The organism is Ruegeria arenilitoris (assembly GCF_013030265.1).
In the GTDB taxonomy this organism is placed as follows: Bacteria; Pseudomonadota; Alphaproteobacteria; order Rhodobacterales; family Rhodobacteraceae; genus Ruegeria; species Ruegeria arenilitoris_E.
Map to the genome: position 1 here is coordinate 1 of NZ_WPZQ01000016.1, position 57,671 is coordinate 57,671.

A 57,671-nucleotide genomic window follows, 5' to 3' on the forward strand; every position below is an offset into this window, starting at 1 on the left:
CAATCGTGCCGATGTTGACGTGCGGTTTTGTACGCTCAAACTTTTCCTTTGCCATGATGGCCTCCTTTTTCGGTAATGAAGGGAGCCCGTTAACCGAGCTCCCTCAAATCTTCGCTTATGCGTATTTCGCCTGGATCTCGTCCGAGATGTTCTGCGGAACCGGATCGTAGTGGTCGAACTGCATGGTGAACTGGGCACGACCCGACGACATCGAACGCAGAGTGTTGATGTAGCCGAACATGTTCGCCAGCGGAACGAACGCGTCGATCGCGATTGCGTTGCCGCGCGGTTCCTGACCAGACACCTGGCCACGACGCGAGGTCAGGTCACCGATGATACCGCCAGTGTATTCTTCCGGGGTGATCACTTCGACCTTCATGATCGGTTCCAGCAGTTTCGCGCCAGCTTTGCGCATGCCTTCACGCATACACATACGGGCTGCGATTTCGAACGCCAGAACGCTCGAGTCAACATCGTGGAACTTACCGTCCAGCAGGGCAACCTTGAAGTCGATCACGGGGAAGCCAGCCAGAGGGCCGCTGTCCATGACAGACTGGATGCCTTTTTCAACACCCGGGATGTATTCCTTCGGAACGGCACCACCAACGATGCGGCTTTCGAACGAGTAACCTTCGCCCGGCTCGGTCGGAGTGATCTCTAGTTTAACCTCACCGAACTGACCCGAACCACCCGACTGTTTCTTGTGGGTGTAGGTGTGTTCGACAGGCATCGAGATGGTTTCACGATAGGCCACCTGCGGTGCACCGATGTTCGCTTCAACCTTGAACTCACGCTTCAGACGGTCAACCAGGATGTCCAGATGAAGTTCGCCCATGCCCTTCATGATGGTCTGACCCGATTCCAGGTCGGTTTCCACACGGAAGGACGGGTCTTCGGCGGCCAGACGGGCCAGACCCTGGGACATCTTCTCTTGGTCGCCCTTGGTTTTGGGCTCTACCGCGATCTCGATCACCGGATCGGGGAAGGTCATGGTTTCCAGAACCACCGGATCCTTCGCGTCACACAGGGTGTCACCGGTGGTGGTGTCTTTCAGACCCGCCAGCGCGATGATGTCGCCTGCAAACGCTTCTTCGATCTCTTCCCGGTTGTTCGAGTGCATCATCATCATACGACCGATGCGCTCTTTCTTACCTTTGGTCGAGTTCAGGATCGAGTCACCCTTGTTCATGGTGCCCGAGTAGATGCGAGTGAAGGTCAGCGATCCAACGAAGGGGTCGTTCATGATTTTGAACGCCAGGCCCGAGAACGCCATGTCGTCGTCTGCACGACGAGCGATGTCACGAACTTCTTCCTCGTCGCCGGGTTTGAAGCCCATGTAATCAACAACGTCCAGCGGGCTGGGCAGATAGTCGATCACAGCGTTGAGCAGAGGCTGGACGCCTTTGTTCTTGAACGCCGAACCACCCAGAACCGGAACGAACGCGATTTCCAGAGTACCTTTACGCAGCAGGGCGCGCAGGGTCGGAACGTCGGGCTCATTGCCTTCCAGGTATTCCATCATCGCGTCGTCGTCCATTTCGACGGCCGCTTCGATCATCTTGCCGCGCCATTCGTCAGCCATGTCTTTCAGACTGTCGCGGATAGGAGCTTTGATCCAGCTTGCGCCCAGATCTTCGCCCTGCCACAGCCACTCTTCCATGGTGACCAGGTCGATCAGACCTTCCAGCTCGGACTCGGCACCGATCGGAATACCAACCGGAACAGCGCGTGCGCCGGTGCGGTCTTCGATCATGTTGACGCAGTTGAAGAAGTCAGCGCCGATCTTGTCCATTTTGTTGACGAAAACCATACGCGGAACCTTGTAGCGGTCAGCCTGACGCCACACGGTTTCGGTTTGGGGCTCAACACCGGCGTTTGCGTCCAGAACGCAGACGGCACCGTCGAGAACCGCCAGCGAACGCTCAACTTCGATGGTGAAGTCAACGTGGCCGGGGGTGTCGATGATGTTCAGGCGGTGCTTAGGAGTTTCGGCGGTCTGACCGTCTTCGGTGCGCTCCCAGAAAGTGGTGGTCGCAGCCGAAGTGATGGTGATGCCGCGTTCCTGCTCCTGCTCCATCCAGTCCATGGTGGCTGCACCATCGTGCACCTCACCGATGTTGTGGGATTTACCAGTGTAATACAGGATACGCTCCGAGCAGGTGGTCTTACCTGCGTCGATGTGCGCCATGATACCGAAGTTACGGTATAGTTCGAGCGGATATTCGCGTGCCATTTTTGATAAGCCTCTGAATTACCAACGGTAGTGGCTGAAGGCTTTGTTCGCCTCGGCCATCTTGTGGGTGTCTTCGCGCTTCTTCACGGCAGTACCGCGGGACTGTACAGCGTCCAGCAGTTCACCGGCGAGGCGTTCTTCCATGGTGTTTTCGTTGCGGCCGCGCGCAGCGGTGATCAGCCAGCGGATGGCCAGTGCTTCGCGGCGCTCAGGGCGCACTTCGACCGGAACCTGATAGGTTGCACCACCAACCCGGCGCGAGCGAACCTCAACCGACGGTTTGATGTTGTCGAGCGCTTCGTGGAACACTTCGACAGGAGCGCGCTTTACCTTGTTCTCAACGCGATCAAAGGCGTTGTAAACGATGCGCTCTGCGACCGACTTCTTGCCGTCGATCATCAGGTTGTTCATGAATTTGGTCAGTACCTTGTCGCCAAATTTGGCGTCAGGCAGGACTTCGCGTTTTTCGGCGGCGTGACGACGTGACATATCAGCCTCTCCTTCTTACTTGGGACGCTTCGCGCCGTATTTCGAACGACGTTGCTTACGATCTTTGACGCCCTGAGTATCCAGAACACCGCGCAGGATGTGGTAACGCACACCGGGAAGGTCTTTTACACGGCCGCCACGGATCAGAACAACTGAGTGTTCCTGCAGGTTGTGGCTTTCACCCGGGATGTACGAGATGACCTCGAACCCGTTGGTCAGGCGCACCTTGGCAACCTTACGCATAGCCGAGTTCGGCTTCTTCGGTGTGGTGGTGTACACGCGGGTGCAAACGCCGCGCTTCTGCGGGCACTGCTCCAGGTGCATGGACTTCGAGCGTTTTACTTTGGGCTGCCGCGGCTTGCGGATCAGCTGCTGAATAGTTGGCATTCCGGTTTCTTCCCCGTTTTGCAACACACATGACATGCACGCGCATTGCGTGCGGTTAAATTCGCTGCACTTATGCGTCCACAAGCGCAAAACCCGCGAACGTTCCCATTCCGAGGTGAACGTCGCGGTTGTTTATCAGAGGGCGCGAACGACAAAATTGTCCGGGCCTTGACCAGTTCATTACTGGAATCGGTTGTGGGGCGGCCCCCGGCACCGAGATGTCGCGCGTAATAGGGGGAGTCGGCCCAAGTGTCAACAGCACACCCGTTGCGCTGCCGGTGATCCGGATTGCTATGGCCTATCAAAGCCCCAGTGCAGTTTCAATTCCAACTGCCAGTTGCGGCTCTGACGAGGCAGAGGCATAGTCGCCATAACTACGTTCTTTACGGATTAGACATGCAAGTCATCGGTTTGTGCCGCTTCTCCTATCCTGCCTTCGGTGGTTTCCAGATTGAGCATGATACGATCGAGGAACGACGGCAGTACCTCTATAGCCCGGAGAGACTGGAAGAGCGGTTTCGCCTGTTCGAGGCAACCACCTTGCCCTGTTTTCGCGAACAAACAGACGAAGACTATCAGTTGCTGATCGTAATCGGTGACTGCCTGCCGAAACCTGCACTGGATCGTCTGCATGATCTCACCGCCGGAATGAAACAGGTTCGGATCATAAAGCGGCAGCCTGAACGCCATCGCAAGGTCATGAAAGAGATTCTTAACGCCGCCAGGGGTGATTTCAATCAGCCCTGCCTGCAGTTTCGGCACGACGATGATGATGCCGTATCGGTTGATTTCGTCGAGCGGCTGCGCATAGCAGCGGAAGAGTGCAAAGGGCTGATGGCTGAAAACCGATCTGTTGCCATCGACTACAATCACGGGTTTCTGGCCCGGTTTGGGCCAGAAGGGGTGCAGGCCAAGAAAGTGTTTCGGCATTTGTTGGGTGTCGCATTTGGCATGTATGTGCGCGGTGGTTGCCCACTGACGATCATGAACTTCACCCACCACAGGATCGGCAACTCGATGCCAGTCGTCAGCTATCCGGACGCGCCGATGTGGGTGCGCACGCTGAACCAGTTCAACGACTCACCCAATACCCGGAACAGCAAGATCGAGATGACACCGCTAGATCCGGAACTCGAAGGTGAATTCATCGCGCGCTTTGCCATCGATCAGGATTACGTCAGACAGGTTCACTCCGTTACTTGATGGGTCCGTTCGCGGAACAGGGTGAACAGACCTGCGGCAACAACCAGCACCGCTCCAAGCATCGTGATCTGATCCGGCCATTCGTCGAACACCAGCCACCCCAGTCCCAATGCCCAGATCAGGCTTGAGTATCTGAAGGGTGCTACGAAACCCACGTCCCCTACCCGCATCACCATGACGCTGAACAGGTATCCCATCAGCACAAAGACCGCCGCCGACGCGACCAACATTCCGGCGCCCGCCGAAACTGGAACCCAGCCTTCCAATATCGATGCGATTGCCGCAGCAGCGGTGATCGAAAGTGATGTCGCAAGCGTAACAACCATTGACGGCACCTCGGCTGACATACGCCGCGTAATAAGATCCCGCACGGTGACTGACGCGACCGCAACCAATGCGTACAGCGAAAATACACTAAAGCCTTCGGGTCCGGGCCGTACGATCAGCAACATGCCTATGAACCCAAGGGCAATCGCCAGGATACGTCGCCACCCAATATGTTCCGAGAAAAACAGAGCCGCACCCAGAGTGACAGTTAATGGCAATGCCTGCAGTACCGCTGTCACATTAGCCAGCGGCATGCTTTTTAACGCCGTCAGAAAGAAGAAAGTCGCTGACAGTTCCGCCAGACACCGCAACGCCACCAGCCATCTGTTATGGTGCGGGAAATTCAGGTGCAGCGATCCCAAAAAGCGGGCAAGTACATAGATCAGAATTGTAGCTAACGCGCCGCGAATAGCGACAAGCTGAAACAGCGGCAATTCCTGTAAGGCTACCTTAACCAGTGTATCATTCACGGTAAAAGCTGCCATGCTTCCCACCATCAGCAAGGCGCCCTTAACATTTGGGGTCATATCAATCTGATCCGGCCTGAAATCAATCTGGCCATTGGCTCAACCAGCAGACGCAATGTCAACTGGTCCAAGCAACAATTTACTGGGTCGCTCCCGTCGATGCCTCACTGTCCAAACCAGCAAACACTCGGTTTGGACGCCAGGTTACCGTCCATCCGCAATACATCCATTCAGGCCGACGCACTTCTGAGCACGTTCACCTGCGCTTAAAAGTCAAAGTTGAAAGCAAGCTCGACCTCGACCTCATTGTATCCACTCAGCCCGATGCCATCATAGGTCACTTTGGTAGTCCAACGACCACCATTTTCAGTCAAAATATCCGTACCAGCCGAAAGCGATCCAATGACATCTCCGGTGCTGTCGATGGTCATGTCATTGCTCAGCACACGCCTGTCTCCGGGCTGCTCAGCATACCAATCAACCCCGGCACTCACAAAGGGTAGCCATTGCAAGCCGTTCGAGCCAATGATTGGGTCACGCCAGATATCAACCGCCAATCGGGTAATCAAAGTCTCAGCATTATGGCTGGTGACCGTAAATGTTGAGATTCCATTCGAGTATTGATGCGCAGGCATGTCGTCGTTTGCGTAAAAGATGCCAAGCTTCGGGAATATCGAATAGTTGCCGCTATTGATACGTCTGGTGATGTTGGCATCAACAAAGAACCGGTCTGCGTCAAATGACGACCGATAGGCAGCTATGCCGTTTTTGAATTTTCGGTTGGCATATCCAAGCCAAATATCCACCAGCGTATATTCGTCCGGTCTCCACCCCAGATACGGACCTATGAAATAGCTGTTGGCATCCGCAGAAACTGTGTTGTTGAACGAGTCAGTGTCGGTTGATTCAAAACCACCTGCAAAACCAACCTTTACAGCCCCACTCTGCCACAAGTCCGCCCCAACGATAATCTGGGCGCTGTTGTCACGACCACCTCGACCAAACTGGTTGTTGTTTGCATGAAGGTAGGTCACATCAAACCAGGCAAGGCTTTCTTCTTTGGTCGAAGTGGAACCGGCGCTATCGGCACCATAGGGGCCAAGTGCACGCCGGTTCAAACGCTCAGTAATCGACCAACGCCCTAGCAGGATCGGGGAAAAGCCAATAATGGCACTTTCGGTCAGTTGCTGACCGCCGGTAGCGCCTCCTCCATTAGGTTCGGTACCACCCCCACCGGGGCGGATCGGAACAGGTGGCAACGTCTGGTCTGGGCGCGCCAGTTGGTTGGTGGTTGCGATCTCGCAATCTCCACCATCGCCCGATATCTCGGAGAGGGTGTGCGCGCCAGCTGCGCCGGTAGCCACAACCGGAGAAGCCGAGATATGCAGCCCCTGTCCAACCCAGGTATCAACGCGGGTCGACGAAGCAGTTGCGTCAAGAGCAAATCTGGATCCGCCTGTCGTCCTGGACAGCCAAAGCGACTGACTGCCATCTTCTGTCGTTGTAAGTGAACGCAGACTTCCGAGCGATGCGCATGGAGCATTCTGAGCTGACAGGATATGCGGCGATAACCCGCACGCAAAAACCAAACCCAAGGCGAGGCTGGTCTTTGAGACAGGTCTTGGAGCGGTTCTGTTTAAAGCCATTGGATTCTACCTTAAAAATAATTTCAATATATGCATCCAACAGGAACCCAGTCCATGCCTGCCCATTTCATTTTTTAGGTGTGTTGTAGCTGCTGCTTTCTTAAGTTGAATCTTCGGCCTGCGAGAAAAATGTGGCTGGCAAAGCAATTGAGCTTTGCCAATCCAGTCGACTCAAAATCAAAAGGCCCCGCGAAATCGCGGGGCCTTTCTTTGTTCATATAGGAGAGCGATTACTCGCGGCTTTCCGGTGTTTCTACCAGAACATCCAGCTCATCACCGACCATGTCGTCATCCATCATCGGAGCAGCCAGAGCAGCGGCCGCTTCGGCCTCTTCCCGGCGGGCTTCGATCACCACGTTGTCACGCGACTGCGCGATATGGCGGACGCTTTGAGTTGCGCCACCGGTACCGGCAGGGATCAGGCGACCAACGATGACGTTCTCTTTCAGGCCAACCAGTTTGTCTTTCTTGCCCTGAACCGAAGCTTCGGTCAGCACACGAGTGGTTTCCTGGAACGACGCCGCCGAGATGAACGAACGCGTCTGCAGCGAGGCTTTGGTGATCCCCAGAAGGATCGGCTCGCCCTGTGCCGGACGACCACCGCGGGCGATGGTCTTCTCGTTGGCTGCGTCGAACTCCTGCTTGTCGACATGTTCGCCTTTCAGCAGAGTGGTGTCGCCTGAATCCAGGATCTCCCACTTCTGCAGCATCTGGCGCACGATGACCTCGATGTGCTTGTCGTTGATCTTCACACCCTGCAGACGATAGACGTCCTGCACTTCGTCGATCATGTAATCCGCCAGCGCTTCGACACCCATGATGGACAGGATGTCATGCGGAGCCGGGTTACCGTCCATCAGGTATTCACCCTTCTGGATGAAGTCCCCTTCGGCGACCGGGATGTGCTTGCCCTTGGGCACCATGTACTCGATGGTCTCCATGGACTCGTCAGCCGGTTCGATGCTGATGCGGCGCTTGTTTTTGTAGTCACGGCCAAAGCGCACGTAACCATCGGCTTCTGCGATGATCGCGTGATCTTTCGGACGACGGGCTTCGAACAGTTCGGCCACACGCGGCAGACCACCGGTGATGTCCTTGGTCTTGGCACCTTCACGCGGGATACGCGCAACAACGTCACCGGCTTCAACCTGCTGACCGTCTTCGACCGAAAGGATCGCATCCACCGACATCGGATAGTGAACCGGGTTACCCGAATCGTTGCGGACCGGCTCGCCATCTTCTCCGACCAGAATGATCTCGGGCTTCAGGTCGCTGCCTTTGGGGGCGGCGCGCCAATCGATCACGATCTTCTGGGTCATACCGGTTGCTTCGTCGGTCTCGTCGCGGACAGCAAGGCCCGAAACAAGGTCGACGTATTTTGCGGTACCGGCTTTCTCAGCGATGATCGGCAGGGTGTAGGGATCCCACTCGAACAGCTTGTCGCCACGGGCCACTTTGGTGCCATCTTTGACAAACAGCTTGGAGCCGTAGCCCAGCTTGTGGCTGGCACGCTCTTCGCCATGTTCGTCCTTGATCACCAGCTTCATGTTCCGGCCCATTACCAGGCTGTCGCCTGCCGCATTGACCAGAATCTGCGGGTTCTCGAACGAAACAACACCGTCCTGGCTGGCTTCCTGGAACGACTGCTGACCACCTTGCGCAACACCACCGATGTGGAAGGTCCGCATCGTCAGCTGCGTACCGGGTTCACCGATGGACTGGGCGGCGATGATGCCGACAGCCTCACCCGTGTTCACCATAGTACCGCGTGCAAGGTCACGACCGTAGCAGGTCGCACAGACGCCTTCCTCGGACTCACAGGTCAGAGGCGAGCGGATGCGCATCGACGCAACGGCAGCCTCGTCAATGGCGTCGGCCATACGTTCATCGATCAGCTGACCGGCAGCGACCAGAACCTCATCTGTACCCGGACGCAGAACGTCATCGGCAGACACACGGCCCAGCACACGTTCGGCCAGCGAAGCGACGACTTCACCGTCATTGACTGCAGCTTCGGCTGTGATCGCGCGCTCGGTTCCACAATCGACCTCGCGAACGATGCAGTCCTGTGCGACGTCCACCAGACGGCGGGTCAGGTAACCCGAGTTCGCCGTCTTCAGAGCGGTATCCGACAGACCCTTACGGGCACCGTGTGTCGAGTTGAAGTACTCGAGAACGGTCAGACCTTCTTTAAAGTTCGAGATGATCGGTGTCTCGATGATGTCGCCGTTCGGCTTGGCCATCAGGCCGCGCATACCGCCCAGCTGTTTCATCTGAGTAACCGACCCACGCGCACCCGAGTGAGCCATCATGTAGACCGAGTTTGGTTCCTGCTCGGAGCCATCCTCTGCCCGATCCGACGACGAGATCGTGCTCATCATCGCCTCGGTGACGCGGTCGTTACACTTCGACCAGGCATCGACAACTTTGTTGTACTTTTCACCCTGAGTGATCAGGCCGTCCATGTACTGTTGTTCGAAATCCTTCACCTGATCGCGGGTGTCATCAACGATGCCCCACTTGTCGCCCGGGATGACCATGTCGTCCTTACCGAACGAGATACCGGCCTTGAACGCTTCTTTGAAGCCCATCGACATGATCTGGTCACAGAAGATGACCGACTCTTTCTGACCGCAGTAGCGGTAGACAGTGTCGATCACCTGCTGCACTTCTTTCTTACGCAGCAGACGGTTGACCAGCTCGAACGGCGCCTTGTTGTTCATCGGCAGCAGAGCACCCAGACGCACGCGGCCCGGAGTGGTCTCGAAACGCTGCTGAACTTCGTTGCCTTCGTCGTCGATCTGAGTGATCCGGGCAGTGATCTTCGAATGCAGGTGAACTTCACCCGCGTCCAGCGCGTGCTGGACCTCGTCTATCGAGCCGAACACTTTGCCTTCGCCCGGCATGCCTTCACGTTCCAGGGTCAGATAGTAGAGACCCAGGATCATATCCTGCGACGGAACGATGATCGGCGCGCCGTTTGCAGGCGACAGAACGTTGTTCGTCGACATCATCAGAACACGGGCTTCCAGCTGCGCCTCAAGGCTCAGCGGAACGTGAACAGCCATCTGGTCACCGTCGAAGTCAGCGTTAAAGGCCGAGCAGACCAGCGGGTGCAGCTGAATGGCTTTACCTTCGATCAGGACCGGCTCGAATGCCTGAATGCCAAGACGGTGCAGCGTCGGCGCACGGTTCAGCATGACAGGGTGTTCGCGGATCACCTCGTCGAGGATATCCCACACTTCGGGGCGCTCTTTCTCGACCAGTTTCTTCGCCTGCTTCACGGTCGAAGACAGACCCTTGGCTTCAAGGCGCGAGTAGATGAACGGCTTGAACAGCTCCAGCGCCATCTTCTTGGGCAGACCACACTGGTGCAGCTTGAGTTCCGGACCGGTCACAATGACCGAACGGCCCGAGAAGTCGACGCGCTTACCCAAAAGGTTCTGACGGAAGCGACCCTGTTTACCCTTCAGCATGTCCGACAGCGATTTCAGCGGACGCTTGTTGGCGCCGGTGATCACGCGGCCACGACGGCCGTTGTCGAACAGAGCATCTACGGATTCCTGCAGCATCCGCTTTTCGTTGCGGACGATGATGTCAGGCGCGCGCAGCTCGATCAGACGCTTCAGACGGTTGTTCCGGTTGATGACCCGGCGATAGAGATCGTTCAGATCCGAAGTCGCAAAACGGCCACCATCCAGAGGAACCAGCGGACGCAGTTCCGGCGGAATGACCGGGATCACGGTCATCACCATCCATTCAGGCCGGTTGCCCGACTCGAGGAAGGATTCAACAACCTTCAGACGCTTGATGATCTTCTTAGGCTTCAGCTCGCCGGTGGCTTCGGCCAGATCAGCGCGCAGCTGCTCGGCTTCGGCTTCCAGATCGATCTGGGCCAGCATCTCACGGATGGCTTCAGCGCCGATATTGGCGGTGAACGCGTCCATGCCATAGGCATCCTGCGCATCCATGTACTCTTCTTCGGTCAGCATCTGGCCGTAGGTCAGGTCGGTCAGACCGGGCTCGATGACGACATAGTTTTCAAAGTACAGAACGCGTTCCAGATCGCGCAGCGTCATGTCCAGCATCAAACCGATGCGGGACGGCAGCGACTTCAGGAACCAGATATGCGCAACGGGCGCGGCCAGTTCGATGTGGCCCATACGCTCGCGGCGGACTTTCTGCAGGGTGACTTCCACACCGCATTTCTCGCAGACAACGCCGCGATACTTCATCCGCTTATATTTGCCGCACAGACATTCGTAATCTTTGATCGGGCCAAATATACGCGCGCAGAACAGACCGTCGCGTTCAGGCTTGAACGTCCGGTAGTTGATGGTTTCGGGCTTCTTGATCTCGCCATAGGACCAAGACAGGATCCGCTCGGGCGACGCCAGCGAGACCTTGATCTCGTCGAAAACCTTCGGGGGCGTCAGCGGGTTGAACGGGTTGTTGGTGATTTCCTGGTTCATTTGTTACCTCAAATCTTGCGGAAGGGGGGACGGGAGAAAGGGCAGCGCCCTTACTCCTCAACCTCCGCATCCAGGAGTTCCATATTCAGGCCGAGGCCACGGACTTCTTTAACCAGAACGTTGAACGATTCCGGTACGCCCGCTTCAAAGTTATCCTCGCCCTTGACGATCGACTCATAGACCTTGGTCCGGCCTGCGACGTCATCCGATTTCACGGTGAGCATCTCCTGCAGGGTGTAGGCGGCGCCGTAAGCTTCCAGAGCCCAAACCTCCATCTCACCAAAGCGCTGACCACCGAACTGCGCCTTACCACCCAGCGGCTGCTGGGTAACCAGGCTGTACGGCCCGGTCGAACGCGCGTGGATTTTGTCATCCACCAAGTGGTGCAGTTTCAGCAGGTACTTGATGCCCACGGTTACCGGACGTGCGAATTGCTCACCGGTACGACCGTCGAACAGAACCGACTGACCGCTTTCCGAGAAGCCCGCACGCACCAGCGCGTCGTTGACGTCAGCCTCTTTGGCACCGTCGAAGACCGGGGTTGCGATCGGAACACCGCGGGTCACGTTGCCCGCAGCCTCGATCAGGCCATCCTCGTCCAGACCGGTGATGCCTTCTTCGTAGACATCTTCACCATAGGCCAGCTTCATCGCTTCGCGCACCGGGGTCAGATCGCCGGAACGGCGGTATTCACCCAGAGCCTCATCGATGTTCAAACCCAGACCGCGTGCGGCCCAACCCATGTGGGTTTCAAGGATCTGACCGACGTTCATACGCGAAGGCACGCCCAGCGGGTTCAGACAGAAGTCTACCGGCGTACCATCGGCCAGGAACGGCATGTCTTCCATCGGAACAACCTTGGAGATCACACCTTTGTTCCCGTGACGACCGGCCATCTTGTCGCCCGGTTGCAGCTTACGCTTCACGGCGATGAAGACTTTGACCATCTTCATCACACCCGGCGGCAGGTCGTCGCCACGGCGGACCTTCTCGACCTTGTCTTCGAAACGGGCGTCCAGAGCACGCTTTTGCACTTCGTACTGCTCGTTCAGAGCCTCAACGATCTGTGCGTCCTGCTCGCCTTCCAGCGCCAATTGCCACCACTGACCACGAGTCAGGGTTTCCAGCAGTTCCTCGGTGATCACCGACCCTGCCTTGACGCCTTTCGGGCCTTTGACAGCGGTTTTACCCAAGATCAGGCCTTGCAGACGCGCATAGATGTTGCGGTCGAGGATCGCCAGCTCGTCGTCCCGGTCACGGGCCAGACGTTCGACTTCCTCACGCTCGATCTGCAGCGCACGCTCGTCTTTCTCGACGCCGTGGCGGTTGAAGACGCGGACCTCAACGACCGTACCGTAATCGCCCGGCTTCACGCGCAGCGAGGTGTCGCGCACGTCAGATGCTTTCTCGCCAAAGATGGCGCGCAGCAGCTTCTCTTCCGGGGTCATCGGGCTTTCGCCCTTCGGAGTGATCTTGCCGACCAGAATATCGCCCGGCTCAACATCCGCACCGATGTAAACGATGCCAGCCTCGTCAAGGTTGCGCAGCGCTTCTTCACCGACGTTCGGGATGTCGCGGGTGATTTCTTCCGGACCCAGCTTTGTGTCACGGGCGGCGACTTCAAACTCCTCGATATGGACCGAGGTGAAGACGTCATCACGCGCGATACGTTCCGAGATCAGGATCGAGTCTTCGTAGTTGTACCCGTTCCACGGCATGAACGCGACGACCACGTTCTTACCAAGGGCCAGTTCACCCATATCGGTCGACGGACCATCGGCAATGACCTCGCCCTTCTGGACGGTGTCACCCACCTTGATCAGCGGACGCTGGTTGATGCAGGTGTTCTGGTTCGAACGCTGGAATTTGCGCAGACGATAGATGTCAACGCCAGCGTCGCCCAGTTCCAGATCTTCGGTGGCGCGGATAACGATACGCTGGGCATCGACCTGGTCGATGATACCGGCGCGTTTCGCCTGGATCGCAGCACCCGAGTCGATCGCAACCTTTTCCTCGATCCCGGTACCGACCAGCGGCGCTTCAGCGCGCAGCAGCGGAACCGCCTGGCGTTGCATGTTCGAGCCCATCAAGGCCCGGTTGGCGTCGTCATTTTCAAGGAACGGGATCAGCGATGCAGCGACCGAAACCAGCTGTTTCGGCGACACGTCGATCAGGTCCACATTCTCGCGCGGGGCGAGAGTGTAGTCACCAGCCTGACGGGTCGACACCAGATCGTTGATGAACTTGCCATCAGCGTCCAGAGTCGCGTTCGCCTGCGCCACGGTGTGACGCATTTCCTCGGTCGCGGACATGTAGTGAACCTCATCGGTCACCTCGGCGTCTTTCACGACGCGGTACGGTGTTTCGATGAAGCCATACTTGTTCACACGGGCAAAGGTGGCCAGCGAGTTGATCAGACCGATGTTCGGACCTTCCGGCGTTTCAATCGGGCACATCCGGCCATAGTGGGTCGGGTGCACGTCGCGCACCTCAAAGCCCGCACGCTCACGCGTAAGACCACCGGGGCCAAGCGCCGAAAGGCGGCGTTTGTGGGTAACCTCGGACAGCGGGTTGGTCTGGTCCATAAACTGCGACAGCTGCGACGAGCCGAAGAATTCACGAACAGCAGCTGCAGCCGGTTTCGCGTTGATCAGATCCTGAGGCATGACGGTGTCGATCTCGACCGACGACATACGCTCTTTGATCGCGCGTTCCATGCGCAGGAGACCGACGCGGTACTGATTTTCCATCAGTTCGCCGACCGAACGCACACGACGGTTGCCGAGGTGGTCGATATCGTCCACGTCGCCTTTGCCGTCACGCAGTTCAACCAGCGCCTTGATGCAGGCCACGATGTCTTCGCGGCGCAGAGTGCGCAGGGTGTCAGGCGCATCCAGAGCCAGACGCATGTTCATCTTCACACGGCCAACGGCGGACAGGTCATAACGCTCGCTGTCGAAGAATAGCGTGTCGAACAGGGCCGATGCAGCTTCGACGGTGGGCGGCTCGCCCGGACGCATGACGCGATAGATGTCCATGAGCGCGCTTTCGCGGTTCATGTTCTTGTCCTGCGCCATGGTGTTGCGCATGTAAGGGCCGACATTAACGTTGTCGATGTCCAGAACCGGGATGTCGGTGATGCCCGCGTCGATCAGTTCCTTTGCGGTACCGCCGATCAGGTCGCCATCCTTATCGTACTCCAGCGTCAGTTCATCACCGGCCTCGACATAGATCGCGCCGGTTTCTTCGTTGATGATGTCCTTGGCGACATACTTGCCAACGATGTGGTCGAAGGGAACCAGCAGGTCGGTAACAACGCCTTCTTCGATCAGCTTCTTCACTGCGCGCGGGGTGACTTTCTTGCCTGCTTCAGCAATCACTTCACCTGATTTCGCGTCAACCAGATCATAGGTCGGACGGGTACCACGAACACGCTCGGGGAAGAACGGCGTGATCCAGCCTTTCTTCTTGTCCAGTTTGTAGGACACGGTGTTGTAGTAGGCATCCATGATGCCTTCCTGGTCCAGACCCAAAGCGTAAAGCAGCGTGGTCACCGGCAGTTTGCGGCGACGGTCGATACGAGCGAACACGATGTCCTTGGCGTCGAACTCAAAGTCCAGCCAGCTGCCGCGATACGGGATGATGCGGCAGGCGAACAGCAGTTTACCCGAGGAATGGGTTTTGCCCTTGTCGTGATCAAAGAACACACCGGGCGAGCGGTGCATCTGGGATACGATCACGCGCTCGGTGCCGTTGACAACGAACGTACCGTTCGGGGTCATCAAGGGCATGTCGCCCATGAAGACATCCTGTTCCTTGATGTCTTTGACCGATTTTGCACCGGTATCTTCATCGACATCAAACACGATCAGGCGCAGAGTGACCTTCAGCGGCGCGCTGTAGGTCATGTCGCGCTGCATGCACTCTTCGACGTCATATTTGGGCTTTTCCAGATCGTATTTCACGAACTCCAGAACGGAGGTTTCGTTGAAATCCTTGATCGGGAAAACCGACTGGAACACACCTTTGATGCCTTCGCCGTCAGTGGGCTGCTCTGCATCGCCGGAGCGCAGGAAAAGATCATAAGAAGATTTCTGGACCTCAATGAGGTTCGGCATCTCCAGCACTTCGCGGATTTTGCCGTAGTATTTACGAAGACGTTTCTGGCCAAGGAACGTTTGAGCCATGTCAGATGTCACCTTTCGATGTTCTCAGCGGGCAAAGACACCGTCGGGCCCCGGCATCTTGCACATTCGAGACGACACGTCCGGATCAATTCATGGCCACCGTCCCGAAGGCAGCCTCCCGATCCGAAAACCGTGTCTTAGAAAACACCCCAGATATTGAGGCCCTTTCTAAGACAGGTTCGGCTGGACCCGGATTTCTCCGGACCCAGCCAAATTTTTCGGCACATCAGCGATGCACCAGAGACTAAGCTTAGGCCAGCTCGACTTCGGCGCCAGCTGCTTCCAGCTTGCCTTTGATGTCTTCTGCTTCTGCTTTGTCTACGCCTTCTTTGATCTTGCCGCCGGCTTCGACCAGTTCCTTGGCTTCTTTCAGGCCCAGGCCGGTGATGCCGCGAACTTCTTTGATGACGTTGATTTTCGAAGCGCCGGCGTTCTTCAGAACGACGTCGAATTCGGTTTTTTCTTCCTCAGCTGCGCCACCGGCGTCGCCACCAGCTGCAACCATTACGGCGCCGCCAGCTGCAGGCTCGATGCCGTATTCGTCTTTGAGGATGGTTTTCAGTTCTTGTGCTTCCAGCAGGGTCAGACCCACGATGCTTTCTGCGAGTGCTTTCAGATCAGCCATTTTATCAGCTCTTTCCGTTTACAGTGTGTGTTCCAACGTCAGGGTATTTACCCTACGCAGATCATTCAGTGCCAACCGCTTACGCAGCTTCCGCCTTCTCTTCGATGGTGGAAAGGATGCTTGCGATGTTGCTTGCAGGTGCGCCAATCGCGCCGGCGATGTTCGAAGCAGGTGCGCCAATGCAGCCCACGATCGAAGCAATAAGCTCCTCGCGAGACGGCATTTTCGAAACGGCTTCAACGCCTTTGCGGTCCAGAGCGTTCTCGCCCATTGCACCGCCGAGGATTTCAAAATTCTTGTTATCCTTGGCGAAGTCCTCGGCTACCTTGGCTGCTGCCACGGGATCCTCGGAATAGGTCAGAACGGTCATCCCTGTCAGCAGGTCGGCCATGCTTTCACACGGCTTACCCTCAAGGGCGATTTTGGCGAGCCTGTTCTTGGCAACACGCACGGAACCTCCGGCTTCGCGCGCACGCGAACGCAGGTCCTGCATCTCGGCAACTGTCAGACCGGCGTAGTGCGAAACCACTACGACGCCAGAGCTTTCGAAGATTTGGCCGAGTTCCTCGACCACTTTCTCTTTCTGGGCTCTATCCACAGTTCTCTCCAAGTTAGGGATGAAACCTCATCCCGGCTCATATTTGCCGTAGCTTACGCTCCGGCGTTCAGGTCCGTTGTTACGGGATTGGCCAAAATTCGCCCGAGGGTCAGGACCCTCGAAATTCTTTGGTCTTACCCGTCTCAGGCAGGGAATTAAGACCTTTCGTAAGGTCACCCACCGTCTTGGACGAAACGAAATAAAGCGCACGACGAATCGCACGCTTTACTCCGCAGTTCTCTTTAGGGCAGATGGCGGGGGTTTCCAAGGGGTAAATTGGTCAGATCCCAGAAATCCGTCCGGCTCACTTTTGAGCTTTGGTCAATAGGGAAATGGCAGCCATTGACACATAACCTGCGCTGAGGTCCTGTCACCTGCACATACAGAAGATCAATCACAGGCGCCACTCTCCGAATGCCGGACCTTACCGAGAGCGAAAGACAGTTTACATCCGACTGCGTGGCTGAGTTTCTGAGTTACGTGAACACTGACGCTACGGAACAAGTCGAGTGCATCTACCGCTCACATGCTTTCCCAAATTCGCGCCTCGTCCTGAAGGTTCAAACCAAGCCCGCAGCCTACGCTTTAAAGATTGATACAGAGGCTCCTGACACCGGAAGATTGCGCGATGAATTTGACCTTCTGACCAAACTGCATATCCATTTCGAGGACAACCCAACCACTCAGGTTATCCGCCCGGTATATCTATCAGACACAAACTCCTTTTTCGTCACAGAGTTTATTGACCGACCGACAGCAGTGGATCTGATCTACAACAGCACGGATGACGATCAGGTCGCACAGGTATTCCGTCGTGCAGGATCTTGGCTCAATGACCTTCATAGTTGCCAATTGCCAGTAAGCTATGCCTTCCGACCAAAGTGGATGACCGATGGTATTAGTGATCTGCTCGGTGCGGTACCCTATGATATCTCGGATCAAAGTCGGAGATGGGTGAACATCATGTTCGCCGAAGCCGCCCGCCTGAAGGGCGTTGAAGACATTCGGGTCTTTTCACATGGTGATTTTCATGGGCAGAACCTGATCATCGGGCAGGGCAAAACGATTGGCCTGGATTTTACCGAAGCCCGAGAAAAACTGGCGGTGTATGACATCGTTGATTTTCTGAAAGCAGATATATTTCGGGAAGGTGACGCATCAGACGTGGATCGAAGCGGCATCCTGAAGAAAAACAAAGAAATGTTCTTCCGCCGCTACAAGCACCCCATAAACACCGAGATTCTGGATTTCTGCATCCGGGGGCGGTTGCTGAAAGACTGGCTCTTCCTTCACCAGAGACGCCATGATTGCAGCGAATTCGAAGAGCACAAGCGAGAGCGCCTTGGCATCCGGCTAAGGCAAGTATTCGGCTAGATCATCGGGGAGCTTTCCGCTCATCCACAAACATCGATCCCCAAAAGAAAACCCGGGTGGCTTTCGCTACCCGGGTGAATACTGTCACTACTGGTCGCTAAGGCTTATTCGCCCGCAGCAGCTGCAACGTCCAGAGTCACGCCTGGGCCCATGGTCGAGCTCAGCGCGATTTTCTTCATGTAGGTGCCTTTGGCGCCCGACGGCTTGGCCTTGGCCACGGCCGAGATGAAGGCGCGGACGTTTTCGACCAGCTTGGCTTCGTCGAACGACGCTTTGCCAACACCGGCGTGCACGACGCCACCTTTTTCAGCTTTGAACTGAACTTCACCACCTTTGGCAGCTTCCACGGCCGCTTTCACGTCCATGGTCACGGTGCCAACTTTGGGGTTCGGCATCAGGTTGCGCGGGCCCAGAACTTTACCCAGACGGCCAACGATCGGCATCATGTCAGGGGTAGCAATGCAGCGATCGAATTCGATGGTGCCGCCCTGAATGGTTTCCATCAGGTCTTCCGCGCCAACGATATCTGCGCCCGCTTCTTTCGCTTCGTCAGCCTTGGGGCCACGAGCAAATACAGCAACGCGCATCGCTTTACCGGTGCCGTTCGGCAGGCCGACAACGCCGCGAACCATCTGGTCTGCGTGACGAGTGTCAACGCCCAGGTTCAGAGCGATTTCGATGGTCTCGTCGAATTTCGAAGTTGCGTTGGCTTTGACCAGGGCAACTGCTTCGTCCACCGACAGGTTTTCCTTGCCGGCGACAGCTTCGCGCGCAGCGCGGGTACGTTTACCGAGTTTTGCCATCTTACTTCACCTCGATGCCCATAGAGCGGGCCGAGCCCAGGATGATCTGCATTGCGCCTTCGACGTCGTTGGCGTTCAGATCTTTCATTTTGGCTTCGGCGATTTCGCGAACCTGCTTCGAGGTCACGGTTGCCACGGTCTCACGACCAGGGTTTTCCGCGCCACGGGGACGGTTACGCTTGCCAACCGGCTTCAGACCAGCTGCTTTTTTCAGGTAATAAGACGCGGGCGGCGTCTTGATGTCCATGGTGAAGGACTTGTCCTGATAATAGGTGATCACGGTCGGGCAAGGTGCGCCTTGCTCCATGTCTGCGGTCTTGGCGTTAAACGCCTTGCAGAATTCCATGATGTTGATGCCGCGCTGACCCAGCGCTGGACCAACTGGCGGCGACGGGTTCGCCTGACCTGCAGGAACCTGCAGTTTCATTGTACCAGCAAGCTTCTTGGCCATTTGGTTTTCCTTTCAACTTAGGTGAAACGCGTTCCACCCAGATTATGTTGCGTGGTCCGATCCGGGATCGCGATCCCAGCAACCTCCCACGAGAGAATCTCGCCCGAAGACGATAGAGGCGGCGTTTACAGGGGAATGCAGGGGTTGGCAAGGGGATCACTGACCCAATCCGAGACGACTTACAGGGCAACTTTCAAAAACAGTCATCTGCCCATCTATACTACTTCCTTGCATGCGATTCCGAGTAAAACTTGCCAAACACATTCAAAAATTGCGACCCTTGGATGAGTCGGAACTGCGTGTTTGGTTTCTCGACGATATCCTTATGGGAGGGCTTTCGATGATATTTTCCAAGACTTTCATAAATGTAATAACGCTTAGCGCCGGGATCACCACAGCCGCAGCGACGATCACGATAGCGCAAAACGAGGAACCTTCGGAATGGTCAAGGACCGACCCATACCCCAACCAAACTGTTTACTACCCGGGAACTGAATCTCTGGGGCCTGACGAGATGCGGGTTATCGCTTGCGGAACGGGGATGCCTCAACCACGCCTTAAACAAGCTGCCGCCTGCTTTCTTGTTGAACTGGGCAATGGTGAAAAATTCATCTTCGATATGGGCGAAGGTTCATATGAACGGATCATGGCGCTTGGGATACCCCTGGATCAACTGGATAAGGTCTTTTTAGGTCACTTGCACCTTGATCATGCAGGCGATTTTCCAGCCTTCTATTTTACCGGCCCCGTAAACAATCGCTTAACTCCAGTCCGCCTTTGGGGGCCTGAGGGGATCAAGCCGGAATGGGGCACTAAGGCATGGTCCGACCACATGATGAAGATGTGGGCCTGGGAAGAAGCGACCAGAGGCGCGGCGGTCGATCCGAGAGGATTGCAGCTTGAAGTGAACGAATTCGACTGGAAAGCTGTAAACAATGTCATCTTTGATGAAAACGGCGTTCAAGTCAGAACCCTGCCAGCCATTCATGGCGAGCAATCGGTTAGTTTTCTATTGGAATGGAATGGCCTCAAGTTCGCTTTTTCCTCTGATACACTTCCGACACGCTGGTGGAGAGAGCATGCCGCCGGTGCCGATCTTGCCATCCACGAGTGCTTCACTCCCCCTGAATACATGATCGAAAAGTACGGTTTTGAACCATCTGAGGCGATTTTTGTGGGCTCACAGGGGCATACAGCTGCACAGGCGTTTGGGAAGATCATGTCTGAGACAGAACCGCGACTGGCAGTTTGTTATCACTTCCAGAACGATCATGACATCGCGTTGGCCGTCTATTCGGCAATACGGGAAACCTATGACGGCCCGTTGGATTTAGCAGCTGATTTCATGACATGGAATGTAACGAAAGATAGTATTCGAACCCGGCAAGGGATACCCAACGAAGAGTCCTTTCCGGCACCGGTTCAAATGGCGAAGCAACCCCCAGACTCTGCCGCAGAGTTTCCATTCTCCGAATTCGATCTTGAAAGCATGGACCTTGGGGCTGCCGAAGCTACAAATGACATGATCGAAGCATTCAATGAGCGCTCGGGCAACAATGAGGTAGGTGCCTACACCAGCCTTCCCTTCAAAGAATAGGGAGCTAGTTCTGCGACGTTCGCGAACTTGGCTGGTCAGCGATCACAAAACTCATAAAGCAAAAAACGCCGCGTGGTCGATGACAACGCGGCGTTCTGAAATGCTCTGAGAAGCTATTCAGCCCTGCTTCGTGACCTGCGTAAAGTCCAGCTCCACCGGAGTTTCCCGACCAAAGATCGAGACGGTCACTTTCAGCTTCTGGTTCTCGTCGTCCACGCCTTCGACCATGCCGTCGAAATCTTCGAACGGGCCGTCGTTGACCTTGACCTTCTCGCCCACTTCGAAGGTGATCATCAGCTTCGGCGCTTCTTCACCTTCCTGAACGCGGTTGAGGATCTGGTTCACCTCGGCGTCGCGCATCGGCATCGGGCGTCCTTGCGGGCCCAGGAAACCAGTGACGCGGTTGATCGAGTTGATCAGGTGGTAGCCCTGATCCGACATTTCCATGTGCACCAGCACGTAACCGGGCATGAAACGACGTTCGGTCGTGACCTTCTTGCCGCGACGCACCTCGATCACCTCTTCGGTGGGGACCAGTACTTCGTCGATATCGTCCTCAAGGCCCTGCTCGGCCACGGACGTGCGGATCTGTTCTGCGATCTTCTTTTCGAAATTCGAAAGAACGCTGACCGAGTACCACCGTTTCGCCATGAACCTGTCGTCCTTGTTTGCCTTTCGGGCCACCGAACGCTCGGACTTGCCCGTCATTGAAATTCTATCTCATCACCCGGAATAAAAAGCGGCGCGCAGCCCGAATCGCCGCACGCCCATTCCGAATAGTACTGTGTCAACTACTCTGACACGGCGCGCTGTGCAAGGGGGCAGTGGCGTTTCCGCGCGGCCCGGTTCGCCTTAGCTGAATGCGCCGAGAACCAGTTGCAGACCACCGCGGATGGCCAGATCAACCAGTGCAAAGAAAACGGCTGTCAGTGCCGCCATGATGAACACCATGACCGTGGTCAACAGCACCTCACGCCGGGTCGGCCAGACGACCTTTGCTACTTCGGCACGGACTTGCTGAATGAACTGGATCGGGTTTGTGGTGGCCATTAGGCTTGGTCTCTCTGCTAGCGGATGGGCCGGACATAGCCGGGCATTACGGCAAATTCAAGGGCAGTTGGTGCAACCGTGAACAAAGGTAGGGCTTCAGGGCTTTGGTCGGTCGTCCCATTCGTCACTCAGGATGCGCCGCGAGTCCCCTTCGGGGTCCTCATACTGGTTCGAACGAACGGTATAGATAAACGCCACAAGGCCAATACCGCCCAGAAGCAGTGAGATCGGGATCAGATAGGCCAATACTTCCATTCAGGTCACCTTAGGCGTAGGGCGTTCAGGGATACGGTAATCGACGAGGTCGACATCGCAAGGGCCGCAATCAGTGGCGTCGCCAGCCCGGCAACGGCAAGCGGCACCGCAATCACGTTATAGACCGTTGCGATCTGAAAATTCTCACGAATCCGTTTCGTTGCTTTCACTGCAGTATCGCAGGCATCGGCAATCGGGGACAGATCATTCCCAAGCAAAACGATGTCTGATGCAACACGCGCCGCGTCCAGCGCCGAAGCGGGTGAGATCGAGACATGCGCGGCAGCAAGGGCAGCGGTATCATTCAGGCCATCCCCTACCATCAGGACATTCCTGCCCTCCTCATTGAGGCACTTAATGCGAAGCGCCTTGTCCTGAGGCAATGCCTCGGCAACCCAGCTTTCGATCCCGAGCTTTTCAGCAAGCGCATGAACCGCACCCTGTGTGTCGCCGGAGATAAGAATCACCTCTTTGCCGGAGGCCTTGAAGGCCTCAACCGCTTCCTGCGCGCCAGGGCGCAAAGCGTCAGAGTATCGGAAGGCAACGGGTCGATCCGATCCGACAGCGAGCCAGGCCGATGTCTGCGCATCCTGCTGTCCGCCAACCCAGGCGGAACGCCCAAGGCGAACACGCTGGCCTCGATACTCGCCTTCGGTTCCATATCCGGGCACCTCAGTGATATCGCGAACCTTGGCAGGCTGGACCCCGGCCTCTCGTGCCGCCTTTACCAGCGCGGCGGACAAAGGATGAGCCGACGCCTCAGCCAGCGCCAGCGCCACTTCAAGATCAGAACGGGAATGATCCCCAAAATTAATCAGTTCAGGCGCACCCGAAGTCAGAGTTCCGGTTTTATCGAATACGACTGTGTCGACCTCAGCCAGACGTTCCAGCGCAGTGGCATGTTTGATCAGCATGCCTTTTCGAAACAAACGTCCCGAAGCAGCCGTCGTCACCGCAGGCACCGCAAGGCCAAGCGCACAAGGGCAGGTGATGATCAGAACCGCTGCTGCAATGTTCAGCGCCGTACGGATATCGCCGGAATAGATGTACCAACCCACAAAACTAAGTGCCGACAGGATGTGAACACCCGGCGCGTAAAGCTTGGCAGCTTTGTCAGCCAATGACGTATACCGCGAGCGGCCTGACTCTGCGATGGCCACCAAATCAGCCATGCGATGCAAAGAGGTATCCTCGCCCACGGCAGTTGCACGGATCGTCAACGGTCCGGTCAGATTGACCTCACCTGCGCTGACCTCAAATCCCTGTTCCGCAAAGACTGGCAGTGTTTCACCGGTCAGCAGGGAGCGATCCAGCTCTGACTGGCCGGAAACAATCTGGCCATCTACCGGCATTCGGCCACCAGGCCGAACAAGGATCAACTCACCGACCTTTAGTTGGGCGACAGGAACCTCTTCTTCTGTACCATCCACCAACCGAATGGCACGTGGCACTTCGAGTGCAGTCAATTCTTCGGCGGCTGACCGCGCCGCGGCACGCGTTCGGTAATCAAGATAGCGACCCGCAAGCAGGAAGAATGTAAGCGTCAGAGCTGCGTCGAAATAGGCGTGCTCGCCACTCAGTGCAGTTTCCCAAAGGGATGTAACCAGAGCCAGCAGAATAGCCAGCACGATCGGTACATCCATATTGAGGCGGCGAACCCGAAGTGCGCTCCACGCATTGGAAAAGAACGGCTGTGCAGAAAACGCGATAGCTGGCAGCGCGATGGCTGCTGAGATCCAGTGGAACATGTCTCGCGTCGCATCGCTCGCACCCGACCAGACCGAGACCGAAAGCAGCATCACGTTCATCGAAGCAAACCCGGCAACTGCCAGTCGCATCAACAAATCCCGTCCAGCCTTGTCAGATTGTGTCGCGGACAACGCCCCGGGGTCCAGCTCGTGCGCCTCAAAACCCGCGCGCTCCAGAACGGGAATCAGATCGGCCGCACGGATATTAGGCGCGGCTTTGATCATGGCCCGCTTCAGGGTCAGGTTGACGCGTGCATCTTCGACGCCGGAATGGGCGTTCAGCTCACGTTCGACTGTTGCAATACAGGCCGAACAATGGATGCCTGGCAATGACAGCGCAATCTGCACATCCTCGGGGATTGGCCGGGCAGGTTCGGCCGGTGTTGCGATGCAACCCGGACAAGCCGCCGTGCCAGAGCTGAGCTGTGCCGTCATCCCCTAGCCCTTTACATACAGCGGAATTCGTTGGGAAAACTCAGACCCGTCATGATCTTTCGCAACCAGACGAATGTTCCAGTTTCCTGCACCCAAGGTGGCGGGTGTCGCATAGGCAATGCCGTCGAACGTGAAATCGGGGGTGAAATCATCGCGCACGTGGGTTGCGCGACCAACCACCGCCTGCAGCTCTGCCACTTTGACCGGCGCACCCTGCGCATCGGTGATGCGCAAAATCAGCAGACCACCTTTTGCTTCGGCCTTTACGTCCCAACCCAGCGCCTGCTGTTCCTGCAAGCGCTCGTTAAACTCCTGACTCGCAACGTAGGAGTTTTTGACCTCGAGCCCGGGAAAGGTCTTCACAGCGCTATACGCAAGCAACAGATTGACAGATATGATTACGGCAAAGGCTGCAACGAACACAGCTAACGCGTGTTTACCAGTAAATTGACGCTCTGCCATGATCAGTCTCCCCGCCCGTTGAACGTGGTATCTTTTGATGCGCGCTCGCCGCTGCTCAGATCTTCGACCCAGATGCGAACCGGGGTCGAGTCGGCGCTCGCCGGCGCAGTGTCTTTCGACGCCACGATGTAAACGCGGGTCAATTGTGCCGTATCTGCCGTGACATTCACAGTATCCAGATCTGTACCCTCAATCTCAATCCGCATCGACGGGTCACCGACCAAAGAGAGTTTGAACAGGCGGTCGTCTCCATGCTTGTTCCGCAAACGCACGTCATAGGTATTGCGGATCGTACCGTCTGACAGGGTCACAAAAGTTGGGTTGCGCACCGGGGCGACCGTTAGGTCGATATCTGAACGAATGAACAGAGCAAACAGCAACGCAAAACCAACCAAGGACCAAAGGGCAGTATACATAATGGTCCGCGCCCTGAAGATGTGCTTCCAGACACTCACGGGCGGTTCGCCTGCGCGCTCGCGCGTTTCGTCGCTTAGCGCCATGTAGTCGATCAATCCGCGCGGTTTGCCGATCTTGGCCATCATATCGTCACAGGCGTCGATGCACAGCGCGCATGTGATACATTCCAATTGCTGACCATCCCGGATGTCGATTCCAACAGGGCAAACATTGACGCAGGCCATACAGTCGATGCAGTCCCCCAGTTCAGAGTCTGCAGTCCGCTTCCCTTTGCCCCTCGGCTCACCCCGCCATTCGCGGTAGCCAACGACCAAAGTGTCCTCGTCCATCATTGCGGCCTGAATACGTGGCCACGGGCATGCGTAAATACAGATCTGCTCTCGGGCAAATCCCCCAAACAGGAATGTCGTGCCCGTCAGGATCAGGATTGTCGTGTAAGCAATCGGATGGGCATTTCCAGTAACCAGATCACGCGCCAACGTGGGCGCATCTGCAAAGTAAAACACCCATGCACCGCCCGTCGCCAGACCGATCAGTAGCCAGGCCACCCATTTCGTAATCCGCAGCCGCGCCTTTCGGAAATCGAGCTTTTTCTGCCGGTGCAGTCGCAAACGCGCGTTTCTGTCCCCCTCGATCCAGCGCTCGACCAGAATAAAGAGATCGGTCCAAACCGTTTGAGGGCAAGCGTATCCACACCAGACACGACCAAGCGCCGATGTGAACAAAAACAGCCCAAGACCAGCCATGATCAGCAAACCTGCCACAAAGTAAAACTCGTGTGGCCAGATTTCGATCCAGAAGAAATAGAAACGGCGATTTGCCAAATCCAGCAACACGGCCTGATCGGGCAGGCTGGGACCCCGGTCCCATCTGATCCATGGGGTCAGGTAATAGATACCCAGTGTTACTGCCAAAATGATCCATTTCAGGTTGCGAAATGGCCCTGACACACGTCTGGGAAAGATCGGCTCCCTAGCGGCATAAAGGCTGGGGGCGGGGTTGGAATCGCTCACGGGCTGGCTCCGGATCTGGCTCTTTTTCAGGCGACTTCTTCCAGATCATACACCCACCAACTTTGATTTGGGTCAAAAGCGTATCGCAAAGACACCTTTTGTCACACCCCGAGTGCCTGTCGCCTCAGCCAGCTAACAAATGTCTTTACCGCCTGTCTTTGTGGCGTTTGGGCCGTAACAATATGGTATCCTGCGCCATCGGGCTCGGCATAAAGCTCTACAATTCTCCCGTTCTCGATATCCTGCTCGACGAAATGTCGCACTGTTACGGTAACACCCTGCCCAGCCCGCAGACCGTCCAGCACCAGATTTCCCGGAACGACAATCCGCCCTGCGCCGGGCTCCAGTTCTGCCCCGCGACCTGCCAACCACGTGGTCGCTTCAGTCGTTCCGACCTCTTCCAGCCAGGGTAATTGCGCGAGTTCGGCGGGTGACCAGTCAGATTTACCTTTGAGCAGTTCGGGTGCCGCCACGATCACCATCGGCGTCTGCAGCAGCATCTGCGCGTCAACTCCGGACCACCCGCCGGCACCGTACCGGATAGCGATATCTATGCCGCCCGGACGCAGTTCAACCAGATCCGGCGATGGATCCAGAATCAAGTCGATCTCGGGGTGATCTAAGCGAAATGCCGGAAGCCTGGGCATCAGCCAGGAAGTGGCAAAGGACGAAGTTAAAGACACATGCACGGGCCGGTCAGTACCAGACCGCACGAGCTCGTCGACTGCTGACCCGATTGCTCCGAACCCGAGTTGAAGGGCCCGCGCCAGATGCTCGCCTTGCGAAGTCAAAGTCAGGGACTTTCCACTTCTATCCAAAAGAGAGATCCCCATATGATCTTCGAGCGCGCGTAGCTGCTGGCTTATTGCGGCATGGCTAACATTAAGCGCCGCACCAGCCTGAACAACGTTTCGCTTTTCCGCAAATGCTGAAAAGGCTCGCAGTGAAGTTAACGGAGGAAGAGACAACCAATCCATATGTAATCCTAACTTACATATATAAATGGTAATTGAGTCGCCTTTCACCCGTCAACGGCAGATCATGAGAGCAGACGCCAATCAGTCAGGAGAAAGATCATGCTCTCGATTTTCGCCAAGTCCTTCATGACCGCGACACGAATTGATGCACCGACTATCCGTGATGTGCCCAAGGCAAATGCCAGCAAGCGCCGTTGGCTGCCTGCAGGCCATTGGTGGCTGCAGAGCAAGCGTGATATCGATTTGTGCGATCTGTGATATGGTGCTTTGCACCAGAGCAGGTCATCGACCTAATTCTCGGAAAATAGACACCGGCTGTTCAGGAAACGCGCGAACAGATGGAACAGCCGGTGTCAGAGCCTTCGGGCGGCGAGCCGTCCGAAGGTTTTCTTTAACCCTTACTGACCACCACCCAATTGGTGGACATAGGCGGAAACCGCACGGATCTGCGCCTCGGTCAGTCGGGTATCCCAAGGTGGCATCACACCAAATCGGCTGTTGGTCACCGTTTCGGTCAACGCCTCTTCGTCGCCACCATAAAGCCAGATAGCATCAGTCAGATTCGGCGCGCCTTGGAAAACGTCGCCAGTGCCATCTTCACCGTGGCAGGATGCACAGTTGTCTTCAAAAACAACTTTGCCCGCTTGTGCCGCCGCATCATCGGTCTGCGCGTTGGTCAGCGACATGACGTACTGAACCACCTGAGTGATCTCGTCATGCTCGAGAATCTCACCAAAGGCAGGCATCTCGGAATAGCGTGTGTCATCGCTTTCTTCGCTGCGGATACCATAGCTGACAGTGGTTACGATATCGTCCAGCGTACCGCCCCAAAGCCAAGCGTCATCCAACAGGTTTGGGAAACCCGGGGCACCTTGCGCACCGGAACCATGACACTGCGCGCACCAGGTGCGGAACACCGCACCACCCGCATTGACGGCGTATTGCTGAAGCTCTGGATCTTTCGAAATGTCGTCCAGAGGTGTTTCCACCAGCTTGGCATTCCACGGAGCATTCGCCTCTTCGAAGGCAACCATCTCTTGCTGAACAATCTCGCGCGACGACCAGCCCAACACGCCCGCCGTTGCAGACTGAACCAACGGCCACGCCGGATACATGATCGTGTAGATCACAGCCCAAACGATCGTCGCGTAGAAAGTCCACAGCCACCAACGTGGCATCGGGTTGTCAAATTCTTCGATACCATCCCAGCTGTGACCCGTGGTATTTGGATCGCCCGGCTGTTTTTCAGGTGTCTTGCTCATTTCCTCGCCTCCTTAATTTCGGCGGGTTTGTCGTCCTGCTGGGGCGCAGGTGCATCGGTGTGCCGGAAGGGGATGTTGGCGGTGTCCTTGTATTCTTTGCTGGCACCAGGGCGAAAAACCCAGATGACGATGCCAACAAAGAAGGCAAACAAGAGCAGCAACATCCAGCTATCCGCGAATTGCCTGAGGAGTGTGTACTCTTCCATAACAATCCTCCCTAGCGGCTGGCGTCCGGGGTGAAGGTCGAGAAGTCGACCAGCGTGCCCAGCATCTGCAGGTAGGCGATCAGCGCGTCAGCTTCGGTCAACTCAGGCTGACCATCAAAATTGCGGACATTGACCTTGTCACCATAGCGCTCCAGCAGACCATCATAGTCGCTGTCCGGATCGGCCTGAGCACGGAAGTCTGCCACTGCATTCTCCAGCATCTCTTCGGTATAGGGCGTGCCCACTACAGCGTTTGCCGCCATGATGTCACCGATATACCTGCCGTCGATCTTACGGCGCTCGAGGAACCCGTATTTCGGCATAACCGATTCAGGTACCACCGATTGCGGATCCCGCAGGTGATCCATCTGCCACTGGTCCGAATAGCGGCCTCCAACACGCGCCAGATCGGGACCGGTCCGCTTGGACCCCCATTGGAACGGGTGGTCATACATGGACTCGGCCGCCAGCGAATAGTGACCATAACGTTCCACCTCATCCCGCATCGGACGGATCATCTGGCTGTGGCAGGTGTAGCAGCCTTCGCGGATATAAATCTCACGCCCGGCCATTTCGAGAGGGGTGTAAGGGCGCATGCCCTCCACCTTCTCGATGGTGTTCTCAAGATAGAACAGCGGGGTGATTTGCACGATGCCACCGATGGTCACGACCAGAAAGCTGAAGATCAGCAGGAGGGTCGCGTTGGTCTCGAGGATCTTATGTTTGTCGAGAATTGCCATAGCTACCGGCCCTCCTTATTCAGCCGGGACCGCAACGGTCAGGCTGGCCTCTTTGGCCGGCGCTTTCCGCACAGTCATCCACAGGTTGTAGCACATGATCAGCGAGCCAGCGACGAACATGACGCCACCCAGAGCACGCACCACATACATCGGGAACTTGGCAGCCACGGTGTCGGCGAACGAGTTCACCAGGAAGCCGTTGGCATCCACTTCACGCCACATCAGGCCTTCCATGATACCGGTGACCCACATCGACGCGGCGTAGAGCACGATACCGATGGTGGCGAGCCAGAAGTGCCAGCTGACCATCTGCAGCGAGTACAGTCGTTCACGTTTCCACAGAACCGGAACCAGGAAGTACAGCGCACCAAAGGTGATCATACCGTTCCAGCCCAGCGCGCCCGAGTGTACGTGACCAATGGTCCAGTCGGTGTAGTGGCTCAGCGAGTTCACTGCACGGATCGACATCATCGGACCCTCGAACGTGGACATGCCGTAGAAGCCGACTGAGATCACCATCATCCGGATAACCGGGTCGGTGCGCAGCTTGTCCCATGCGCCCGACAGGGTCATCAGACCGTTGATCATTCCGCCCCACGAAGGCATCCAGAGCACGACCGAGAACACCATGCCCAGCGTCGAGGCCCAGTCTGGCAGCGCGGTATAGTGCAGGTGGTGCGGACCAGCCCAGATGTACAGGAAGATCAGCGCCCAGAAGTGGATGATCGACAGTTTGTACGAGAACACAGGACGTTCGGCCTGCTTGGGAATGAAGTAGTACATCATGCCAAGGAAGCCCGCGGTCAGGAAGAAGCCAACGGCGTTGTGGCCGTACCACCACTGGATCATGGCATCCTGAACACCTGACCAGACGATGACCGATTTCGAACCCCAGATGCTGACAGGGATGGTCATATTGTTGACCAGGTGCAGCATGGCGACGGTGACGATGAACGCCAGGTAGAACCAGTTTGCCACGTAGATGTGGGGTTCTTTCCGCTTGATGATCGTACCCAGATAGACCGCCAGATAAGCCACCCAGACAATGGTCAACCACAGATCAACATACCATTCAGGTTCGGCATATTCCTTGGACTGGGTTCCACCCAATACGTAACCGGTTGCTGCCAGTACGATGAACAACTGGTAGCCCCAGAATACAAACCACGCCAGATTGCCACCCCATAGCCGCGCAGCGCTGGTGCGCTGAACTACATAGAATGAGGTCGCGATAAGCGCGTTACCGCCAAATGCAAAGATCACAGCTGAAGTGTGCAACGGCCGCAAACGCCCAAAGTTCAGATAGCCTTGGGCCCATTCAAAGTTGAGACCGGGAAAGGCCAACTGGAACGCAATAAAGGTCCCTGCCAGAAATCCGACAACGCCCCAGAATGCCGTCGCAATCACGCCATAGCGGATCACGTCATCCATGTACTCGGCGGAGCGATCAACAAGAATATCTGGCTCGTCAGTGTTTCTTAGCGTCCAGATAAACAACCCACCGGCGATGATCATCACCAGAATCGCATGCACCTGATACGCCAAATCCCGTGCATAATTGGACCCTATCGCTGCGAATAGCACGATAAGCCCAAGCACGATCAGCTTGATGTAATTCGACATATTGCGTCCCTTTGCCATGCCCTGCGCGATCCTTTTGTAGCGCAGAACCTTTTTGACTGGCTGCTGTATTGTCGGACAGCAGCCGCCGCTGCTTTGATCTGTATCAAGACAATAGCCTGTTTTCTGTGACAGGCATAAATAAATGAATATGTTACCTGTGCACATCCGGCTAACCGCCCCAAAATTGAGGTCGACATGGCTTACAAATCTCTTCTCACAATCATGACCGAGACCCGGTTTGCCCAACCGGCTCTGGCGCAGCTGGCCGCATTGGCCGAAGCACAGGATGCACATGCCGAAGCGCTTTGCCTTGGCGTCGATCGTAGTCAGACAGGGTATTACTATGCAGGCGCCAACGCGCTTATCCTGCAGGAAACTCTGACTCGGGCAAATGCCGAAGCTGATGAGATTCTGGCATCTGCTCAGGAGTATCTGGGAAAAACCGGCATACGCTGGTCTGCGGAAAACGGCGTAAGTCAGCTAGCCGATCTGAGTCGCCACGTAGCGCATCGCGCACGTTTTTCGGACCTTGTTGTCCTGCCGAAACCCTATGGCAAGGATCGTGGAGCCGAGGCCGAACCCATTGTCGAAGCGGCCATGTTCGAAGGTCATGCACCGGTATTGATCGTTCCCGAACATGCAAAGCCGTTCTCGAAACCGCGCACCGTTCTGATTGGCTGGAACGAAAGCGTCGAGGCGATGCGGGCGATACGTCGTGCCCTTCCTTTCCTGAAACAAGCTGATGTCGCACGCATCGTGGTGATTGACCCGCCACGCCACGGACCCGACCGTTCAGACCCGGGTGGTATGCTCTCGCAGATGCTCGCCCGTCACGGCGTGAAATGCGAAATAGATGTACTAAGCAAAACCATGACACGTGTCTCAGACATTCTGAACCGACACGCCGCAGATACTGATGCGGACATGATCGTCATGGGTGCATACGGACATTCCCGTTTCCGCGAAGCGATCCTGGGCGGGGCGACTCGGAATATGTTGGAACAATCTGATGTTCCGGTCTTTTTGGCACACTGACCACGTGTAACAGATTGAAAGAACCGCCCTCAATCGGGGCGGTTCTTCTGTTCAGGCTTTTTTGATCAGCCCGATTACAAACAGCAGGATCACGGCGCCCACGGTCGCAAAGAAGATCGACGAGAACAAACCCCCGCCGACTGCAAAACCAAGGGCGGGAAAGATCAGGCCTGCCAGAAAAGCCCCAACGATCCCAACGATTACATTGCCGACAAGACCAAAGCCTCGGCCTTCCATAATCTTGCCAGACAACCAGCCAGCGATCGCTCCGATGAACAGCATTGCCAAAAGGCTACTGAATTCCATGCCTTGCTCCTGAATGTTGTTTCACTCAAAGGCATTAGACCATGGTCGGGGCGTTCGGTCACGTACGAACGTAGTGCATGCCCTGAAACCGTTCGCGGAGTTCCCGCACACGCGGTGCGATACTCGCCGGATCTGCGGTGAACAAAGCCTCGGCGATCAGAGCCGAAAACTCTCCTGCGTGATCTGGTGTGACACCACGACGAACCAATTCCGGAGTACCAATGCGCAAGCCGTTCATGTCTCCTTCCACCGGTGCGATAGGCAATCCGATCCCGCAAGCAAGGAAGCCGGCCTTTCGCAGCGTTTTTGAAGCGGCCTGCCCGCCTCCAAAGCGCGCTGCCTCCAACGCAAACTGATGGGACTCAGTTGCACCACCGGCACCTTTGAACACTGGCAATCCGATCTCTTCCATTTCCTTGGCCATCGCTTGCGCAAGCTCGACCATAGCCTGACCGTAAGCGGGACCGAATTCGATCCAATCCAGCAGGGAAATCGCCAGGGATGCCGATTTGGCCGCATCAAAGTTGGCGGTCATGCCGGGAAAGGCGATGGCGTCCAGCCGCTCTGCAATCTCAGCGTCATTGGTGACGATAAGGCCACCGGCAGGGCCACCTAGGCTCTTGTAGGTGCTCATCGTCATCAGATGCGCCCCTTCATCCAGTGGATTTGACCAAACGCCACTGGCGATGATCCCGCATTGATGGGCCGCGTCAAACAGCACCTTGGCGCCTACTTCGTCCGCTATCTCCCGGACAGCGGATACGGGATGCGGAAACAGGTTCAACGACCCCCCAACTGTGATGAGTTTAGGTCTGTGCGTTTTTGCCAACTCACGCAAACCGTTCAGATCAAGGCTATAACCATCCGCATCGACCGGAGCGTTCAACGTGTTCAGACCATAAAGGCCCGCACACCCATCTTTGTGGTGCGTCACGTGTCCCCCGACTGTCGCGGGAGGGGCTATAATTGTATCCCCGGGATCGGTCAGCGCCATAAAACCGTAGAGGTTAGACAACGCACCCGAAGCAACACGAATTTCCGCGTATTTCGCGTTGAAGACCTTCGCTGCGAGTTCCGCCGCGATAACCTCTATTTCTTCAATCGCTTCCAGCCCCATCTCATACTTGTCGCCGGGATAACCCAGAGACGGGCGACTACCCAAGCCAGCTGCCAGGGCAGCCTCAGCCCGTGGGTTCATGACATTTGTTGCCGGGTTCAGGTTGAAACACTCTGCATCGTGGATCTCTGAATTTCGCGCAATCAGCGTCTCGATCTGTTTGTCGATTGCGTCCGGGTTGAGCGGCTCAACGGCCTGCGCAATCTGCTGGACGCGGTTTTCACATTGGGTCGGGACCCATGGGCGGCGGGCGAGTTGTGGCATCTGATCCTCCGTTTTCAAAGTCAGAGTGCAAAGATCCCAGCTTGCGATCAAATCAGTTTTCCGGAAAAATAGGGTCAGAAAATCTGAGCCTAATATTATGTCTGTTGCACCGCCGCGTCCCAAACCACTGCCTCTGAATGCGTTACGCGCGTTTGAAGCCGCCGCACGACTGGGCGGCTTTTCCTCTGCCGCGATCGAACTGGGCGTCAGTGCGGGCGCGATTTCAGCCCATGTCAAAGCGCTGGAAGAAGACCTGGGGGCACCTTTGTTCGATCGAAACGCACGAGGCGTGGCCCTTACAGCCTTGGGTCAAAAGGTTTTGCCCGACCTTACGTTGGCGTTCGACATGATGGGTCAGGCAACTCAAACCCTGCGAACCGAGGCGCGACCGCAGGTAGTTCACATCGTGACACTGCCTTCGATCGCACAGCTTTGGCTGTCACCCAGATTGCCCGAACTCCGTTTGGCGGAACCGGAAATCGAGGTTTCGCTGACAGCCGAAGAGGCGCCCCCAAACCTCAAGCGTGCGCCTTATGACATTTATCTGTTCTTTGGCGGCGAACTTGGTGAATCCGTCTCGGACAACGTCATTTTCCCGGTTTGCGCGCCTACTCTCGCAAACCGTCTGAAAACACCAGAAGACTTATCCAGTGTCACTTGCCTGTCGGACTCCACTTGGTTCAACGATTGGCAGCAATGGACCTCCGCAGCTATGCCCGAACAGGGATTTGTCCCTAAAGGCCCTGTATTTTCGCTCTATGCTCTCGCGGTTGAAGAGGCATTGAATGGCGCAGGTGTTTTGATGGGCCATAGCGCACTTGTGGAGCCGCATCTCAAAAGCGGACGGCTTGTTGCGCCGTTTGAAACCAAGGTCACATTGCCGGACACGCTGAACCTTTGGTGTCCGCGCCCCTTGCACCCCCGTTCGCCCGTCGAAAGGGTTGTGAGGTGGCTCAAAGGGATTGGTTAGACAAGAAAGCCGCCATCAGTATCGTCACCGGCCTCTTCCATCAGGCGTCCCATATCCGGGATAGTCACGTGACGTTTGCCTTCCAGAAGGATGACCTGATCCTTTTTCAAGGCTGAAATCTGACGACTTACGGTTTCCAAAGTAAGGCCCAGATAGTCCGCCATTGCTTCGCGCGTCAGAGGCAGATCGAATACGATCGGACCCGACATGCCCTTCTGGCTGACCGATGCATCGCGGCGGGCGATGATCGACAGCAGGCTGGCAATCTTTTCCCGCGCAGTCTTACGACCCAGAACCAGCATCCATTCCCGTGCCGCATCCAGCTCGTCCAGAGTCATCTGCAGCAGACGATGCGCAATATGCGGCGTATGGCTCATCAGATCCTCGAACGGCTTCTTGCGAAAGCAGCACATGACCACGTCGGTGGTCGCCTGAACATCGTATGGTGCCGATTCGCGCCCCGGGCGGCCAACAAAGTCGCTGGGCAGCAAGAGGCCGACCATTTGTGTGCGACCATCTTCCATCGTCTGAGTCAGCGATGCGATTCCGGACACAACAGAGCCGACAAAATTCATCTGATCGCCTGACCAGATGATGGTCTGCCCAGCCTCGAAACTGCGATAATATTTAATATCTTCCAGCTCTTCGAGCTCTTCCTGATCGCATTGCGCGCATACAGCCCGATGACGGATCGGACAGTCATCGCAGTTAGAATGGTCAAATTGAACAGTCAGTGTCATTCGCGTTTCCACTTGATCTCGGTCAAGGTACCTAGACGGGGCATGCCATAACGGTATCGCTATGATAGTGAAACCTCAATTGGCCAAGCTCGGACTTTTTGACGCGAAAGTACCGCGTTACACGAGCTATCCTACCGCCCCGCATTTCAGCAATGATGTGGGGCCTGATCGTTTTGGCGACTGGATTTCGGACATAAAACCCGGAAGTGCCGTTTCGCTTTATATACATGTTCCATTCTGCCGTAGGCTGTGCTGGTTCTGTGCCTGCAGGACGCAAGGCACGCAAACGGACAATCCCGTCATTGCTTATGTAGACGTCCTGAAGGCCGAGCTTGATCTGCTGGCGCAACGTCTGCCCAGCGGTGTGACCCTGTCGCGGCTACATTGGGGGGGCGGCACCCCCACCCTGCTGAACCCGGACCTGATGCGGGATCTGGCCAGTTATATTCTGGGCATAGTGCCCATGGGACCAGATGCCGAGTTTTCGGTCGAGATCGACCCAAACGAGGTTGATGAGGCGCGTCTGGACGCGTTGGCCGAGGCGGGAATGAACCGTGCCTCGATCGGTGTGCAGGACTTCGATGATGAGATTCAGAAGACCATCGGGCGCATACAGAGCTACGACACAACTCGTGAAGCCATTGAAATGATCCGGGCACGCGGGATTTCGAGTCTGAACGCAGATATCCTTTATGGCCTGCCACATCAGACCAAGACCCGGATGACCGAAAGTGTCCAGAAACTGCTGTCGCTGAACCCGGACCGCGTCGCGCTTTATGGTTATGCGCATGTGCCATGGATGGCCAAGCGTCAGCAACTGATCCCGTCCGAGGCTCTGCCGACACCCGAACAGCGACTCGATCTTTTTGATACGGCACGTCGGCTGTTCCTCTGGGACAACTACGCCGAGATCGGAATTGATCACTTCGCTACGCAGGATGACGGGCTGACCCATGCGCTGAAGGCCAGCAGGCTCAAACGGAACTTCCAGGGCTATACCGACGATCAGGCCGAGGTGCTGATCGGGGTTGGCGCCAGCTCAATCTCACGCTTCCCGCAGGGCTATGCACAAAACGCGCCAGCAACCTCGGCGCACACCAAAGCCATTCGCAACGGCCAGTTCTCGACATCGCGGGGACACTTGTTCAAAGGTCAGGATGTATTACGCGCGCGCCTGATCGAGGCCCTGATGTGCGACTTTCGGATCGATTCGGCAGAAATCCTGCGGGACTACGATGTTTCCGCTTCAGAACTGCAGCGCATGTATCGGACAACCAACGATGCGTTTGACGGGCTGCTGAAGATAACTGATGAAGGCCTGTTCATCCCTGTCGAAGCGCGTCCACTTACTCGAATGATTGCCCGCAGTTTTGATGCTTACGACCTCAACGAGGCCGGGCACAGTTCAGCCATCTGAAGGGGCAGCCCAGCAGGCTGTTCCAATTCCAAATACGTCGGGGCTTGACGCGCGCCTTGAGTTTTCCCCAAACTCAACGGGCGAGACAACAAACCGCTCCGCATTTGAGGCAGGTCCAGACACAGACAATTCGTGCCGACGCTACTGCGTTCGACAATCCCTTTTCGTGCAGCCGTTCTGCAACTTGATAGAGGGACAGCACCCATGCGCGTTTTCACCGTCCTCGGCCCCAGTCAATCGGGCAAATCAACCCTAGTCGAGGCTATAAGCCGCCTCGACGGACGCCCCACCACATTCGATGTATCCGGAACCGTGCACTTGCACGGTTTTTCTTATCTGGACGAGCCTTGGTGCGCGATAGACGTGGATGGCGGTGGGGATTCGCTGGCATATGTCGGACCCGCAATGGCAATTTCCGACGCTGCCGTCGTCGTTGTGCCGCCCGATCCGGACGCAGCGGTCCTATGTGCGCCTTATCTCAGATTGGTGGAAGAAGCCGGTATTCCCTGCTTTCTGTTCATCAACCGGATGGACAATCCCAATGGTCGGATACGCGACATTATCGCGGCGTTGCAAACCTATTGCACCCACCACATCGCCCTGCGTCAGGTCCCAATCCGCGACGGAGACAAGATTGTTGGAGCCGTTGATCTGATTTCAGAACGGGCATGGAAGTATCAGGAAGGACAACCCTCGGCTCTGATCGAACTGCCTCAGTCCGTAGAGGATCGGGAGCAAGAAGCCCGTACCGAACTGTTGGAGACACTGTCAGATTTCGATGACAACCTGCTGGAGCAATTGATCGAAGATAAGCAGCCGCCCAGCGATGAAGTCTATGATCTTGCCGCTCAGGTATTGCAGAACCATCAACTGATCCCTGCCTGTTTGGGTGCTGCCAGTCACGGGAATGGCCTGACCCGCCTGATGAAAGCACTACGGCACGAGGCACCCGAGTTCGATATCGCCGCCGGACGTGATGAAGCAGCTGAGAACGCCCGCGCGATTGCTGGCTTTGCAGACGTCAAAAAACATGTTGGTAAAATCATCGTCCTGCGTGGCTTGGGTGATGGTGTCAAAGCGCATGAACCTTTGGGGGGCGAGACGGTTGGAAATCTGACCACTTTGGATGCCAAGACGCAGATCAATCAGCTCGAGGCGGGTCAGATCGGCCTTGCCGTCAAATCCGACCATCTTAATCCGGGTAATCTCTACGACAGCAACTCCGCCACTCCGTTGCCCGAATGGGCATCGTCGCACCCTGCAGCCCACCGGCAGATCGTGTCACCTGCGCATGAGCGGGACGATGTGCGCCTATCGAATGCTCTTGGGCGTATGGTCGAGATCGACCCGGGTCTTCATCTGGCTCAGGATGAACTTAGTGGTCATGCAATTCTGGGATCGCAAGGCCCACAACATATGCGCCGCGTCGCAACCAAACTGGACGAGGATTTTGGCGTCGAGATTGCAACCGAACCTGTTGAGACTGCATATCGCGAGACCATTCGTTCAACCATCGAACACCGGCATCGTCATCGCAAACAGTCAGGCGGCGCGGGTCAGTTTGCCGATGTTGTGATCTCGATAGCCCCAATGCCACGCGGTGCTGGCTTTCAGTTTGACGAAATCGTCAAAGGGGGCGCTGTTCCCAAAAACTACATCCCGTCTGTTGAACACGGGGCAAAAGACGCGCTTGAGCAAGGGCCTGAAGGTTTCCCTGTTGTGGATGTCAAAATCACGCTGAGCGATGGCAAGCACCATAATGTCGACAGCTCTGACTACGCCTTCCGAACTGCTGGCAAGAATGCGGTGCGCGAAGCGCTCCCACAGGCAAAGCCTGTGGTTTTGCAACCGATCCTGAATGCCGAAATCCATCTGCCTTCGGCCTTTGTCGGCGATCTGGTTCCAACGATCAGTTCTTTGCAGGGACAGGTGTTGGGCTTTGAGGGCAATCCAAATGCCTCAGGCTGGGAGATATTCAATGCTCAGCTCCCCGCAGTGGCCGAGGACGAATTGCACCGCACCCTGGCAAGCGCAACGCGTGGAACGGGTTGGGTCAAACTGCAATTTGACCACTATGAAGAGTTGCGCGGGCCCGTGCCCAAGTCCGCTGCCCGCGAAACAGCTAACGCCTGAGTGAATTGCGGCAGCAGGCCAAGCTTAGCCTGCTGCCGCAATAAGTTCCCGCGTGTAATCGGTCTGAGCATTCTCGAACAAAGACTCAGCCGAACCCATCTCAACCACATCACCATTCCGCATGACGATCACATTATGCGACATGGCCCGCACGACTTTGAGGTCGTGGCTGATGAACAGATAGGCCAACCCATATTTCCGCTGCAGGTCACGCAACAGATCAACGATCTGGACCTGAACCGTCATGTCCAGCGCACTTGTCGGCTCATCCAGAACCAGCAGCTTGGGTCGCAGGACCATCGCGCGCGCAATGGCGATACGCTGACGCTGGCCGCCTGAAAACTCGTGAGGGTAGCGATCCATCGCCTCTGGATCCAGCCCGACCTCTGTCATCACTTCGGCAACCAGTTCGCGCGGGGCGCGATGCGGGTCTACCTTGTGGATCGCCAACCCTTCGGAAATGATTTGCTGGCATGTCATCCTTGGGCTGAGACTGCCGAACGGGTCCTGAAACACGATCTGCATATCTTTGCGCAGCCGCCTCAGTTCACGCGTGGACCAGCGGCGTACGTCCTGATCGCGGAACGTGATCCCGCCTTCGGATGCGATCAAACGCATGATCGCCAGAGCCAACGTGGTTTTGCCTGAACCACTCTCTCCGACTATGCCCAAAGTCTCTCCCGCGCGGACGCTCAGCGTTGCATCGTTGACCGCCTTCACATACCCCACGGTCCGTTTCAAAAAACCGCGCTGGATGGGAAACCAGACCTTCAGGTGATCCGTACGGGCCACCTCTTCGGCATCTGCTGCAACCGGATCCGGGTGTCCTGAAGGTTCCGCTGCCAACAGCTTACGTGTGTAAGGATGCTGCGGATTGTCGAAAATCTCGGCAGTTGGGCCAGTTTCAACAATCTCGCCGTCCTTCATCACGCAAACCCGATCCGCGATCCTGCGAACAATCCCCAGATCATGCGTGATGAACAGCATCCCCATATTCTCGGATTTCTGCAGTTCAGCCAGCAGCTCAAGAATTTGCGCCTGAATGGTCACATCCAGCGCCGTTGTCGGCTCGTCCGCGATCAGAATGTCGGGTTTATTGGCCAACGCCATCGCGATCATCACGCGTTGACGCTGCCCGCCTGACAGCTGATGAGGATAGCTGTCCAACCGGTCTTCGGGATCGCGTATGCCCACCTTGGTCAGCAACTCGACAATCCGTTCCCGCGCGACATCTCCTGACACGCCCTGATGCAGTGCCAGAGATTCCGCCATCTGCTTCTGGATTGTATGCAGCGGGTTGAGCGAGGTCATCGGCTCCTGAAAGATAAAGCTGATGTCGTTACCACGAACGTCCATCAGCAGATCTTCAGAGGCGCCGATCATCTCTTGCCCGTCGTATTGAACCGATCCTTCGACAATTGCGCTGTCGCCAACCAGGGACACAGTACTGAGCGCTGTGACTGACTTTCCCGAACCGGACTCACCAACCAAAGCGACGGTTTCACCACGATCGACGGTGAAGGACACACCTTTTACCGCTGCACTGACCTGCCCGTCCTGACGGAACGAGACCTTGAGGTTGTTCACATCCAGCAGGCTCATGAGAAGGTCTTTCTGGGATCGAATGCGTCACGCACGCCTTCAAAGATAAAGACCAGCAGTGACAGCATAATTGCAAAGGTGAAAAACGCGGTGAACGCCAACCAAGGGGCCTGAAGGTTTTGTTTTGCCTGCAGGGTCAGTTCACCCAACGACGGAGCCGATGAGGGCAAGCCAAAGCCCAGAAAATCAAGGCTTGCGAGCCCGCCAATGGTTCCGGTCACGATGAATGGCATGAATGTCAGCGTGGCAACCATCGCGTTGGGCAGCATGTGGCGGAACATGATGGTCATGTTGCCGACGCCCAGCGCCTTGGCCGCCCGCACGTATTCAAGGTTTCGCGCCCGCAGGAATTCAGCCCGAACAACCCCGACCAGGCCGGTCCATGAAAACAAGATCATGAGCGCCACGAGCAGCCAGAAACTTCGGCCCAGAATGGCGAACATGATGATAATCACATAGAGCGAGGGCGTGGCCGACCAGATTTCGATAATGCGCTGGAAAATCAGATCCAGCCAACCTCCGAAAAAGCCCTGAATGGCACCGGCAAATATCCCGATCAGGCTGGCCGCACCGGTCACGATCAGGGTGAAGAGGATCGACAGACGGAAGCCATATATGACCCGGGCAAGTACGTCGCGCTTGGTGTCATCCGTACCCAGAAGATTCTGGCTATTGGGCGGCAGTGGGGCCGCACCGGGGCGATCTACACTTGTGTTGAAGGAATACGGGATAAGGGGCCAGATCGCCCAGCCACGCTCGAAACCTTCGGCCTGAAAAGTTCCGGCGTCGATCTGTTCAATGATCCCTTCGGGGTCGTCAAAGCACTGCTCGAGACCGCCGCTGTCGATCAGACACTGGACCTCGGGATCGCGGTAGATCGCTTCGGTCTGAAAATCTCCGCCAAAATCCGTTTCCGGATAGAACTTGAAGATCGGCGTATAGAGCTCACCCCGGTAGCTGACCAAGATCGGTTTGTCGTTGGCGATGAATTCGGCGAAAAGCGAAAGGCCGAATAGCACACCAAAAATGATCAGCGACCAGAACGCCCGGCCATTGCGCCGGAAGTTGCGCCAGCGCCGTTGATTGAGAGGGGAAAGCGCCATCTACCCCTCCCGCTTTTCGAAGTCGATGCGTGGATCGACGAGGACATACATCAGGTCGCTGATTATACCGACGACCAAACTGATCAAACCAAAGAAGAACAGAGTACCGAAGATTATCGGGTAATCTCGCGCTACCGCGGCTTCGAAGCCCAGCCGTCCCAATCCGTCCAGTGAAAAAATTGTTTCAATGATCAAAGACTGCCCCAGGAAGACACCCAAAAATGCGGCGGGGAATCCAGCAATTATGATAAGCATGGCGTTGCGAAAAACGTGGCCATACAGCACCTTTTTTTCACTTAGGCCTTTCGCGCGCGCGGTAACCACATATTGTTTTTTGATTTCGTCCAGAAACGAGTTCTTAGTCAGCAAAGTCAGCGTAGCGAAAGCACTAATCGTGTACGCCGTAATTGGCAGTATCATGTGCCAAGCATAATCCGCTATTTTACCAAACAGACTAAGGCTATCCCAATTGTCCGACGTCAAACCTCGCAGCGGGAATATCTGCCAGTAAGAACCGCCTGCAAAAAGTACCAACAGCAGGATCGCAAACAGGAAACCCGGGATCGCGTAAGCCACGATAATCGCACCACTGGTCCAGGTATCAAATCTCGAGCCATCCTTTATCGCTTTGCGAATACCCAACGGAATCGACACCAGATACGCAATCAGTGTCGACCAAAGACCCAGCGAAATCGAAACCGGCATCTTCTCCAGCACCAGATCAATCACGCTGATCGACCGGAAATAGCTCTCACCAAAATCCAGCGTCAGATAGTTACCCATCATACCGAGAAATCGCTCAAGCGGCGGTTTGTCGAAACCGAATTCCTTTTCCAATTCCGCGATGAATTCAGGTGGCAGACCGCGTGCACCAACGTATTTGTCGTCGAATACCCCGCCTGCGGGCTCAGCACCGGCACCGGTATCGCCGCCACCGGCAAAACCGGCAAAGACATCACCCTGCCCTTCGATCTGCGCGATGATCTGCTCAACCGGCCCACCCGGTACAAATTGCACCAGCGTAAAGTTGACGATCATGATGCCCAGCAGCGTCGGAATGACGAGCAACAGGCGTCTTAGAATATAGGCGCCCATGTTATCGCAGTGCGCCTTCTGCCTTCAGTTCTGCCTCTTTCTCTGGATTGACCCACCACAGGTCGAGGTATCCAAGCGCATAGGGAGGCAGGTTCTCAGGGTATTCATACATATCGTAGTAGGCCGTCCAGTAGTCCGCGATGTATCCGACAGGGATTACAAAGAACTCATACCGCAAAGCACGGTCGAGCGCCATGAGCGCCGTATCCTGATCGGCCTGATTGTCCGTTTCGAATGACGCTTCAATGATTGCATCAACCAACGGGCTGGCTAGTCCGGCCGGGTTAAACAGGCTGAACTCAGCTTCGTCCGATCCATACATCTGGCTCAGCCCGCCACCCGTAGACAGGAAAGAGCCATAGCGCGTTGAATAGACCATGTCGTAATCCCGCTCACGGCTGCGCAGCGTGTATTGGGCGGGATCAACCTTTTCAGCTTTGGCATCGACACCAATGGATTGCAGGTTTTGAACGAAGGTTTCGATCATCGTTGCCGTCGAAGTCGGCAGGTTGGAGGGATACGGGATTTCAACCCGCAGCGTCTGCCCCTGCGCATTACGGCGCAGATTCCCTTGGCCTACCGGCCAACCGGCTTCATCCAGAAGTTTGGAAGCTTTGCGCAAGTTGCGGCGATCATTCAAACGTGCCGGATTGGATTCGTGCACGACCAGTGCGGGCTCGGCCAGAAACTCTGCTGGAACAACGTCACCAAGCGTTTCGAGAAACTCCAGTTCCGCGCCTTCTGGCAAACCCTCTGCCTGCAACGGAGTACCCTGTACAAACGAACTGCGCGGTGCGTTCAGTCCGAACATCAGAGATTCATTTGCCCATTCAAAGTTGAACGCCAGAGCCAGAGCCTTACGCACATTTTTGTCTGCAAACTGCGGTTTGGCCAGATTAAAAACAAACCCGGATGGCGTCGGAGGGCTGCCATCGAGAATTTCATCCCTTACCACAAAACCTTCAGTCAGCTTTGGGAAGTCGTAGCTGGACGCCCAGAGTTTCGGATCGCTTTCGATCCGCATAGTGTATTCGCCGGCTTTGAACCCTTCGAAAGCAGCAGTCTGGTCCGCGAAGTACTCCAGGCGAATGGTGTCATAGTTATGCCGACCCCGATTGATGGGAAGATCTTTGCCCCAATAGTCATCTCGGCGTTTATAGACGATGCGGCGATTGATGTCGTAGCTGTCCAGTTTGTATGGCCCGGATCCCACGGCAACTTCGAGCCGGGGTTCATCCAGACGGCGGGACTCATCCGCTTCGAACCAAGCCTTAGAGAACACGGGGGTCGCACCAACCGTCTCGATCAGGCTGCGACGTGTCACGTCGGGGTTGAAAGTGAATTTGACGGTGTGATCATCCAGCGCTTCGGCACCGGTCACCATCCGACCGACAGCCTGCGCGTATGACGGCAAACCCTGTTCGATGAACAGCCTGTGGCTATAGACGACGTCCTCGGCTGTAACCGGCGTGCCATCCCAGAATGTCGCTTCGGGCCGAAGATGGAAAATGACGTAGTTGCGTCCTTCGTCGTATTCGAGGCTTTCGGCTATGACCCCGTAGTACTGACCGACACTGTCATCTGTGCTGTCGATCAGGCGATCATACTGAAGTGTTGTCAAAGCACCCGGGCGGCCCTTGCGCGAGTAGGGGTTTAATGAATCGAATGTACCCGATGCCGCAAGGGAAAGCTCTCCACCCTTAGGCGCATCCGGATTGACATAGCTCAGATGCTCATAGTCGGCCGGGTAGTCCAGATTACCAAAGTACGAATACCCGTGACTTTTGGTAATCTTTTCTTCAGCCGCAGTAGAGTGTCCAGCTATCCCCAGCAGTAAAGCCGCCGATATTCCCAAAACTGATGCCCATGGCCGAATAGTTGATACGCGCGTTTCAGGCAGGCGGGGATTCATATGGCTCATCCTCTGGGTCGTTCACGACTTTAATCTTGTTCGTGCTAGCTAAAGGTCCAGCACTGACAGTTGCAAGTTTAGACTGCGTGAACACTTTGTGAAGATTCACTAAGGAAAAAATAAAGCCGCTGCACGTGGCAGCGGCCTTGAAACTTGTCGAAACTGACTGAAAAATCAGTTGATGGTTTGCAGATAGGCAATCAGGTCTGCCCGATCCTGCGGCTTTTTCAGGCCGGCAAAGCTCATGGAGGTGCCCGAGATATAGGCACTCGGGCGTGTCAGGAAGGCATCCAGAGCCTCAGGTGTCCAGTTGCCACCATGGGCCTGCATCGCTGCAGAGTAACCGGTGAAGCCTTTGGCCGCAGCTACAGGACGATCAACGATCGCATAAAGATATGGACCTGTGCCATTCGCGCCGTCTTCCAGTTTATGACATGCGGTGCACTTGCGGAAAACCTTTGCACCTTTCTCGGGATCGGCTGCGGCCAGCATTTCCTCAAAGACGATTTCTTCGCCGTCAGCGCTCTCGCCAGAGCTTTCGGTTTCGATGATATAGGCGGCTTCGGCGCCATGCCCGCCCGCATAATAGAGAACGTCGGCTCCCCATTTTGCCAGAAGGAGCACCAGGAAGGTGCCGAACAGGCCAGCGGCGGCCTTGGTAACTGTCATCGTGTCGAACATTGATCGCTTGTCCATTTCAGCTGTCTGCGGGGTGTCTAAGGCTTCCCCTTGCAAGAGGCAAGGTATAGACACCGCGACTAAACGCCCAAATCAAGAACTTGTTGCATGGAATCGACCAAATGACCAAACGCATCGCATTTCAGGGTGAGCCCGGCGCCTATAGTCACGAGGCTTGCAGCAATGCACGGCCCGATATGGAAGCCCTTCCGTGCCGCACATTCGAGGACGTGATCGAATCAGTTCGCTCCGGCGAAGCCGAGCTTGCGATGTTGCCCGTCGAAAACACGACCTACGGCCGGGTTGCCGATATCCACAGGCTACTGCCACATAGCGGACTGCATATTGTCGATGAGGCTTTTGTTCGGGTTCATATCAACCTGCTTGGCGTACCGGGTGCAAAGCTTGAAGACATTACCGAAGCGCATTCTCATTTGGTGTTGCTGCCGCAATGCGCGGGTTTTCTGACAAAACGCGGCATTCGAGGTCGGGTAAGCCCAGACAATGCCCGAGCCGCCCGAGAAGTGGCAGAGGCAGGCGATAAGCATTCAGCTGCTCTGGCAAGTGAACTGGCCGGAGAAATCTATGGGCTGAATGTACTGGCCCGCCATATTGAGGATCAGGGCGATAATACCACTCGCTTTCTTGTCATGTCGCGGCAGGCTGACGAATCGCGCCGTGGCGAGCATGGCATGATCACGAGCTTCGTTTTCCAGGTCCGAAACATTCCGGCTGCCCTGTACAAAGCGATGGGCGGGTTTGCCACCAACGGGATCAACATGACCAAACTGGAAAGCTATATGGTCGATGGGTCCTTCACCGCCACTCAGTTCTACGCCGATATTGTCGGGCATCCTGAAGACCGGAACGTTAAGCTGGCAATGGATGAACTGGAACACTTCACGACCAATGTCGAGATTTTGGGCGTCTATCCTGCCGCGCAACCGCGTGGGTAGCAGTTTCGCCTTTAGTCCAATTGCGAACTGAACTCGGACCGGCGCAGTCCACTACGCCAGACCTCCAGTATGGATTGCACATTGGCATCCACTCCGTCTTCGGATTGGATTTCCAGATCATAGATCCGTTTCTGATGGATTGATTTCTGATCCATTTCAGCGCTACCCAACGGACGGTCACCCCGCTTGAATTCTCGCTCGTTCAGAACCGGTACTGAACAATGCACCGCGACGAAAAACACATCATGTGGTTCGAACAGCTCTACTAGGGTTTCTATCCAGCCGTCGGTGTCCAGTATGTGTTCCAGAATCAGGTTGTTCCCAGCGGCTGCATAGGATGCCAGCGATTGATGAAACCCCGCGAAAAAGCGCGGCCTCTCCTCGCTCTAGTCAAACTCTCCACTTTGAAATCGATCCCGCGGCAACACTCCCGCATCCCGTAGATGGTCGATCGAGATGTGCCAGAAGGGTTTTTCTATTCTTTGCTGCAGTGCGCGGGCGATTGTGCTTTTGCCGCTGCTGGATGCCCCGTGGAGAAAGATAATCTGCGACATAACAAATCTTCCTCTCGTTGACATCCGGTTGGCACCGCTTCCAGAGCTATCTGAGCCGAAATGCCTTTGAGATCGCCCCGTCTGACACGCGATAATCCCTGAACCCCATAGCTTCGTAGTAGTTCAGACCCTCAGGGTTGTTTGCACCAATAGTAGCGTCAATGGCCTCAAGGTTGTTAGCCTGCGCAGCTGCATGAGTGCGCTCGAACAGTTGCCTTCCAATGCCACGCCGCGCTGCAGTTGGTCTGATGTGGGTTCCGATCACGCCCCAGCCAACAGGCGCGCCATAAGGATTGTCTTCAATCGCCAGTATCAGCGCCTGAAATCCGAGGATGTTGCCGTCTTCATCTTCGGCAACGGTGCACCGCAAATTGTTTGAGTGGGTAATGTAGTGCACCCGAGCAAACTCTGAATCGCTTGCTGATTGCCGTTTCCCTGCCGCCACAAGCTCTTGCAAAACAGAAGCAATACCTTCCGCGTCTGCTTCATTTGCATTTCGGAATATCAAAGGGCTCATCATATCCTCGCTCTAAATAAGAACGTTTTGCAGACCTCACGCACCGTGCAGGTGTCGTTCCTCCAGCTCTCTGGCGAACTCACCTAACCGAAGTTGAAATTGCCGACGAAAGCGTGATTTTCCGAGTTTCAGAGACTGAAGCAACAAACGTGCAGGCAAAGACTTTGCGGTCAGCGCAATCTCCATACTCATACGCGTTCTGCGTTGCGACAAAGCGAGAAACTCGATCGTCGTCAGACCGTTCAGGCCCTTACTGGTTGTTTCAAACTTCATCACTTCGGGACGCGCGAACTCGCTCATCAAAACCGAAACCTGACGGGGTTTACCACGCACCTTGATTTCCGTTTCCCAAAGCGTGCCAACAGAGACCGGCGAATGCTCGTCCACCCGGCGCACCTCGATCCCGCGTCGCATAGCCATGCGTTCAAAACGTTCGAAATCGGAGACCATTTCAAACACCCGATCAATAGGCGCTTCGATGTCTTCGCGAGCTGAAAATTGCATGTTGGTCTTTGCTTCTCTTGCCTGTGAACCAGTGTTTCCTCAGTCCAGTGTATCCGCAAGCCAGTTTTGCAACAGAAAATGCGCAATAGCACCCTTGCGCGCTGGCAAAAGCAACGGATGCTCACCGGCAAAGGCCTGCATCATTTCGGACTTGCTTACCCACATGGCGTCTTCGATTTCAACAGGATCAATCTTAATATCGCGTGACAAGGCCTCACCGGCGCATCCGAACATCAAAGACGCCGGAAATGGCCAGGGTTGGCTGGCCAAATAGCTGACCGCACCTACCGGAACGCCAGCTTCTTCCATGACCTCACGTCTTACCGCAGCTTCCAATGTTTCGCCTGGCTCTACGAACCCCGCAAGCAGCGAGTACATCCCCTCGGGCCATCCCGGAGAGCGACCCATAAGGACGGAATCCCCATGTGTTATCAACATAATAACAACAGGGTCTGTACGTGGAAAATGCTGGCCTCCACACGAGGGGCAACTCCGCTGCCACCCAGCTTGCGAAACTTCGCTCTGTGCGCCACATCTGGCACAGAACCGGTGCGTCTCATGCCATCCGATCACAGCCTTGGCCGTCGCAGCCAGTTCGGCATCCCGCGGCGAAAGGCGTGTCATGATGCGACGCAGTTCGGCAAATACAACCCCATCCGGCAAATCCGGATGCTGTTGTTCGGTTCGATCAACAAACTCGCCGACTCCGGATAAATCCAGCCCCTCGGCAGCCCATTCCGAGATATCCATGGCGAACATGGGCAAGTCCGCTTCAGACAGCCCAAGGAAAACTGGCGTTTCGATCGCACCACTCGGGCCCTTCTGAACCAGGTCATGCGTCATCGGGACGAAGGCCAAACTGTTCAACGCCTCGCCACTAACCAGAATCTTTCCCCGCCAAAGCAGCAAACAGCGCGCCGACGGGTCGTTCTGAGCGACAGCAAGTCTCTGCGCATCGCTTCGGATAAGGGCCGCCCGGTCAAGACCCGAACCTCCAAAAGTCACCTGTTCAGCGCGTTTCATTCTGGCCCCTCAGCTTTTCGCCAAGGGGTGCCACGGCTTCGGCTCCAGAGCAATGGATATTCGTAGTCCCAAAAAATCAGACATACTCTCGAATAACCGTATGGTTGCTCAAGTATTTACATGTATTCTACTTTTTAGTGCAAACGTTCACTCAATCACCACCAAAAGAAGACAAATTGATCAAGAGTAAAGTTCCTCGCCGAAGCCAGAATCAAACGATCTGTGGGCGCATTCAGATTCTGGCGACATCGGATCTTCATATGAACCTGGCCAGCTTCGACTATTATGCTGATCGCCCAGACCCTGCGGTCGGATTTACTCGAACAGCGACACTTATCCGTACGGCACAGCAACAAGTCAGAGAGAGTGGCGCTCTGACATTGCTGTTCGACAATGGCGATTCTCTGCAAGGGACTCCGTTTGGCGAATGGGCGGCAGAGGAGAAGGGTTCGGAACACCCTTTGATGAAGGCCTTTGGTCTGTTGGGTTATGATGCCATCGGACTCGGCAATCATGATTTCAGCTTTGGCTTGCTCGCGCTAGACAGCATTCTCTCTCAGGCACCCTGCCCTGTGGTTTGCAGCAATATGAAGTACAGCACGGGCGACCAGAGCTGGCAAGAATATGCGATCTTGCGGCGCTCTCTCACAGTCGCCAACCGGGAGTTTCCAATTCAGATCGGAGTATTGTCCGTATTGCCACCGCAAACTGCGCAATGGGAGGCGCATCGCCTGATGGATCAGGTGACAGTGGCCGACATCATGTCATCTGCGCGCAGAACTGCATCCCGGCTACGTCAAATGGGGTGTGATCTGGTCATCGCGCTGGCCCATTCCGGATTGGGACAGTCCGATGCTGCCACGGGGTTGGAAAATGCAGTGATCCCGATGGCCGCGATTGATGAAATAGATGCGATCATCGCTGGCCATACGCATCTGACCTTACCCGGGAAAAACCATGACGAACTGGAGCATGTCGAAAATCACATCGGTCGAATCCATGGCAAACCTGTTGTCATGCCGGGTTTCGCCGGCTCGCACCTGGGCATCATCGATGTTGCCGTCGAACGTGAGCCTTCCGGTCGCTGGCGCATCGTAAACAGCTCAAGCCTGTTGCAGCCAATATGTTCTGCCAATGAGAACTTACCTGTTCCGGAAGACGCTGAATTAAAGAAGGTGTTTTCGCACGGGCATGCGCACACCAGAGCACGTATGGCCGAGTCAGTAGGGCAGACGTCCAAGCCTCTGCACAGCTTTTTCAGCTATTGTGCGCATGATCGGGGGCTGGCCCTGGTTGCCGCGGCACAGGCCGCTGCTCTGCGGCCATTCTTGTCCGGAACCAAGTTTGCCACCCTTCCTGTTTTATCCGCGACAGCACCTTCAAAATTCGGAGGACGCGCTGGCCCTAATCACTATACACATGTGCCGGCAGGTGAAATTTCGATGAGGCATGTGGCAGACCTGCACGTATTTCCGAATGAGCTTCGAGCCATATGTGTCAGTGGGGCCCAACTGCTTGACTGGATCGAGATGTCTGCCGGGATCTTCAATCAGCTCGATAAAAGTCATGAGGCTGAGCTGAATGATCCGCGCCGGGCAGGGCACAACTTCGACGTATTGCACGGCGTGTCTTACGAAATCGATTTGTCGCAACCCGCCCGCTTCAGCGCGGGTGGTCAATTGATCAATCCCACGAATTCGCGAATCTGCAACTTGCGTCATCGCGGCAGTCCGGTGGAGCAGGATCAAGAATTTATCGTAACGCTCAACAACTATAGAGTCAGCGGAGGCGGGCATTTTCCGTTTCCTGAGCGTGTGGAAGCCATCAAGCTTCCTCCATTGCGAATACAGGATATCTTGCGTGACTATCTATCCGGAAAACTGCCTGCTGATCCTCTGGAGAAGGCTCCACGCCCCTTTTCGTTCACCGGCCAGCCGGGATCGCTGGCAATCTTCAGAACCGGGCCGGGCGCCGCGGATTATCTACAAGAACTGGCAGAATACGAACCGCAAATTCTCGATCAGGACCCTGATGGATTTCTCAGGATCAGACTAAGCCTGTGATGGGTTGTCATTGCACTGCCAAATCCCTATATCGGGCTTCGAGAGGTTGGCGCGGGCGAGCGCCTCGCCAACCTGGTCAGGTCCGGAAGGAAGCAGCCACAACGAGTCCCGCTTGGGTCGATGTCCAGCCTCTCACTTACCGCCAATTCGGCGATCAATCCGCAGCCAAAGGAGGGCTTTGATGATTGTAGTACAAATCCCTCAGGCAGTGCGGCGCTGATCTAGCGGACACTTCCGACTGCCTGAACACATCACCCACGGATGCGCGTGCGCCATCTGTGCGGCTTGCTGTTTCTGAACACAGGCAGATCAATGTCCCTTACACTATCGGACCTCGGATGGTCCTCTCACTTTGCCGCGCAATATGCGGCTGATCCAACATACACTCCCTATCGCGTGAGCGCAGTTCACCGTGACCGTCTGATCGGAATGCATCCTGACGGCGAAGCAACATTGCTAAGTAACAACCAATCTACTGGTGATTTTGCTGTCGGTGATTGGGTTGTGGTCGATGAACACATGCGTATCCAACGGCTGCTGGACAGGCGCAGCCTGCTAAAACGCCGGGCCGCAGGCACCGGTGCTGGAATCCAGTTGATTGCGGCCAACGTCGACGTTCTGTTCATCGTCAGTTCCTGTAACGCAGACTTTAACCTGCCTCGGCTGGAACGATATTTGGCGCTTGCCAATCAGGCTGGTTGTTATCCAGTGATCGTACTAACCAAGGCAGACACGTGCGATGATCCAAAAGACTATGTTTCACGCGCAGAATCACTGGCACCCTTTCTGACGGTTGTGCCAGTGAATGCCCTTGATGGCGATGACGTGCGACAGGTCCTGAATTGGTGTCCAAAAGGGCAAACAGCGGCTCTGATCGGCTCATCAGGTGTAGGTAAAACCACACTGACTAACGCAATGACTGGCGCAAACGAAGCCACCGCGGAGATACGTGAAGATGATGCCCATGGACGACACACGACGACCTCGCGCGAGCTGCACCAGATGCGTAACGGCGGTTGGCTGATCGACACCCCCGGTATGCGCGCCCTGCGTCTACTGGATGCTCAAGAAGGGGTCGATGAAGTATTCTCGGATATCGTCGAACTTGCCGAAACCTGTCGCTTTGCGGATTGCAGCCACGAAACCGAACCGGGTTGCGCGATCCAAGAAGCCATCAGCGCCGGCGAGCTCGACCCGGCGCGTCTAGAGCGATGGAGGAAGCTGCGACGCGAGGATCGGCGTAACTCTGAAACAATCGCGCAGTCGCGCGCACGTGACAAAGCCTTTGGGAAAATGGTGCGATCCGTGATGCAGGATAAGAAATCACGCAAACGGTTCTGAAGGAAAGGGCACCGCCATGCGGTGCCCTATTTCACGCGATCAACCGGGGCCAAACCGCAGAGTTGCGACGGGCAAACGCCCCGATGTGCCCCACACCCTTGAGGCCAAAATCGCCGGGCTTCAACAGGTGACGTCTGGCAGCAGGCCCGTAGGCATCTGCAAGTCGCCAAACTGCCTCCGGAGGCACCATCTCATCATCCTCAAATGTAAGAACGTCGACGGGCGCACCTGAACGCGACCAATCCGCTTCGGGCAGTGTAACTCCGGTCTCAGGCAAATAGCTTTGAGGTGCGGTACACCACTTTCGCCACTGCCAATACACTTTTGGCGGCAGGTCAGCACCAAAACCAACCAACTTACCCGGCAGATATCCCTTCAGGCGCACGATCAGGGGAGCGTGACCAAACCAGAACAACATAGCCAATGCACGATATGGCCAGGGATGATCGGATACGGTCACCAGTCCCGAACAGACACAAATCATCCGGTCGATCTGTTCGATTTCCGGCTGGACTGGACCCAACATCCCGCCAACCGAATGACCAATAACCCAGAGCTTGGCATCCGGAAATCTTCTGCGCATCTCAGCACGGGCCGCTGGCATATCGACAAGAGCCCAATCGGCCATGGTCACGTCGCTGTCCTGCAAGCGCCCTGAAAGGGAATGGCCAAAATCGCGGTAGTCGTATGTAAGGCAGGCAATACTCTGTTCGACAGCCAGCCACTGTGCAAAATGCCTGTAGTAATCGCGTGGCACGCCGGTGGCGCTGTTCAGAACTACAACTGTATCAGGCTCGGTCGCAGGCAGGAACAGACGGGCAGACAGCGTCGCTGAACCAGCCGGAAACTGAAAATCCTCGATGAGCGCATTCTGCTGGCTGTCCAACATTGCATCCTCCAACCAAGTCTGGACCAATCAGTCTAATGATTCCATCTGGACCATTTGGTCTAGTGCTGTCAATATCGATGAAAGATGACCAAACGTCCGCTACCAACCCGAGATCGCCTGATCCAGACCGCCGCCGAGCTGTTCCAGCGCTCGGGGTACAACGGCGTTGGGTTGTCCGAATTGCTGGCAGAGGCGCAGGCCCCCAAAGGTTCGCTTTACCATCATTTTCCAAAAGGAAAGTCCGATCTGGCCCTTGCTGCGGCAAGCTGGGCGTCAGATGGGATGCTGGAACTGATCGCGGCCTCTTTCAAAGACGCACGCGACTTTCGCGATGGTATTGAAACCCTGTGCCACAAGATCGCAAAGCTCTTTGACAAATCCGGTCGCTGGGAGACCTGCCCTATATCCGCCACCCTGTTCGAGGGGCCGGAGAACCAACTTTTCAGGGATCACGCATACCGCCTGTACGAAAGCTGGATTGCGCAGGTCCGCGGGCATGCCGAACGCTTTGGCGTCGAGCATCCTCAGGAAACCGCCGATACACTGTTCATTATGCTTCAGGGCGGATGGCAACTGGCCCGCGCGCGTCGAAATTCGGATGTATTGCGCAACCTGCCGAGATTTCTGCCCACCAACGCTCTCTGAAGCTCACCGACCGCGGCGGAATGCAGCTTGACTCAAGCCGACCACAAGCATTAGCGGTTAGGCGATGGTTCTCGTACCGGACTGGTACGGGATGAAAAGGGAACAAGGTGCGGTCCTGCCCGAAACGTTGGAATGGACCTATGCCGCGACTGCCCCCGCAACTGTAGGCGGAGAGCAATGCCGAAATACCACTGGCCAATAGGCTGGGAAGGTCGGCAAAGCGATGACCCGCAAGTCAGGAGACCTGCCATCGGAACTGAAACCGAAACTCGGGCGGGGTGTCCGGGCAGGGTCTGACCGCATCGCGTAGTCCAGCCTGTACCAAGCCCCCGTCTCACGCGCGGAGGGCGCAACATGATCTGGAAGACCGAGACACACGAATTTACAGCTACAGTTTGCCAACGGACAGGCAAAACCTGCCCCGCACTGGCCAGAATGGCCCGTGCCATGGCGCAGGCCATGACGACAGCGGGGCCAGTAGCGACGCGAGAATTCGAAATCGAAGGCAGCAGCGAGCTGACCCATTGCCCGGATGGTTGCACCGCCCGCTTTCGCGCGGGACCTGATCAGATCAGGTTTTTTTGCGGTTCAGATACGTCCGCCGAGACCAACGCGCTGGATGAATATGCAGACATGATGTTTGGCTCAGCAAATACCGCTTTGCCTTCCAGCATTCTTTCCAGTCCACCATATGCGCTACTTGAGGCCAATGCGCTCGTCCCAAGGCAAAATGTCGATATCAGCCAGCACGCGGCTGCATGATTCAGTGCTCAAGCTGCGGCTGAGCCGCCGATATCGCCCAGTTTAGCTGATCATCAGTTTCAACTGCACATGGCCGCACCTTGCGTAACCTCTGGAGTGCGTTTTCGGGTCTTTCACCGCATTCGATCATCAGGCGAAGCACTATCATCCCCGATCGTCCGCAGCCACCGCGGCAATGAACCAGTACCCGTCCTCCGCCCGAGAGTGCATGTCGAGCTGCTGCGCTGGTCTCGGCCCACAGCTCATTGATTTCTGGTGACGGCGCACCGAAGTCGGTCACTGGCAAATGCGCCCATCGACTAGCCCGGCTTTGAATATCGCTGCCGAAATCACCTGCGCCGAGCTGCACCATCTCGGCCTCAGTAGTCATCGAAATGACAAGACCTGGCTTCCAGTTCGCTATCAGATCCAAATCGCCGGAATAGTCGCCGTCTTTGCCGGGTATCGACGTCAGCGCGAGCGTGCCATTTCCAACCTGCAGAGCATAGATCACCAGCTGAGACACAAATTACTCCTCCCAAGAAATGGCATGCAACAGAACTCAGTTTTTCGAAATCGGTTCGGCCAGCTTATGCGCATCGGCTGGTATTCCCAAACGAAATTCGTGGCTGTGCGCTGTGGACGTAAGCCGCGTGGACAACTACGCTGCATCCTTGATACGAATCCGCCAGAGCAGACATGACCGACACACCCAGCCCCGCCTATCAGGTTCTAGCCCGAAAATACCGCCCGGAAACCTTTGCTGATCTCGTCGGCCAGGATGCCATGGTGCGCACGCTGAAAAACGCGTTCGAGGCCGACCGGATCGCGCAGGCCTTTATCATGACCGGCATTCGCGGAACGGGCAAAACGACCACCGCGCGGATCATCGCAAAGGGCATGAACTGCATTGGCCCCGATGGCAATGGCGGACCAACGACTGAACCTTGCGGGAAATGCGAACACTGCGTTGCGATCATGGAAGGCCGCCATGTCGACGTGATGGAAATGGACGCCGCAAGTCGGACCGGCGTCAATGATATCCGGGAAATCATCGACAGCGTGCGCTACCGCGCTGCCAGTGCCCGCTACAAGATTTACATCATCGACGAAGTTCACATGCTCTCGACCAGTGCATTCAACGCGCTGCTCAAGACGCTCGAGGAACCACCCGAGCATGTAAAGTTCATCTTTGCGACGACCGAAATTCGCAAGGTCCCGGTCACCGTTCTTTCCCGGTGTCAGCGCTTCGATCTGAGACGTATCGAGCCAGAAGACATGATTGGCCTGCTGAAAAAAATTGCCGGGTCAGAAAACGCTCAGATCGCCGAAGATGCACTGGCCTTGATCACCCGTGCTGCAGAAGGTTCCGCGCGCGATGCGACGTCACTACTGGATCAGGCGATTTCGCACGGCGCTGGCGAAACCAGTGCGGATCAGGTTCGCGCAATGCTGGGCCTTGCGGATCGGGGGCGGGTTCTTGATCTGATTGACATGATCCTGCGCGGCGATGCGGCAAGTGCACTGACTGAGCTTGGCGCCCAATATGCCGAAGGGGCGGATCCGCTGGCGGTACTGAGGGATCTGGCCGAAATCACTCATTGGGTTTCCGTCGTTAAAATCACACCGGACGCGGCCGAAGACCCAACCGTTTCGCCAGACGAACGCGCACGTGGCCAGCAAATGGCCGAAGCCCTGCCGATGCGGGTGCTGACGCGCATGTGGCAAATGCTCTTGAAAGCGCTCGAGGAAGTTGCCGCCGCGCCCAATGCAATGATGGCAGCGGAGATGGCTGTCATCCGTCTGACCCATGTCGCCGACCTGCCAAGCCCCGAAGAACTGATTAAACGGCTGCAGGATGCTCCTCCACCGCCAGTTGGTGGGCCGGGTGGTGGCGTACCGGTGCCTAACAATGGTGCCCCGGTTGCGCAAGCACACACCCCCGCGACACCTGCCTATGCATCGCCACCGCGTGGCAACGGCGGCGCGCCTTCAGCCGCGTTAGCGCAGGATGTTCAGGCAGCGTTGGCGCGCTATCCGAGCTTCGAGCATGTGGTCGAACTGATCCGGTCGAACCGGGATGTCAAATTGCTGGTCGAGGTGGAAAATGGGGTTCGGCTGGTATCCTACCAACCCGGCCGAATAGAATTCACGCCAGCATCGCAAGCACCTGCCGATCTTGCCGCCAGGCTAGGATCGTCTCTGCAACGCTGGACCGGCAATCGCTGGGCTGTTTCCATTGTATCCGACGGAGAGGCACCGACAATCGCCGAACTGAGGGATGCGGCAGAACTGGCTCTGAAAACAGAGGCAGAGGCTCACCCTCTGGTACAGGCGGTCCTTGCACAATTTCCCAAGGCGAAGATCACCAAGATCGAAACCCCCGAACAACGTGCAGCTCAGGTCGAAACCGAAGCGCTGCCCGAGGTCGAAGACGAATGGGACCCGTTCGAGGAAGATTGAGACCCAGACCTGGTGTTCGCAAGCAGCAGGGCCCATTGCCATGCAAAACGCCTTAACAGTGGGCGGGAGGCGCGCTGGCCTCTTGTGTCGCTCAGTCGGCATCCGTATTTAGGCGTCAAACCGATTTACAGGAGATTACCGATGCTCAAAGGACTCGGCGGCCTTGGCGGTCTGGGCGACATGGCTAAGATGATGAAATCCGCGCAGGATCTGCAGACCAAGATGACCGAAATGCAGGAAGAGCTGAACAACATCATGGTTGTTGGTGAATCCGGCGCCGGCCTGGTGAAGGCGACCGCTTCTGCCAAGGGTGAGCTGAAAGGTCTGGACATCGACCCGTCCATCTTTAACGGCGACGACAAGGAAGTGGTCGAGGATCTGATCCTGGCTGCGATCAAGGACGCTCAATCCAAAGCGACCGAACGTTCGCAGGAAGAAATGAGCAAGCTGACCGAAAGCATGGGTTTGCCCGCAGACATCAAGCTGCCGTTCTGATAGACACTCCTGACGACCCAAAGGCCGGGCACCCCTGCCCGGCCCTTTTGCAGGAGCGCAA

Annotated in this window: 50 protein-coding genes, 1 other RNA gene, 1 pseudogene and 1 riboswitch; of the genes and pseudogenes, 16 read left to right on the plus strand and 36 right to left on the minus strand. The window is 56.1% G+C overall.

The window, feature by feature from the left end; all coding sequences use genetic code 11:
• Nucleotides 1–115: 115 nt before the first annotated feature.
• Genes fusA through rpsL form a run of 3 tightly spaced genes read right to left on the minus strand, consistent with a single transcriptional unit; the run spans nt 116 to nt 3,109 of the window.
• Entirely contained in the window at nt 116–2,233 is a 2,118-nt protein-coding gene (gene fusA / locus GOX61_RS21675; protein WP_155142446.1) for an elongation factor G, read from the minus strand.
• Nucleotides 2,234–2,251: 18 nt separating this feature from the next.
• Complete coding sequence (gene rpsG / locus GOX61_RS21680; RefSeq protein ID WP_010441203.1) at nt 2,252–2,722, minus strand: 30S ribosomal protein S7; 471 nt, start codon at nt 2,720–2,722, stop codon at nt 2,252–2,254.
• Nucleotides 2,723–2,737: 15 nt separating this feature from the next.
• Nucleotides 2,738–3,109 carry a 30S ribosomal protein S12 gene (rpsL, locus tag GOX61_RS21685; protein ID WP_005621086.1) on the minus strand — a complete coding sequence of 124 codons (372 nt, stop codon included), beginning with the start codon at nt 3,107–3,109 and terminating at the stop codon, nt 2,738–2,740.
• A gap of 396 nt (nt 3,110–3,505) precedes the next feature.
• Here rpsL and GOX61_RS21690 point away from each other — a divergent pair, with 396 nt between their 5' ends.
• Nucleotides 3,506–4,312: a putative rhamnosyl transferase gene (locus GOX61_RS21690; protein ID WP_170337097.1), complete on the plus strand. Its 807-nt coding sequence runs from the start codon at nt 3,506–3,508 to the stop codon at nt 4,310–4,312.
• Here GOX61_RS21690 and GOX61_RS21695 read toward each other — a convergent pair.
• The 6 genes from GOX61_RS21695 to rplJ form a co-directional block, all read right to left on the minus strand.
• Nucleotides 4,297–5,166, minus strand: coding sequence for a DMT family transporter (locus tag GOX61_RS21695; protein ID WP_170337099.1), 870 nt, complete (start codon nt 5,164–5,166; stop codon nt 4,297–4,299). The two genes, GOX61_RS21690 and GOX61_RS21695, sit on opposite strands and share 16 nt — an antisense overlap.
• Nucleotides 5,167–5,372: 206 nt before the next feature.
• On the minus strand, nt 5,373–6,752 hold the full coding sequence (locus GOX61_RS21700; protein WP_217353951.1) for an autotransporter outer membrane beta-barrel domain-containing protein: 1,380 nt from the start codon (nt 6,750–6,752) through the stop codon (nt 5,373–5,375).
• A 230-nt stretch (nt 6,753–6,982) separates the two neighbouring features.
• Nucleotides 6,983–11,224, minus strand: a complete 4,242-nt coding sequence (gene rpoC, locus GOX61_RS21705; RefSeq protein WP_170337102.1) for a DNA-directed RNA polymerase subunit beta' — start codon at nt 11,222–11,224, stop codon at nt 6,983–6,985.
• Between the two features lie 50 nt (nt 11,225–11,274).
• Nucleotides 11,275–15,411: a DNA-directed RNA polymerase subunit beta gene (gene rpoB, locus GOX61_RS21710; RefSeq protein ID WP_170337104.1), complete on the minus strand. Its 4,137-nt coding sequence runs from the start codon at nt 15,409–15,411 to the stop codon at nt 11,275–11,277.
• Nucleotides 15,412–15,661: 250 nt separating this feature from the next.
• Complete coding sequence (gene rplL / locus GOX61_RS21715) at nt 15,662–16,036, minus strand: 50S ribosomal protein L7/L12 (protein ID WP_155142436.1); 375 nt, start codon at nt 16,034–16,036, stop codon at nt 15,662–15,664.
• Nucleotides 16,037–16,115: 79 nt separating this feature from the next.
• On the minus strand, nt 16,116–16,634 hold the full coding sequence (rplJ, locus tag GOX61_RS21720; RefSeq protein WP_170337106.1) for a 50S ribosomal protein L10: 519 nt from the start codon (nt 16,632–16,634) through the stop codon (nt 16,116–16,118).
• A gap of 459 nt (nt 16,635–17,093) precedes the next feature.
• On the opposite strand from rplJ, the gene GOX61_RS21725 reads away from it, so the two are divergent.
• Complete coding sequence (locus tag GOX61_RS21725) at nt 17,094–18,008, plus strand: phosphotransferase (RefSeq protein WP_170337108.1); 915 nt, start codon at nt 17,094–17,096, stop codon at nt 18,006–18,008.
• Between the two features lie 104 nt (nt 18,009–18,112).
• On the opposite strand, the gene rplA is transcribed toward GOX61_RS21725, so the two are convergent.
• A complete protein-coding gene (gene rplA / locus GOX61_RS21730; RefSeq protein WP_008758243.1) occupies nt 18,113–18,811 on the minus strand; it encodes a 50S ribosomal protein L1 in 699 nt (232 codons plus the stop codon).
• Nucleotide 18,812: 1 nt separating this feature from the next.
• On the minus strand, nt 18,813–19,262 hold the full coding sequence (rplK, locus tag GOX61_RS21735) for a 50S ribosomal protein L11 (RefSeq protein WP_037314971.1): 450 nt from the start codon (nt 19,260–19,262) through the stop codon (nt 18,813–18,815).
• A 340-nt stretch (nt 19,263–19,602) separates the two neighbouring features.
• Between rplK and gntH the strand changes: the two genes are divergently transcribed.
• Nucleotides 19,603–20,859 (plus strand): guanitoxin biosynthesis MBL fold metallo-hydrolase GntH, encoded by a 1,257-nt coding sequence (gene gntH / locus GOX61_RS21740; RefSeq protein WP_170337110.1) that lies wholly within the window; start codon nt 19,603–19,605, stop codon nt 20,857–20,859.
• A gap of 117 nt (nt 20,860–20,976) precedes the next feature.
• Here gntH and nusG read toward each other — a convergent pair whose 3' ends face one another.
• From nusG to GOX61_RS21775, 7 genes are all read right to left on the minus strand, one after another.
• Complete coding sequence (gene nusG, locus GOX61_RS21745; protein WP_155142458.1) at nt 20,977–21,510, minus strand: transcription termination/antitermination protein NusG; 534 nt, start codon at nt 21,508–21,510, stop codon at nt 20,977–20,979.
• Between the two features lie 201 nt (nt 21,511–21,711).
• The gene (secE, locus tag GOX61_RS21750) at nt 21,712–21,909 is read right to left on the minus strand and encodes a preprotein translocase subunit SecE (RefSeq protein ID WP_155142428.1); all 198 of its coding nucleotides are present in this window, start codon (nt 21,907–21,909) and stop codon (nt 21,712–21,714) included.
• A gap of 96 nt (nt 21,910–22,005) precedes the next feature.
• Nucleotides 22,006–22,164, minus strand: coding sequence for a cbb3-type cytochrome oxidase assembly protein CcoS (gene ccoS / locus GOX61_RS21755; RefSeq protein ID WP_155142426.1), 159 nt, complete (start codon nt 22,162–22,164; stop codon nt 22,006–22,008).
• Nucleotides 22,165–22,169: 5 nt separating this feature from the next.
• Nucleotides 22,170–24,347, minus strand: coding sequence for a heavy metal translocating P-type ATPase (locus GOX61_RS21760; protein WP_170337112.1), 2,178 nt, complete (start codon nt 24,345–24,347; stop codon nt 22,170–22,172).
• A 3-nt stretch (nt 24,348–24,350) separates the two neighbouring features.
• Nucleotides 24,351–24,809 carry a FixH family protein gene (locus GOX61_RS21765; RefSeq protein ID WP_170337114.1) on the minus strand — a complete coding sequence of 153 codons (459 nt, stop codon included), beginning with the start codon at nt 24,807–24,809 and terminating at the stop codon, nt 24,351–24,353.
• 2 nt (nt 24,810–24,811) lie between these two features.
• Nucleotides 24,812–26,239: a cytochrome c oxidase accessory protein CcoG gene (gene ccoG, locus GOX61_RS21770; protein WP_170337116.1), complete on the minus strand. Its 1,428-nt coding sequence runs from the start codon at nt 26,237–26,239 to the stop codon at nt 24,812–24,814.
• 101 nt (nt 26,240–26,340) lie between these two features.
• On the minus strand, nt 26,341–27,216 hold the full coding sequence (locus GOX61_RS21775) for a LysR family transcriptional regulator (RefSeq protein ID WP_170337118.1): 876 nt from the start codon (nt 27,214–27,216) through the stop codon (nt 26,341–26,343).
• 99 nt (nt 27,217–27,315) lie between these two features.
• On the opposite strand from GOX61_RS21775, the gene GOX61_RS21780 reads away from it, so the two are divergent.
• Nucleotides 27,316–27,474 carry a hypothetical protein gene (locus tag GOX61_RS21780; protein WP_170337120.1) on the plus strand — a complete coding sequence of 53 codons (159 nt, stop codon included), beginning with the start codon at nt 27,316–27,318 and terminating at the stop codon, nt 27,472–27,474.
• A gap of 140 nt (nt 27,475–27,614) precedes the next feature.
• On the opposite strand, the gene ccoP is transcribed toward GOX61_RS21780, so the two are convergent.
• From ccoP to ccoN, 4 genes are read right to left on the minus strand one after another with little or no spacing between them, the layout of a single operon-like run.
• Complete coding sequence (gene ccoP, locus GOX61_RS21785; protein ID WP_155142414.1) at nt 27,615–28,478, minus strand: cytochrome-c oxidase, cbb3-type subunit III; 864 nt, start codon at nt 28,476–28,478, stop codon at nt 27,615–27,617.
• The gene (locus GOX61_RS21790) at nt 28,475–28,684 is read right to left on the minus strand and encodes a cbb3-type cytochrome c oxidase subunit 3 (protein WP_170337122.1); all 210 of its coding nucleotides are present in this window, start codon (nt 28,682–28,684) and stop codon (nt 28,475–28,477) included. Before GOX61_RS21790 ends, ccoP begins: the two co-directional genes overlap by 4 nt.
• A gap of 11 nt (nt 28,685–28,695) precedes the next feature.
• Nucleotides 28,696–29,424: a cytochrome-c oxidase, cbb3-type subunit II gene (gene ccoO / locus GOX61_RS21795; protein ID WP_170337124.1), complete on the minus strand. Its 729-nt coding sequence runs from the start codon at nt 29,422–29,424 to the stop codon at nt 28,696–28,698.
• A gap of 15 nt (nt 29,425–29,439) precedes the next feature.
• Nucleotides 29,440–31,047, minus strand: coding sequence for a cytochrome-c oxidase, cbb3-type subunit I (gene ccoN / locus GOX61_RS21800; RefSeq protein WP_155142409.1), 1,608 nt, complete (start codon nt 31,045–31,047; stop codon nt 29,440–29,442).
• A 195-nt stretch (nt 31,048–31,242) separates the two neighbouring features.
• Here ccoN and GOX61_RS21805 point away from each other — a divergent pair, with 195 nt between their 5' ends.
• A complete protein-coding gene (locus GOX61_RS21805; RefSeq protein WP_170337126.1) occupies nt 31,243–32,082 on the plus strand; it encodes a universal stress protein in 840 nt (279 codons plus the stop codon).
• 51 nt (nt 32,083–32,133) lie between these two features.
• On the opposite strand, the gene GOX61_RS21810 is transcribed toward GOX61_RS21805, so the two are convergent.
• Nucleotides 32,134–32,388 carry a GlsB/YeaQ/YmgE family stress response membrane protein gene (locus GOX61_RS21810; RefSeq protein ID WP_170337127.1) on the minus strand — a complete coding sequence of 85 codons (255 nt, stop codon included), beginning with the start codon at nt 32,386–32,388 and terminating at the stop codon, nt 32,134–32,136.
• Between the two features lie 58 nt (nt 32,389–32,446).
• On the minus strand, nt 32,447–33,769 hold the full coding sequence (gene glyA / locus GOX61_RS21815; protein ID WP_170337129.1) for a serine hydroxymethyltransferase: 1,323 nt from the start codon (nt 33,767–33,769) through the stop codon (nt 32,447–32,449).
• 97 nt (nt 33,770–33,866) lie between these two features.
• Here glyA and GOX61_RS21820 point away from each other — a divergent pair, with 97 nt between their 5' ends.
• The gene (locus tag GOX61_RS21820) at nt 33,867–34,739 is read left to right on the plus strand and encodes a LysR family transcriptional regulator (RefSeq protein WP_170337132.1); all 873 of its coding nucleotides are present in this window, start codon (nt 33,867–33,869) and stop codon (nt 34,737–34,739) included.
• Here GOX61_RS21820 and fnrL read toward each other — a convergent pair.
• Nucleotides 34,736–35,479: a transcriptional regulator FnrL gene (gene fnrL / locus GOX61_RS21825; RefSeq protein ID WP_155142398.1), complete on the minus strand. Its 744-nt coding sequence runs from the start codon at nt 35,477–35,479 to the stop codon at nt 34,736–34,738. The two genes, GOX61_RS21820 and fnrL, sit on opposite strands and share 4 nt — an antisense overlap.
• 61 nt (nt 35,480–35,540) lie before the next feature.
• Here fnrL and hemN point away from each other — a divergent pair, with 61 nt between their 5' ends.
• A complete protein-coding gene (gene hemN / locus GOX61_RS21830; protein WP_170337133.1) occupies nt 35,541–36,896 on the plus strand; it encodes an oxygen-independent coproporphyrinogen III oxidase in 1,356 nt (451 codons plus the stop codon).
• Between the two features lie 204 nt (nt 36,897–37,100).
• A complete protein-coding gene (locus tag GOX61_RS21835) occupies nt 37,101–39,029 on the plus strand; it encodes an elongation factor G (RefSeq protein ID WP_170337135.1) in 1,929 nt (642 codons plus the stop codon).
• Between the two features lie 24 nt (nt 39,030–39,053).
• On the opposite strand, the gene GOX61_RS21840 is transcribed toward GOX61_RS21835, so the two are convergent.
• The 5 genes from GOX61_RS21840 to GOX61_RS21860 all read right to left on the minus strand — a co-directional run bounded on the left by GOX61_RS21840 (nt 39,054) and on the right by GOX61_RS21860 (nt 45,422).
• Complete coding sequence (locus GOX61_RS21840) at nt 39,054–40,631, minus strand: ABC transporter ATP-binding protein (protein ID WP_170337137.1); 1,578 nt, start codon at nt 40,629–40,631, stop codon at nt 39,054–39,056.
• Complete coding sequence (locus GOX61_RS21845) at nt 40,628–41,734, minus strand: ABC transporter permease (RefSeq protein WP_170337139.1); 1,107 nt, start codon at nt 41,732–41,734, stop codon at nt 40,628–40,630. Before GOX61_RS21845 ends, GOX61_RS21840 begins: the two co-directional genes overlap by 4 nt.
• The gene (locus tag GOX61_RS21850) at nt 41,735–42,829 is read right to left on the minus strand and encodes a microcin C ABC transporter permease YejB (RefSeq protein ID WP_170337141.1); all 1,095 of its coding nucleotides are present in this window, start codon (nt 42,827–42,829) and stop codon (nt 41,735–41,737) included.
• A 1-nt stretch (nt 42,830) separates the two neighbouring features.
• A complete protein-coding gene (locus GOX61_RS21855) occupies nt 42,831–44,741 on the minus strand; it encodes an extracellular solute-binding protein (protein WP_170337143.1) in 1,911 nt (636 codons plus the stop codon).
• A 174-nt stretch (nt 44,742–44,915) separates the two neighbouring features.
• Nucleotides 44,916–45,422 (minus strand): c-type cytochrome, encoded by a 507-nt coding sequence (locus GOX61_RS21860; protein ID WP_170337168.1) that lies wholly within the window; start codon nt 45,420–45,422, stop codon nt 44,916–44,918.
• A 119-nt stretch (nt 45,423–45,541) separates the two neighbouring features.
• Between GOX61_RS21860 and GOX61_RS21865 the strand changes: the two genes are divergently transcribed.
• Nucleotides 45,542–46,375, plus strand: coding sequence for a prephenate dehydratase (locus GOX61_RS21865; protein WP_170337145.1), 834 nt, complete (start codon nt 45,542–45,544; stop codon nt 46,373–46,375).
• Nucleotides 46,376–46,386: 11 nt separating this feature from the next.
• Here GOX61_RS21865 and GOX61_RS21870 read toward each other — a convergent pair.
• From GOX61_RS21870 to nudC, 4 genes and pseudogenes are all read right to left on the minus strand, one after another.
• A pseudogene (locus GOX61_RS21870) lies at nt 46,387–46,953 on the minus strand (chloramphenicol phosphotransferase CPT family protein).
• Nucleotides 46,954–46,975: 22 nt separating this feature from the next.
• The gene (locus tag GOX61_RS21875; RefSeq protein ID WP_170337147.1) at nt 46,976–47,446 is read right to left on the minus strand and encodes a GNAT family N-acetyltransferase; all 471 of its coding nucleotides are present in this window, start codon (nt 47,444–47,446) and stop codon (nt 46,976–46,978) included.
• 36 nt (nt 47,447–47,482) lie between these two features.
• Nucleotides 47,483–47,950 carry an SRPBCC family protein gene (locus GOX61_RS21880; RefSeq protein ID WP_170337149.1) on the minus strand — a complete coding sequence of 156 codons (468 nt, stop codon included), beginning with the start codon at nt 47,948–47,950 and terminating at the stop codon, nt 47,483–47,485.
• 39 nt (nt 47,951–47,989) lie between these two features.
• Entirely contained in the window at nt 47,990–48,973 is a 984-nt protein-coding gene (gene nudC, locus GOX61_RS21885) for an NAD(+) diphosphatase (RefSeq protein ID WP_170337151.1), read from the minus strand.
• A gap of 137 nt (nt 48,974–49,110) precedes the next feature.
• Between nudC and GOX61_RS21890 the strand changes: the two genes are divergently transcribed.
• The 3 genes from GOX61_RS21890 to rsgA all read left to right on the plus strand — a co-directional run bounded on the left by GOX61_RS21890 (nt 49,111) and on the right by rsgA (nt 52,377).
• Complete coding sequence (locus GOX61_RS21890) at nt 49,111–51,036, plus strand: bifunctional 2',3'-cyclic-nucleotide 2'-phosphodiesterase/3'-nucleotidase (RefSeq protein WP_367646997.1); 1,926 nt, start codon at nt 49,111–49,113, stop codon at nt 51,034–51,036.
• A gap of 39 nt (nt 51,037–51,075) precedes the next feature.
• Nucleotides 51,076–51,174: signal recognition particle sRNA small type (gene ffs / locus GOX61_RS21895), an RNA gene on the plus strand.
• Nucleotides 51,175–51,348: 174 nt separating this feature from the next.
• Complete coding sequence (gene rsgA, locus GOX61_RS21900) at nt 51,349–52,377, plus strand: ribosome small subunit-dependent GTPase A (RefSeq protein WP_170337153.1); 1,029 nt, start codon at nt 51,349–51,351, stop codon at nt 52,375–52,377.
• A 31-nt stretch (nt 52,378–52,408) separates the two neighbouring features.
• On the opposite strand, the gene GOX61_RS21905 is transcribed toward rsgA, so the two are convergent.
• Nucleotides 52,409–53,266: an alpha/beta hydrolase family protein gene (locus GOX61_RS21905; protein WP_170337155.1), complete on the minus strand. Its 858-nt coding sequence runs from the start codon at nt 53,264–53,266 to the stop codon at nt 52,409–52,411.
• A gap of 84 nt (nt 53,267–53,350) precedes the next feature.
• Here GOX61_RS21905 and GOX61_RS21910 point away from each other — a divergent pair, with 84 nt between their 5' ends.
• Together GOX61_RS21910 and GOX61_RS21915 are read left to right on the plus strand one after the other, a co-directional pair.
• On the plus strand, nt 53,351–53,911 hold the full coding sequence (locus GOX61_RS21910; RefSeq protein ID WP_170337156.1) for a TetR/AcrR family transcriptional regulator: 561 nt from the start codon (nt 53,351–53,353) through the stop codon (nt 53,909–53,911).
• Between the two features lie 48 nt (nt 53,912–53,959).
• Nucleotides 53,960–54,177: riboswitch (cobalamin riboswitch) on the plus strand.
• A gap of 88 nt (nt 54,178–54,265) precedes the next feature.
• Nucleotides 54,266–54,673 carry a hypothetical protein gene (locus GOX61_RS21915; protein ID WP_170337158.1) on the plus strand — a complete coding sequence of 136 codons (408 nt, stop codon included), beginning with the start codon at nt 54,266–54,268 and terminating at the stop codon, nt 54,671–54,673.
• A gap of 1 nt (nt 54,674) precedes the next feature.
• Here GOX61_RS21915 and GOX61_RS21920 read toward each other — a convergent pair whose 3' ends face one another.
• Nucleotides 54,675–55,178 carry a protein-tyrosine phosphatase family protein gene (locus GOX61_RS21920; RefSeq protein WP_170337159.1) on the minus strand — a complete coding sequence of 168 codons (504 nt, stop codon included), beginning with the start codon at nt 55,176–55,178 and terminating at the stop codon, nt 54,675–54,677.
• A 173-nt stretch (nt 55,179–55,351) separates the two neighbouring features.
• Here GOX61_RS21920 and GOX61_RS21925 point away from each other — a divergent pair, with 173 nt between their 5' ends.
• Together GOX61_RS21925 and GOX61_RS21930 are read left to right on the plus strand one after the other, a co-directional pair.
• Nucleotides 55,352–57,115, plus strand: coding sequence for a DNA polymerase III subunit gamma/tau (locus GOX61_RS21925; protein WP_170337160.1), 1,764 nt, complete (start codon nt 55,352–55,354; stop codon nt 57,113–57,115).
• A gap of 141 nt (nt 57,116–57,256) precedes the next feature.
• Nucleotides 57,257–57,610: a YbaB/EbfC family nucleoid-associated protein gene (locus GOX61_RS21930; protein WP_155142368.1), complete on the plus strand. Its 354-nt coding sequence runs from the start codon at nt 57,257–57,259 to the stop codon at nt 57,608–57,610.
• Nucleotides 57,611–57,671 lie beyond the last annotated feature (61 nt).

Excerpts from the sequence above, each read along its gene's own strand:
- rpsL (WP_005621086.1), bottom strand. The coding sequence starts at position 3,109 with ATGCCAACTATTCAGCAGCTGATCCGCAAGCCGCGGCAGCCCAAAGTA.
- ccoP (WP_155142414.1), bottom strand. The coding sequence starts at position 28,478 with ATGAGCAAGACACCTGAAAAACAGCCGGGCGATCCAAATACCACGGGT.
- GOX61_RS21855 (WP_170337143.1), bottom strand. The coding sequence starts at position 44,741 with ATGAATCCCCGCCTGCCTGAAACGCGCGTATCAACTATTCGGCCATGG.
- GOX61_RS21845 (WP_170337139.1), bottom strand. The coding sequence starts at position 41,734 with ATGGCGCTTTCCCCTCTCAATCAACGGCGCTGGCGCAACTTCCGGCGC.
- rsgA (WP_170337153.1), top strand. The coding sequence starts at position 51,349 with ATGTCCCTTACACTATCGGACCTCGGATGGTCCTCTCACTTTGCCGCG.
- GOX61_RS21820 (WP_170337132.1), top strand. The coding sequence starts at position 33,867 with ATGTCTGTTGCACCGCCGCGTCCCAAACCACTGCCTCTGAATGCGTTA.
- GOX61_RS21810 (WP_170337127.1), bottom strand. The coding sequence starts at position 32,388 with ATGGAATTCAGTAGCCTTTTGGCAATGCTGTTCATCGGAGCGATCGCT.
- GOX61_RS21930 (WP_155142368.1), top strand. The coding sequence starts at position 57,257 with ATGCTCAAAGGACTCGGCGGCCTTGGCGGTCTGGGCGACATGGCTAAG.
- gntH (WP_170337110.1), top strand. The coding sequence starts at position 19,603 with ATGATATTTTCCAAGACTTTCATAAATGTAATAACGCTTAGCGCCGGG.
- GOX61_RS21805 (WP_170337126.1), top strand. The coding sequence starts at position 31,243 with ATGGCTTACAAATCTCTTCTCACAATCATGACCGAGACCCGGTTTGCC.
- GOX61_RS21780 (WP_170337120.1), top strand. The coding sequence starts at position 27,316 with ATGCTCTCGATTTTCGCCAAGTCCTTCATGACCGCGACACGAATTGAT.
- rpoB (WP_170337104.1), bottom strand. The coding sequence starts at position 15,411 with ATGGCTCAAACGTTCCTTGGCCAGAAACGTCTTCGTAAATACTACGGC.
- nudC (WP_170337151.1), bottom strand. The coding sequence starts at position 48,973 with ATGAAACGCGCTGAACAGGTGACTTTTGGAGGTTCGGGTCTTGACCGG.
- GOX61_RS21860 (WP_170337168.1), bottom strand. The coding sequence starts at position 45,422 with ATGTTCGACACGATGACAGTTACCAAGGCCGCCGCTGGCCTGTTCGGC.
- GOX61_RS21840 (WP_170337137.1), bottom strand. The coding sequence starts at position 40,631 with ATGAGCCTGCTGGATGTGAACAACCTCAAGGTCTCGTTCCGTCAGGAC.
- rpoC (WP_170337102.1), bottom strand. The coding sequence starts at position 11,224 with ATGAACCAGGAAATCACCAACAACCCGTTCAACCCGCTGACGCCCCCG.
- ccoS (WP_155142426.1), bottom strand. The coding sequence starts at position 22,164 with ATGGAAGTATTGGCCTATCTGATCCCGATCTCACTGCTTCTGGGCGGT.
- GOX61_RS21875 (WP_170337147.1), bottom strand. The coding sequence starts at position 47,446 with ATGAGCCCTTTGATATTCCGAAATGCAAATGAAGCAGACGCGGAAGGT.
- ccoN (WP_155142409.1), bottom strand. The coding sequence starts at position 31,047 with ATGTCGAATTACATCAAGCTGATCGTGCTTGGGCTTATCGTGCTATTC.
- GOX61_RS21790 (WP_170337122.1), bottom strand. The coding sequence starts at position 28,684 with ATGGAAGAGTACACACTCCTCAGGCAATTCGCGGATAGCTGGATGTTG.
- GOX61_RS21910 (WP_170337156.1), top strand. The coding sequence starts at position 53,351 with ATGACCAAACGTCCGCTACCAACCCGAGATCGCCTGATCCAGACCGCC.
- GOX61_RS21865 (WP_170337145.1), top strand. The coding sequence starts at position 45,542 with ATGACCAAACGCATCGCATTTCAGGGTGAGCCCGGCGCCTATAGTCAC.
- GOX61_RS21690 (WP_170337097.1), top strand. The coding sequence starts at position 3,506 with ATGCAAGTCATCGGTTTGTGCCGCTTCTCCTATCCTGCCTTCGGTGGT.
- GOX61_RS21905 (WP_170337155.1), bottom strand. The coding sequence starts at position 53,266 with ATGTTGGACAGCCAGCAGAATGCGCTCATCGAGGATTTTCAGTTTCCG.
- GOX61_RS21760 (WP_170337112.1), bottom strand. The coding sequence starts at position 24,347 with ATGACGGCACAGCTCAGCTCTGGCACGGCGGCTTGTCCGGGTTGCATC.
- GOX61_RS21695 (WP_170337099.1), bottom strand. The coding sequence starts at position 5,166 with ATGACCCCAAATGTTAAGGGCGCCTTGCTGATGGTGGGAAGCATGGCA.
- rplK (WP_037314971.1), bottom strand. The coding sequence starts at position 19,262 with ATGGCCAAGAAGCTTGCTGGTACAATGAAACTGCAGGTTCCTGCAGGT.
- GOX61_RS21765 (WP_170337114.1), bottom strand. The coding sequence starts at position 24,809 with ATGGCAGAGCGTCAATTTACTGGTAAACACGCGTTAGCTGTGTTCGTT.
- rplA (WP_008758243.1), bottom strand. The coding sequence starts at position 18,811 with ATGGCAAAACTCGGTAAACGTACCCGCGCTGCGCGCGAAGCTGTCGCC.
- nusG (WP_155142458.1), bottom strand. The coding sequence starts at position 21,510 with ATGGCGAAACGGTGGTACTCGGTCAGCGTTCTTTCGAATTTCGAAAAG.
- GOX61_RS21880 (WP_170337149.1), bottom strand. The coding sequence starts at position 47,950 with ATGCAATTTTCAGCTCGCGAAGACATCGAAGCGCCTATTGATCGGGTG.
- GOX61_RS21775 (WP_170337118.1), bottom strand. The coding sequence starts at position 27,216 with ATGGATTGGTTGTCTCTTCCTCCGTTAACTTCACTGCGAGCCTTTTCA.
- fnrL (WP_155142398.1), bottom strand. The coding sequence starts at position 35,479 with ATGACACTGACTGTTCAATTTGACCATTCTAACTGCGATGACTGTCCG.
- fusA (WP_155142446.1), bottom strand. The coding sequence starts at position 2,233 with ATGGCACGCGAATATCCGCTCGAACTATACCGTAACTTCGGTATCATG.
- rplL (WP_155142436.1), bottom strand. The coding sequence starts at position 16,036 with ATGGCTGATCTGAAAGCACTCGCAGAAAGCATCGTGGGTCTGACCCTG.
- GOX61_RS21700 (WP_217353951.1), bottom strand. The coding sequence starts at position 6,752 with ATGGCTTTAAACAGAACCGCTCCAAGACCTGTCTCAAAGACCAGCCTC.
- glyA (WP_170337129.1), bottom strand. The coding sequence starts at position 33,769 with ATGCCACAACTCGCCCGCCGCCCATGGGTCCCGACCCAATGTGAAAAC.
- hemN (WP_170337133.1), top strand. The coding sequence starts at position 35,541 with ATGATAGTGAAACCTCAATTGGCCAAGCTCGGACTTTTTGACGCGAAA.
- GOX61_RS21925 (WP_170337160.1), top strand. The coding sequence starts at position 55,352 with ATGACCGACACACCCAGCCCCGCCTATCAGGTTCTAGCCCGAAAATAC.
- rpsG (WP_010441203.1), bottom strand. The coding sequence starts at position 2,722 with ATGTCACGTCGTCACGCCGCCGAAAAACGCGAAGTCCTGCCTGACGCC.
- GOX61_RS21835 (WP_170337135.1), top strand. The coding sequence starts at position 37,101 with ATGCGCGTTTTCACCGTCCTCGGCCCCAGTCAATCGGGCAAATCAACC.
- GOX61_RS21915 (WP_170337158.1), top strand. The coding sequence starts at position 54,266 with ATGATCTGGAAGACCGAGACACACGAATTTACAGCTACAGTTTGCCAA.
- GOX61_RS21850 (WP_170337141.1), bottom strand. The coding sequence starts at position 42,829 with ATGGGCGCCTATATTCTAAGACGCCTGTTGCTCGTCATTCCGACGCTG.
- ccoO (WP_170337124.1), bottom strand. The coding sequence starts at position 29,424 with ATGGCAATTCTCGACAAACATAAGATCCTCGAGACCAACGCGACCCTC.
- secE (WP_155142428.1), bottom strand. The coding sequence starts at position 21,909 with ATGGCCACCACAAACCCGATCCAGTTCATTCAGCAAGTCCGTGCCGAA.